General features: G+C 59.7%; 58 protein-coding genes (2 of these 58 cut by a window edge). 18 read left to right on the top strand and 40 right to left on the bottom strand.

Annotated elements, in window-relative coordinates; genetic code table 11:
• From ABRP84_RS11265 to ABRP84_RS03890, 3 genes are all read left to right on the top strand, one after another.
• Nucleotides 1–156 carry the 3' portion of a hypothetical protein gene (locus ABRP84_RS11265; RefSeq protein WP_023022728.1) on the top strand. Its footprint begins 225 nt before the window's first position, so only the last 156 of its 381 coding nucleotides appear in the window; the start codon falls outside the window, past its left edge; the stop codon is at nt 154–156.
• Nucleotides 157–1221: 1065 nt separating this feature from the next.
• Entirely contained in the window at nt 1222–1656 is a 435-nt protein-coding gene (locus tag ABRP84_RS03895; protein ID WP_349852783.1) for a hypothetical protein, read from the top strand.
• A 35-nt stretch (nt 1657–1691) separates the two neighbouring features.
• Nucleotides 1692–1979: a hypothetical protein gene (locus ABRP84_RS03890; protein ID WP_156904618.1), complete on the top strand. Its 288-nt coding sequence runs from the start codon at nt 1692–1694 to the stop codon at nt 1977–1979.
• A 436-nt stretch (nt 1980–2415) separates the two neighbouring features.
• On the opposite strand, the gene ABRP84_RS03885 is transcribed toward ABRP84_RS03890, so the two are convergent.
• Nucleotides 2416–2991: a hypothetical protein gene (locus ABRP84_RS03885; protein WP_349852782.1), complete on the bottom strand. Its 576-nt coding sequence runs from the start codon at nt 2989–2991 to the stop codon at nt 2416–2418.
• A gap of 114 nt (nt 2992–3105) precedes the next feature.
• On the opposite strand from ABRP84_RS03885, the gene ABRP84_RS03880 reads away from it, so the two are divergent.
• Nucleotides 3106–4350 carry an IS256 family transposase gene (locus tag ABRP84_RS03880; protein WP_349852781.1) on the top strand — a complete coding sequence of 415 codons (1245 nt, stop codon included), beginning with the start codon at nt 3106–3108 and terminating at the stop codon, nt 4348–4350.
• Nucleotides 4351–4360: 10 nt separating this feature from the next.
• On the opposite strand, the gene ABRP84_RS03875 is transcribed toward ABRP84_RS03880, so the two are convergent.
• From ABRP84_RS03875 to hflX, 3 genes are all read right to left on the bottom strand, one after another.
• Complete coding sequence (locus tag ABRP84_RS03875) at nt 4361–4618, bottom strand: hypothetical protein (RefSeq protein WP_349852780.1); 258 nt, start codon at nt 4616–4618, stop codon at nt 4361–4363.
• A gap of 126 nt (nt 4619–4744) precedes the next feature.
• On the bottom strand, nt 4745–6025 hold the full coding sequence (locus tag ABRP84_RS03870; RefSeq protein ID WP_349852779.1) for a uracil-xanthine permease family protein: 1281 nt from the start codon (nt 6023–6025) through the stop codon (nt 4745–4747).
• A 32-nt stretch (nt 6026–6057) separates the two neighbouring features.
• Nucleotides 6058–7566 (bottom strand): GTPase HflX, encoded by a 1509-nt coding sequence (hflX, locus tag ABRP84_RS03865; RefSeq protein WP_023022772.1) that lies wholly within the window; start codon nt 7564–7566, stop codon nt 6058–6060.
• A gap of 75 nt (nt 7567–7641) precedes the next feature.
• Between hflX and ABRP84_RS03860 the strand changes: the two genes are divergently transcribed.
• Both ABRP84_RS03860 and ABRP84_RS03855 read left to right on the top strand, forming a co-directional pair.
• Complete coding sequence (locus tag ABRP84_RS03860) at nt 7642–8445, top strand: hypothetical protein (protein WP_349852778.1); 804 nt, start codon at nt 7642–7644, stop codon at nt 8443–8445.
• A gap of 11 nt (nt 8446–8456) precedes the next feature.
• Nucleotides 8457–9005 carry a hypothetical protein gene (locus tag ABRP84_RS03855; protein WP_349852777.1) on the top strand — a complete coding sequence of 183 codons (549 nt, stop codon included), beginning with the start codon at nt 8457–8459 and terminating at the stop codon, nt 9003–9005.
• Between the two features lie 5 nt (nt 9006–9010).
• On the opposite strand, the gene dapF is transcribed toward ABRP84_RS03855, so the two are convergent.
• Genes dapF through ABRP84_RS03840 form a run of 3 tightly spaced genes read right to left on the bottom strand, consistent with a single transcriptional unit; the run spans nt 9011 to nt 11368 of the window.
• A complete protein-coding gene (dapF, locus tag ABRP84_RS03850; protein WP_349852776.1) occupies nt 9011–9856 on the bottom strand; it encodes a diaminopimelate epimerase in 846 nt (281 codons plus the stop codon).
• Between the two features lie 10 nt (nt 9857–9866).
• Nucleotides 9867–10766: a tRNA (adenosine(37)-N6)-dimethylallyltransferase MiaA gene (gene miaA, locus ABRP84_RS03845; RefSeq protein WP_349852775.1), complete on the bottom strand. Its 900-nt coding sequence runs from the start codon at nt 10764–10766 to the stop codon at nt 9867–9869.
• Complete coding sequence (locus ABRP84_RS03840) at nt 10748–11368, bottom strand: hypothetical protein (protein ID WP_349852774.1); 621 nt, start codon at nt 11366–11368, stop codon at nt 10748–10750. The genes miaA and ABRP84_RS03840 overlap by 19 nt, the downstream gene beginning before the upstream one ends.
• 136 nt (nt 11369–11504) lie before the next feature.
• Here ABRP84_RS03840 and ABRP84_RS03835 point away from each other — a divergent pair, with 136 nt between their 5' ends.
• The gene (locus ABRP84_RS03835) at nt 11505–12809 is read left to right on the top strand and encodes a DUF349 domain-containing protein (RefSeq protein ID WP_023022782.1); all 1305 of its coding nucleotides are present in this window, start codon (nt 11505–11507) and stop codon (nt 12807–12809) included.
• A complete protein-coding gene (locus ABRP84_RS03830) occupies nt 12809–13909 on the top strand; it encodes a GNAT family N-acetyltransferase (RefSeq protein ID WP_023022784.1) in 1101 nt (366 codons plus the stop codon). Before ABRP84_RS03835 ends, ABRP84_RS03830 begins: the two co-directional genes overlap by 1 nt.
• Here ABRP84_RS03830 and ABRP84_RS03825 read toward each other — a convergent pair.
• The 5 genes from ABRP84_RS03825 to ABRP84_RS03805 all read right to left on the bottom strand — a co-directional run bounded on the left by ABRP84_RS03825 (nt 13906) and on the right by ABRP84_RS03805 (nt 18415).
• Entirely contained in the window at nt 13906–14532 is a 627-nt protein-coding gene (locus tag ABRP84_RS03825) for an Rv2732c family membrane protein (RefSeq protein ID WP_023022786.1), read from the bottom strand. The two genes, ABRP84_RS03830 and ABRP84_RS03825, sit on opposite strands and share 4 nt — an antisense overlap.
• A 23-nt stretch (nt 14533–14555) precedes the next feature.
• Complete coding sequence (miaB, locus tag ABRP84_RS03820) at nt 14556–16082, bottom strand: tRNA (N6-isopentenyl adenosine(37)-C2)-methylthiotransferase MiaB (RefSeq protein WP_349852773.1); 1527 nt, start codon at nt 16080–16082, stop codon at nt 14556–14558.
• Nucleotides 16083–16242: 160 nt separating this feature from the next.
• Entirely contained in the window at nt 16243–16842 is a 600-nt protein-coding gene (recX, locus tag ABRP84_RS03815; RefSeq protein ID WP_349852772.1) for a recombination regulator RecX, read from the bottom strand.
• Between the two features lie 39 nt (nt 16843–16881).
• Nucleotides 16882–18018, bottom strand: a complete 1137-nt coding sequence (gene recA, locus ABRP84_RS03810) for a recombinase RecA (protein WP_349852771.1) — start codon at nt 18016–18018, stop codon at nt 16882–16884.
• A 181-nt stretch (nt 18019–18199) separates the two neighbouring features.
• Nucleotides 18200–18415, bottom strand: a complete 216-nt coding sequence (locus ABRP84_RS03805) for a DUF3046 domain-containing protein (RefSeq protein WP_349852770.1) — start codon at nt 18413–18415, stop codon at nt 18200–18202.
• Between the two features lie 130 nt (nt 18416–18545).
• Between ABRP84_RS03805 and ABRP84_RS03800 the strand changes: the two genes are divergently transcribed.
• Genes ABRP84_RS03800 through ABRP84_RS03790 form a run of 3 tightly spaced genes read left to right on the top strand, consistent with a single transcriptional unit; the run spans nt 18546 to nt 20437 of the window.
• Nucleotides 18546–19109: a biotin transporter BioY gene (locus tag ABRP84_RS03800; protein ID WP_023022795.1), complete on the top strand. Its 564-nt coding sequence runs from the start codon at nt 18546–18548 to the stop codon at nt 19107–19109.
• Nucleotides 19109–19801 (top strand): energy-coupling factor ABC transporter ATP-binding protein, encoded by a 693-nt coding sequence (locus tag ABRP84_RS03795; RefSeq protein ID WP_349852769.1) that lies wholly within the window; start codon nt 19109–19111, stop codon nt 19799–19801. The genes ABRP84_RS03800 and ABRP84_RS03795 overlap by 1 nt, the downstream gene beginning before the upstream one ends.
• Nucleotides 19802–19813: 12 nt before the next feature.
• Entirely contained in the window at nt 19814–20437 is a 624-nt protein-coding gene (locus tag ABRP84_RS03790; protein ID WP_349852768.1) for an energy-coupling factor transporter transmembrane component T family protein, read from the top strand.
• A gap of 125 nt (nt 20438–20562) precedes the next feature.
• Here the strand turns inward: ABRP84_RS03790 and ABRP84_RS03785 are convergent, their stop codons facing one another.
• From ABRP84_RS03785 to pgsA, 4 genes are all read right to left on the bottom strand, one after another.
• The gene (locus ABRP84_RS03785; protein ID WP_349852767.1) at nt 20563–21420 is read right to left on the bottom strand and encodes a PspA/IM30 family protein; all 858 of its coding nucleotides are present in this window, start codon (nt 21418–21420) and stop codon (nt 20563–20565) included.
• A 133-nt stretch (nt 21421–21553) separates the two neighbouring features.
• Nucleotides 21554–21931, bottom strand: coding sequence for a helix-turn-helix domain-containing protein (locus tag ABRP84_RS03780; protein WP_005278839.1), 378 nt, complete (start codon nt 21929–21931; stop codon nt 21554–21556).
• Nucleotides 21932–21939: 8 nt separating this feature from the next.
• Entirely contained in the window at nt 21940–22455 is a 516-nt protein-coding gene (locus ABRP84_RS03775; protein ID WP_349852766.1) for a CinA family protein, read from the bottom strand.
• Nucleotides 22456–22460: 5 nt separating this feature from the next.
• On the bottom strand, nt 22461–23045 hold the full coding sequence (gene pgsA, locus ABRP84_RS03770; protein WP_349852765.1) for a CDP-diacylglycerol--glycerol-3-phosphate 3-phosphatidyltransferase: 585 nt from the start codon (nt 23043–23045) through the stop codon (nt 22461–22463).
• A 59-nt stretch (nt 23046–23104) separates the two neighbouring features.
• Between pgsA and ABRP84_RS03765 the strand changes: the two genes are divergently transcribed.
• A complete protein-coding gene (locus ABRP84_RS03765) occupies nt 23105–23395 on the top strand; it encodes a YciI family protein (RefSeq protein WP_023022809.1) in 291 nt (96 codons plus the stop codon).
• Between the two features lie 4 nt (nt 23396–23399).
• Here ABRP84_RS03765 and ABRP84_RS03760 read toward each other — a convergent pair whose 3' ends face one another.
• The 7 genes from ABRP84_RS03760 to dapB all read right to left on the bottom strand — a co-directional run bounded on the left by ABRP84_RS03760 (nt 23400) and on the right by dapB (nt 33500).
• Nucleotides 23400–24521, bottom strand: coding sequence for a TerC/Alx family metal homeostasis membrane protein (locus ABRP84_RS03760; protein WP_349852764.1), 1122 nt, complete (start codon nt 24519–24521; stop codon nt 23400–23402).
• 170 nt (nt 24522–24691) lie between these two features.
• Nucleotides 24692–27904: an FtsK/SpoIIIE family DNA translocase gene (locus ABRP84_RS03755; protein WP_502879782.1), complete on the bottom strand. Its 3213-nt coding sequence runs from the start codon at nt 27902–27904 to the stop codon at nt 24692–24694.
• 272 nt (nt 27905–28176) lie between these two features.
• Nucleotides 28177–28815, bottom strand: coding sequence for a TIGR03085 family metal-binding protein (locus ABRP84_RS03750; RefSeq protein WP_349852789.1), 639 nt, complete (start codon nt 28813–28815; stop codon nt 28177–28179).
• A gap of 65 nt (nt 28816–28880) precedes the next feature.
• Nucleotides 28881–31037 (bottom strand): ribonuclease J, encoded by a 2157-nt coding sequence (locus ABRP84_RS03745; RefSeq protein ID WP_349852762.1) that lies wholly within the window; start codon nt 31035–31037, stop codon nt 28881–28883.
• 2 nt (nt 31038–31039) lie between these two features.
• Complete coding sequence (gene dapA / locus ABRP84_RS03740) at nt 31040–31948, bottom strand: 4-hydroxy-tetrahydrodipicolinate synthase (RefSeq protein ID WP_349852761.1); 909 nt, start codon at nt 31946–31948, stop codon at nt 31040–31042.
• Between the two features lie 54 nt (nt 31949–32002).
• Complete coding sequence (gene thyX / locus ABRP84_RS03735) at nt 32003–32749, bottom strand: FAD-dependent thymidylate synthase (RefSeq protein ID WP_239269515.1); 747 nt, start codon at nt 32747–32749, stop codon at nt 32003–32005.
• 4 nt (nt 32750–32753) lie between these two features.
• A complete protein-coding gene (gene dapB / locus ABRP84_RS03730) occupies nt 32754–33500 on the bottom strand; it encodes a 4-hydroxy-tetrahydrodipicolinate reductase (RefSeq protein ID WP_349852760.1) in 747 nt (248 codons plus the stop codon).
• A gap of 124 nt (nt 33501–33624) precedes the next feature.
• Here dapB and ABRP84_RS03725 point away from each other — a divergent pair, with 124 nt between their 5' ends.
• Both ABRP84_RS03725 and ABRP84_RS03720 read left to right on the top strand, forming a co-directional pair.
• Entirely contained in the window at nt 33625–34014 is a 390-nt protein-coding gene (locus ABRP84_RS03725) for a VOC family protein (protein WP_349852759.1), read from the top strand.
• A gap of 117 nt (nt 34015–34131) precedes the next feature.
• Complete coding sequence (locus tag ABRP84_RS03720; protein WP_349852758.1) at nt 34132–34863, top strand: AMIN-like domain-containing (lipo)protein; 732 nt, start codon at nt 34132–34134, stop codon at nt 34861–34863.
• A gap of 85 nt (nt 34864–34948) precedes the next feature.
• Here the strand turns inward: ABRP84_RS03720 and ABRP84_RS03715 are convergent, their stop codons facing one another.
• The 4 genes from ABRP84_RS03715 to ABRP84_RS03700 form a co-directional block, all read right to left on the bottom strand.
• The gene (locus ABRP84_RS03715) at nt 34949–37195 is read right to left on the bottom strand and encodes a polyribonucleotide nucleotidyltransferase (protein WP_349852757.1); all 2247 of its coding nucleotides are present in this window, start codon (nt 37193–37195) and stop codon (nt 34949–34951) included.
• 213 nt (nt 37196–37408) lie between these two features.
• On the bottom strand, nt 37409–37678 hold the full coding sequence (gene rpsO, locus ABRP84_RS03710) for a 30S ribosomal protein S15 (protein ID WP_005278802.1): 270 nt from the start codon (nt 37676–37678) through the stop codon (nt 37409–37411).
• A 149-nt stretch (nt 37679–37827) separates the two neighbouring features.
• Nucleotides 37828–38769, bottom strand: coding sequence for a nucleoside hydrolase (locus ABRP84_RS03705; RefSeq protein WP_349852756.1), 942 nt, complete (start codon nt 38767–38769; stop codon nt 37828–37830).
• Entirely contained in the window at nt 38770–39792 is a 1023-nt protein-coding gene (locus tag ABRP84_RS03700) for a bifunctional riboflavin kinase/FAD synthetase (RefSeq protein ID WP_349852755.1), read from the bottom strand.
• 23 nt (nt 39793–39815) lie between these two features.
• On the opposite strand from ABRP84_RS03700, the gene truB reads away from it, so the two are divergent.
• Complete coding sequence (gene truB / locus ABRP84_RS03695; protein WP_349852754.1) at nt 39816–40709, top strand: tRNA pseudouridine(55) synthase TruB; 894 nt, start codon at nt 39816–39818, stop codon at nt 40707–40709.
• Between the two features lie 49 nt (nt 40710–40758).
• Here truB and ABRP84_RS03690 read toward each other — a convergent pair whose 3' ends face one another.
• The 9 genes from ABRP84_RS03690 to rimP all read right to left on the bottom strand — a co-directional run bounded on the left by ABRP84_RS03690 (nt 40759) and on the right by rimP (nt 50216).
• Nucleotides 40759–41433, bottom strand: coding sequence for a 4'-phosphopantetheinyl transferase family protein (locus ABRP84_RS03690; protein WP_349852753.1), 675 nt, complete (start codon nt 41431–41433; stop codon nt 40759–40761).
• Nucleotides 41433–42239 (bottom strand): metallophosphoesterase family protein, encoded by an 807-nt coding sequence (locus ABRP84_RS03685; RefSeq protein WP_349852752.1) that lies wholly within the window; start codon nt 42237–42239, stop codon nt 41433–41435. The genes ABRP84_RS03690 and ABRP84_RS03685 overlap by 1 nt, the downstream gene beginning before the upstream one ends.
• Before the next feature lie 76 nt (nt 42240–42315).
• Entirely contained in the window at nt 42316–43626 is a 1311-nt protein-coding gene (locus tag ABRP84_RS03680; protein WP_349852751.1) for an MATE family efflux transporter, read from the bottom strand.
• On the bottom strand, nt 43616–44584 hold the full coding sequence (locus ABRP84_RS03675) for a DHH family phosphoesterase (protein ID WP_349852750.1): 969 nt from the start codon (nt 44582–44584) through the stop codon (nt 43616–43618). The genes ABRP84_RS03680 and ABRP84_RS03675 overlap by 11 nt, the downstream gene beginning before the upstream one ends.
• Complete coding sequence (gene rbfA, locus ABRP84_RS03670; protein ID WP_349852749.1) at nt 44585–45028, bottom strand: 30S ribosome-binding factor RbfA; 444 nt, start codon at nt 45026–45028, stop codon at nt 44585–44587.
• 219 nt (nt 45029–45247) lie between these two features.
• The gene (gene infB / locus ABRP84_RS03665) at nt 45248–48097 is read right to left on the bottom strand and encodes a translation initiation factor IF-2 (RefSeq protein WP_349852748.1); all 2850 of its coding nucleotides are present in this window, start codon (nt 48095–48097) and stop codon (nt 45248–45250) included.
• Between the two features lie 107 nt (nt 48098–48204).
• Nucleotides 48205–48552, bottom strand: a complete 348-nt coding sequence (locus ABRP84_RS03660) for a YlxR family protein (protein ID WP_349852747.1) — start codon at nt 48550–48552, stop codon at nt 48205–48207.
• 84 nt (nt 48553–48636) lie between these two features.
• A complete protein-coding gene (gene nusA, locus ABRP84_RS03655; protein ID WP_023022837.1) occupies nt 48637–49653 on the bottom strand; it encodes a transcription termination factor NusA in 1017 nt (338 codons plus the stop codon).
• A 23-nt stretch (nt 49654–49676) separates the two neighbouring features.
• A complete protein-coding gene (gene rimP / locus ABRP84_RS03650; protein WP_349852746.1) occupies nt 49677–50216 on the bottom strand; it encodes a ribosome maturation factor RimP in 540 nt (179 codons plus the stop codon).
• A gap of 38 nt (nt 50217–50254) precedes the next feature.
• Here rimP and ABRP84_RS03645 point away from each other — a divergent pair, with 38 nt between their 5' ends.
• Both ABRP84_RS03645 and ABRP84_RS03640 read left to right on the top strand, forming a co-directional pair.
• Nucleotides 50255–51103: a DUF4439 domain-containing protein gene (locus ABRP84_RS03645; RefSeq protein ID WP_349852745.1), complete on the top strand. Its 849-nt coding sequence runs from the start codon at nt 50255–50257 to the stop codon at nt 51101–51103.
• A 179-nt stretch (nt 51104–51282) separates the two neighbouring features.
• Nucleotides 51283–51612: a transglycosylase family protein gene (locus ABRP84_RS03640; protein ID WP_411702296.1), complete on the top strand. Its 330-nt coding sequence runs from the start codon at nt 51283–51285 to the stop codon at nt 51610–51612.
• Between the two features lie 123 nt (nt 51613–51735).
• Here the strand turns inward: ABRP84_RS03640 and ABRP84_RS03635 are convergent, their stop codons facing one another.
• Nucleotides 51736–52098 (bottom strand): DoxX family protein, encoded by a 363-nt coding sequence (locus ABRP84_RS03635; RefSeq protein WP_349852743.1) that lies wholly within the window; start codon nt 52096–52098, stop codon nt 51736–51738.
• Nucleotides 52099–52158: 60 nt separating this feature from the next.
• Nucleotides 52159–53928, bottom strand: coding sequence for a proline--tRNA ligase (locus ABRP84_RS03630; RefSeq protein WP_349852742.1), 1770 nt, complete (start codon nt 53926–53928; stop codon nt 52159–52161).
• 30 nt (nt 53929–53958) lie between these two features.
• Here ABRP84_RS03630 and yaaA point away from each other — a divergent pair, with 30 nt between their 5' ends.
• On the top strand, nt 53959–54681 hold the full coding sequence (gene yaaA, locus ABRP84_RS03625; protein WP_349852741.1) for a peroxide stress protein YaaA: 723 nt from the start codon (nt 53959–53961) through the stop codon (nt 54679–54681).
• A gap of 22 nt (nt 54682–54703) precedes the next feature.
• Here the strand turns inward: yaaA and ABRP84_RS03620 are convergent, their stop codons facing one another.
• Both ABRP84_RS03620 and ABRP84_RS03615 read right to left on the bottom strand, forming a co-directional pair.
• Nucleotides 54704–55441: an ABC transporter permease gene (locus tag ABRP84_RS03620; RefSeq protein ID WP_349852740.1), complete on the bottom strand. Its 738-nt coding sequence runs from the start codon at nt 55439–55441 to the stop codon at nt 54704–54706.
• A 36-nt stretch (nt 55442–55477) separates the two neighbouring features.
• A protein-coding gene (locus ABRP84_RS03615) for an ABC transporter ATP-binding protein (RefSeq protein ID WP_284630974.1) crosses the window boundary here: on the bottom strand, nt 55478–56006 show its 3' portion. Its footprint extends 371 nt past the window's final position; only the last 529 of its 900 coding nucleotides appear in the window; the start codon falls outside the window, past its right edge; the stop codon is at nt 55478–55480.

The raw sequence follows: 56006 nt of genomic DNA, 5'->3' as shown, positions 1-56006 counted from the left end.
GCTCCTGTCGCCCCGCCCCTGCAGCATCCACCTACTACAAGAACTGCGCAGCCGTGCGTGCTGCCGGTGCTGCTCCGCTCTACACAGACAGCTCCGGTAACAGCCGCGATCTCGACAAAGACGGCGACGGCGTGGCCTGCGAGTAGCCCCACCTAGAAAGGAACCCATCATGCAGTGCACCACTATCCGGCCCCTGGGCGTCTTGATCCCCGCTGCCCTGCTCCTGTCCGCGTGCAGCAGCGCTAATGAGGCCAAGGAGGACATCACCACGACTGCGGAAGCCGCTCCTTCCACCGAGGTGGCTGCGTCCTCGGACCCCACACTGGACACCATCAATGAAGGAGAGCCTTTCACCATCACCTGCGATGGTGATCGGACCTGCGACATTGACGTCACTATCAGCAACGTGGCTCTACATGACCAGTGTCCCCGAGTCGCCAGCTACGTAGACGCCCCACCGAGGAGCAGACCTATCTCACCTTTGACGCGGAGATCGCCGTCAATGAGTACTCCTGGTCGGATAACTTCTCCTTCACCACCGGCGACGCGAAAGTGCTCACGAAGGACGGATATTCGGAGCCGCTGGGCATCGCATTCGATTGCGAATCTTTGTCCCCCACAGGGGATAGCCTCACCCGCGTGGGTGAAAACAGCGCACGCAGAACGTCTACGCGGTACCTGCGAACGCGGAAAATCTCACCATCTCACCCCGAGGTGCGACGAAGGCTTGGGTACTGGATCTTCCGGGGGCTCCGGCCCCTGCTCAAGGTGATGACAACACCTCAAAGCTACCCGCGCAACCCGCCCAGCCGGTCGATGACGCCACGGCACCGCCTGCCCCGCCCGTACAGGACACCGGGCAGACCACCTCCCACTGCCTCACCGACCACACCCTTTACCAGCGTGGCACCACGGTATTCACCGACGGCACCACCGGATGGACGAAACAGTGCGCAGCGAAGTTCGACGCCGCCCTGTAGCCCCCTGCAAAACTCCTTACCTGCCCCTGACCTCATGCAAGCCAGGGGCGCTTTCGTACATATCTGACGTGAGGGGAATCTCTTCTTCTCGGTTGTGAAACCTGCGGCGCTACCCTACCATGATTGATATCCCAGTCACACTAGTTAAGGAGGGGACATTAGAATCAAAAGACTACTTGCGGTCAGCCTTAGCGCAGCGGTATTCGGCCCACTCACTACGATCCCCGCGCAGGCTGTTGACATGCCAGATCCTGCGGTTTGGGGCGCTTGCCCACAAGACGGAGCAAAAGACATTGGCAAGGTGATCCGCACATGGCACGGTGGCCCCTACGGGCCGCCAGAAAACCAGCTTGGCGCTGGCGACATCACCCTGAAATGCGGAACTGAGAACGTCGGATTCCGCCACATTGTCAACCGCCACGGCCCGCAGTGGCAAACACTCGCCGACATCGAGGGACGTAACTGGCGCGACATCGCAGACATGGCGCTCACCAAGAACATCACTAATCCCGATCAAACTGCCCCGCAAGATGGTGGCAAATGGTGTGTCAGCTCAGAGATCTATCTCGTCAACAAGGACTCTGGAGAAGTCGTCAAGACAAAGCGAACAAGGACGATCCTGACCGACAAGCATGAAGTGCTCACCACTTTTCCGACGGATGACGGGTGCAACTGATGTCACCCCAGGCCAACTCCATCAAGGAGCAACTCGTGGCATACTTTGCTAACCACAAGCGGCTCCATCTTATGGAAGATGACGATGGGTTAAGGGTCAATATAGTCCGAGGTCACGCCAAGAACGTAGTCAGTTCCATTCCGATAGCACTAATCGATTCAGAGTGGATAGACTACTTTGAGAGATGCGCTAGGGATGACAACCATCCAATCTCTCTCATGGCTGTACATCTTGACGAAGCCGTATCCATAGCAGTTGAAGCGAAAATGAGTCCAGCAAAAATAGTGCTAGACGGAACCTTCGCTCCCATACCAAAAGGATAAACCCAGCACAGTGGGACACGGGAACATCACCCGTGGCCCTCCGTGCTATGCTTGGATCCCAATGAGAAAATCCCCGATGGCCTGCGCACCACCGGGAAACAACGGGCCTGTCCCCCACCACGAGGATCAAACACCTCCAAGGAGCATAGCACGGCTATCCAACGCCGCGTCACCAAACCCCGCAAGAAGGCCGACAGCACCTACACCAAAGGCCGCACCCGCTGGGTAGCCCGCTACCGGAACAACATCGACCGGGAGCACTCCAAGACCTTCGACACCGAGAAGCAGGCCAAAGCCTGGCTCCAGGAGCAAGTGCGCGCGCTTCACCGCGAGGAGTGGATCGACCCCAGCCCGCAAGCGCACCGTCCAGCAGATCATGGAAGCCTGGGCTGCCCGGGCCGTGCGCAAGACCCCCGAGACCTCTACCGGATCACCATCAACAACCTTGGCCCTTGGCCTCTACAGGGTGTACCAGCGTGATGTACCCGTGGGAGCTTAGGACCCGGGTGACGAAGTCAGCGCCCCTGATTCGCGAGCCATTGGTGAGCTGCAAGGTTATTTCCTCGCCATCGCCATCGACGATGCGGTCGAGCTCGTCCAAGGTGATGATCACCTGGGTGGTAGCGGTAGTGCGCGCTCCGGACTTCCCGCCGAAGAAGATGGACTTGACCGATTCCAATGGGCGCTCGTTATCGAGGGCAGAGTGCATATCGGCGACGTCGGCGGATTCCCCGGTGATGGTCAACGACCACGGGCCGCGCGGCCGGCCGGTGATCCGCACGCCTTTCTTGGGAGTGCGGGGCGGCTGTAGCTCCCGCAAGAGGTCGCGCGCCCGCTTACGCAAGGCAGTGGCGCTTCCGCGGAACTCACATAACTCGGAGCGTATGGCCCAGGCATCGCGTTGGGTGCGAGCGCGCAGCGCGAACTTTTCGATGAGGCTGAGCACGTCGAGCGGGTGCGTCGTCGAGCGCGCCGTGCGTTGCTTGGCGCTAAAGGCACAGGTTGCGTCCACTAGTGTGGTGTATCTGTAACCCGTGGTAAGCCTCGTGCCGGTGCACAATAAGGCGACCATCACGGGTACCTTTCGAATCAACTTCTACTTATCCTCGAAAGGAATGTAACCGCGATGGCCGCTAACCCCCATCATATCGATCCCACTGCGTATCTGGAAGAATTGCTCACCCAAGCCTTTCCAGACTTGATGCGCCAGATGCTGACAGACTTCATTAACCAGATACTTTCGGCCCAGGCTGACACTGTCTGCGGCGCTGATTACGCCACGGTATCTCCACAACGGACTAATACCCGCAATGGCTACCGCCACCGTCCCTTAGACACCAGGGTAGGAAGCATTGACGTTGCTATCCCGAAGCTACGTCACGGCGCATTCTTTCCCGACTGGCTCTTAGAAAGGCGCACCCGCACCGAAAGAGCCCTGACTACCGTGATAGCCACGTGTTATCTCAAAGGGGTCTCCACTAGACGCATGAATGATTTGGTGGCCACGCTGGGCATTAACAATCTGTCGAAATCACAAGTGTCTGACATGGCCAAAGAACTCGACGAGATGGTCGCTGACTTTAGAACCCGTCCACTGGATTCAGGGCCGTATTACTACCTGTCCTGTGACGCATTGACAATGAAAGTCCGCGAAGGCGGACGTGTCGTTAAAACCAGTGTGCTTATCGCTACCGGCGTTAACAAAGACGGCTACCGTGAACTACTAGGCATGCAGGTCGCAACATCAGAATCCGTGGAATCATGGACCGGATTCTTCCAAGACCTTAAAGCCCGCGGTCTTAGCGAAGTCTATCTCGTCACCAGCGATGCGCACCTAGGAATCCAAGCTGCTGTTGGTCAAGTACTACCTACAGCCAGCTGGCAACGCTGCCGGACACATTTTGCTAAGAACCTGTCCTCAAAAGTGTCAAAACGCCAGTGGACAACACTATCGGGAATGTTTCACTCCATCTTCTGGCAAACCGACGCGCAAGCTACCTGGGACCAAGCCCGCCAGGTCGTAGATTTCTGCACCGAGCGTTTTCCCGACGCAGCCGACTACCTGGAAGAATCATTAGATGAGATACTCGCGTTTACAGCCACGCCCAAAGCTGTATGGACGAAGGTATGGTCCAATAATCCAACAGAGCGTTTGAACCGTGAAATCAGGCGGCGTACCGACGTTGTAGGAATATTTCCCAACCGCGCAGCTGTCATCCGCCTCGTCGGCGCGGTACTAGCTGAACAGCATGACGATTGGATTCAGCAGAAACGTTATATGTCACTAGCAAGCTTGGAACACACCCGACGTCTGATAGCTACCAACACCATCCACACTCACGACGCAGACACCATCGAGGCAGCCTCCTAATGAACCAACATCAACCCCGAGACGGACCCCAACACCGACCCTGACACTGTCCCCCGATCCACCGATTCAGAAAGGACAGATACACCACTCCACCGGACTTGACCAAGGCACAGCGGCCAAAATAGACATCGCAAAGATGCACCACCTCGCGCGCGGCGATGTCGCTGGCGCCGCGCTGCACCAAGTCGCGCTCGCTTAAGCCCCGGGCGGCGGCGATGATATCCATACCTTGGCCCAGCGCGGTTAAATAACGGTCGAGTGCGTTCATGCCGCCTAGTACAACGCACAATCCGGCGCAACGGCGACCGCACGCACGAAGGCCTGTGGATTACGCTGCGAACCTTACCGCCACGGCGCTATTTCGCGGCGGGGTCAACAAAGTTATCCACAGATTTTAGTATTTCGCGTCGTGGCCTTCGCCCACGGTTTCGTACAGCCGCCGCATGATGGGATACGCAATGATGATGCCGACAGAGCCCCAGGCGATGCCCTCCAGGCTCACCCCTCCCACGGTCAGGGTCAGGTTGCCGATGCCCGCGATCAAGGCCACCGCGGCCGCCGTCAGGTTCACCGGGTTATTGAAGTTGACCTCATTATCCATCCAAATGCGCACGCCCAACATGCCGATAAGACCGTAAAGCACGAGGGTGGCCCCGCCGAGCACGCCGGTGGGAATGGAGAAAATCAGCGCACCGAACTTCGGGACGAAGGCCAGCAGGATGGCGGTGAAGGCGGCGACCCAATACGCGGCGGTGGAATAGACGCGCGTGGCGGCCATAACGCCGATATTTTCGGCATAGGTGGTAGTACCGGAGCCGCCGAAGCCGCCGGCGAGGGAGGAGGCGAGGCCATCGGCAATCAGCGCATCGCCGGCAAGATCGTCTAAGTCGCGATTGGTCATCTCGGAGACGGCCTTGACGTGCCCGACGTTTTCCGCAATCAGCACCACGAGCACCGGCAGGGCCACGGCGATGGCCGAAAGATGGAACTCTGGGACGTGGAATTCGGGCAGGCCTACCCACGGGGCTGCATCTATGGCATCCTTGGCGCCCTCGCCCAAGTTGCCGGTCAGGGCGGCGAAAACCCAACCGACGACCACGCCGATAAGGATGGACAGGCGCGAGACCATGCCGCGCCCGGCCACGGTGGCCAGGAGGATAACCAGCAGCGTAATGCCTGCTACCAAGGGCTGGCTGGCGAAGTTTTCGGCCGCATTCGGCGCCAAGTTGAGCCCGATGAGCGCGACGATGGCGCCGGTAACCGCCGGCGGCATCACCGCATCGAGTACCCGCTTGCCGGCAGCCTTGACCACGATTCCGACCGCCACCAGCACCAAACCGGTCACCAAAATGGATCCGGCCTGCGCCGCAATCCCGTATTGCTGCGAGGCGGTCAGCGGGGCGATGAAAGCAAACGACGACCCAAGGTAGGACGGCAGGCGATTGCGCGTAATCAGCAGGAATAGGATGGTGCCGATGCCGGAAAATAGCAGCGTGGTATTGACCGGAAATCCGGTCAGGGTGGGCACCAGCAGCGTGGCACCAAACATCGCCACCACATGCTGCATGCCGATGCCAATGGTTCGGCCCCAACTTAGTCGTTCCTCGGGCGCGACCACGGCGCCTGGCGCAATCTTCTTACCGTCGCCATGGACAGTCCAACCTAGTATGCTCACGAACCACCATTATGGGCTATGGAACACGAATTTTAAGAATCGTCGTCCACGATGAATTCGGCGAGCTCGCGGGCGGTGGTGGCGGGCAGGCGGACATCGACAAGCGTGCCATTTTCGGTATATTCCTCGCTGCGCACGGTGCCCTCGGCGTGCACGCGGGAGACGACATCGCCCCGGGTGAAGGGAACCTGCAGCTTAACGTGGCTATCGCGGGAGTTGAGAAAGAGCTCCACGCGCGCGCTCAGCTCGTCGATGCCCTCCCCCGTGCGCGCCGAAACATAGACGACGTCCTCATGATCCAGGACGTGGCGCAGCTCCGCGAGCACGAGCGGGTCGGCCTGGTCGATCTTATTGATCACGATGATTTCCGGCGGGGCCTGCTCACCAGTCTCGCTGACGATATCGTAGATGACCTTATTGACCGCCTCGATTTGCTTGAGCGGGAACGGGTCCGATCCGTCCACGACATGCAGCATAATGTCGGCGGCGAGCACTTCTTCCAGGGTGGATTTGAAGGCCTCCACCAGCTGGGTGGGCAGGTGGCGAACGAAGCCGACGGTATCGGTAAAGACGACCTGGCGGCCATCGGCAAGCGAGGCGCGCCGCGTGGTGGGATCCAGGGTGGCAAATAGGGCGTCTTCCACAAGCACGCCCGCGTTCGTCATGGCGTTAATGAGCGAGGATTTGCCGGCGTTGGTGTAGCCGGCGATGGCGATCTGGGCAATCGTGGAGGACTGGCGCCTGGAGCGCTTAACCTCGCGGGCGGTTTTCATCCCGCGCAATTCCTTGCGCAGGCGCGCCATCTCGGTGCGGATGCGCCGGCGGTCGGTCTCGATCTTGGTTTCACCGGGACCACGCAGGCCCACGCCGCCATTGGAACCGGCGCGGCCACCAGCCTGGCGCGAAAGGTTGCCGCCCCAACCACGGGTGTGGGTATAGAGGTATTCCAGCTGTGCTAGCGAGACCTGCGCCTTGCCCTCCTTGGACTTTGCGTGCTGGGCAAAGATGTCCAAGATGAGCATGGTGCGGTCGATGACCTTGGTATTTAGCGCGCGCTCGAGCGCCGTGAGCTGGCCGGGATTCAGCTCACCATCGCACACGACGGTATCGGCCCCGGTCGCCTCGACAATATCGTGGAGCTCTTTGACCTTGCCCGAACCGATGAAGGTGCCCGGGTCGGGTTTATCGCGCTTTTGGTAGATCATTTCGACGACGTCGGCGCCGGCGGTCTCGGTTAGGGCGGCCAGCTCGTCCATCGTGGCCTCGACCTCCGCTACGGTGCCTTCGGTCCACACACCCACGAGGATGACGCGCTCGAGGCGCAGTTTTCGGTATTCCACCTCGTAGCCATCGGTGGTGTCCTCGGCGCGGATGGAGGTTTCGCGGGTAACGCGGCGGAAGGCGTTGCGCTCGGCCAAATCTAGATCGCCGCTGGTCGGCGTGGTTTCCTGTGGGGTATCCGCGTGGTCGCGGAAGGCCTGGGCGAGAAGTTCGTCCTTGCTCGCGGAGCTATCAGAATTCTGCGGGGAAAATTTGTTCATATTGCAATCTATTTTGGCACGTTAGGCGGCAAAACGGGAATTGCGGTTTCCGGGCTTACTGGACAAAGCGATACAATGGTGCCTATGGAAACGACGCAGGCTAAGCCAACGACTACTACCCAGAAAAAGAATACCGAAATGCAGGCCATCGGCCTGGATTTCGAACGCTGGCAGGACGCGGTCGAGGCAGCCATCGCCACGGACCGCCTTGCTGTAACCGGTGAGGTGCGCGGCGGCCAGCTCATCCAATACGGCGATCCTTCGGGTGCCCAACTTAATATCTTGGCGGTTGAGCCCTACGCCACCTTTATCGGTTTCGATGCGGTTACGCAGGGTTTTGCCCACGTGGAGATGTTTAATGACGTGCTGGCGATCATGGATATCATCGATCCGTTCGGCACGCCGCTGGCGCAGGTCACGGCGAACCTCGCGCAGGGACCGTTGTTGGCAGAAGAACCGCGGCAGGAATGGCAGCAGGTATCGCTGACCGCCATGGGTCTTGATATCACCACCTACGAGTCCCCGGCCGCATTCGAAGCCGAAACCGGCGAGTACCCCGCCCTTTTTGAATCCGAAGGCGCCCGCGTCATCGCTTCGGGCTCGGGCGCACAGGCCCCCACTCCTGCGGCCACCTTTGCCGCCCGGGTGATGGAAGCCGAATGGCGCACCAATGAACTCACCGGCGAAAAGTTCGCGCACCTCGTCATGGACGGGCTATTCCCCTTCGATCTCTGCCTGCCAGCGGACCGTGGCGAATTGCCGGCCAAGGATACCGTGATTTCCGGTACGGCCCTGCTCACCGCCGCTATTGACATGCCGTCCGGCGGCTGCGGTGATGGCGGATGCGGATCCGGCGGTTGCGGCTGCGGTGGGCACTAAATTTTTAGGCCATGGCATTCCATAACGATCCGCAAAACCGGAGGACACTTGTCTTTATCCTCTTGGTCCTTTGCGCGATCGCGATTGTTGCCACGTTAAAACTGCCCGGCCTCATCATCGCCGCCATGCTGGTGGGCGCAGGGTGGTTTATGCTGCGCACGCGCCCCGATACCGCGGAACGAAGGGCCTTGCGCAGTTCTATTTCCCTCTCGGCGGACGATATCCAGGACGTCATCGCCGAATTCGAGGAATTCGAAACCTCTACAGAGGCGGAGCCACTGGCGGATCGCACGCTGTATCGGCCGGCACTGCTCGACCTCGACTGCTCCCACCCCGCCATCGATGCGTTCCACTACGAATTAGCCGGGGCGCGCCGCTTCCTCCGCCGCCTCAATGTCAGAATCCACGCCCACGGCATGCGCACGCAGGACTTAGAAGCCCTCCTCCGCGTCACCGATGAACGTGCCCGCGAGCTGAAAGAATCCTGGCTGGCGGCCCGCCGCGCGGCCTTCCAGCTCGGCCCGGATTACCGCACGCGACAGATCGACGACGGAAACTAACGCCTCTACAAGCTCGTTTCGCCCGTAGCCACGATGGCGGACGGGCCCGTCAACCGCGTGCCGTTGTCATAAACCTCGACGGTGACCTCGCCGCCAGGAACGTGGACATGGACGGTGCCGAGGGCTTGGGCGGCATCGGCAAGCGCGGCGGTAGCTGCCGCAACCGTGCCCGTGCCACAAGACTGCGTCTCCCCAACCCCGCGCTCGAAGACGCGCATATGCACGTGTCCCTCCCGCAGCGGGGTAACCAGCTCAAAGTTCACGCCACCCGGGAAGAAGGACTCATCGTAGACCGGCGCCGTGAGTTCCTTGGTAGCCAAAGCTTCCGGTTCCAGGCCTGGAATGACGGCCGCAAAGTGCGGGTTGCCCATATCCACCCCGAGGCCGGCGTAGGACTCACCGCCTACGGAGGCCGTGGACACCCCGGTCACGCGCGCGGGCCCCATCTCCACAGTGACGCTAGCGGCAGTGGCATCGCAGGAATGCACCGTTACCTGCTTGGCGCCCGCCCGGGTGCCGATGGTGAATGCGTCCTCGCCAACCAAGTCGTGCGAGCGCAACCAATGGGCAAAGACGCGGGTGCCGTTGCCGCACATTTCCGCCACGGAGCCATCGGCGTTGCGGTAATCCATGAACCAATCGGCAGCATCCACCCCGTCCGGCAAGGCCGCCAGCTCGCCCGCGTCCACGAGGGCGCCGGCGCGAACCACCCGCAGCAGGCCATCGCCGCCGATTCCTGCCCGGCGGTCACACAGCGCCGCCACGCGATCCGGTGAGAGCGGCGTTTTGGCGTCGAAGTCTTCTACGATGACGAAGTCATTTTCAGTTCCATGGCCTTTGGCAAATTTCATACCCTCTACCCTAGCGCCGCAGCACATACAAAGCCTCGGCGGTAGTATCGCCCGCGGCATCGAGCCAGGTAATGCGCTTATCGCGGTTGAACCAGGAACGCTGGCGGCGCACGTACCGGCGGGTGCCAGTAATAGTGCGCTCTACCGCATCCTCCCACGTCAGCTCGCCGCGCTGGGCTTGTAGCACCTGTGCATAGCCAATGGCGCGGCCGGCGGTGGAATCGGCCACAAGCCCCTTGTCCTGCAGGCGCTCGACTTCCTCGACGAGGCCTTGCTCAAACATGAGGCGCGTGCGCTTTTCGATGCGCGGGTTTAACCACTCGCTATCGGTGCGCAGCCCCAGCAGCTTGGTTCCCCACCGGGGCGGGCCATTTTTCGGCGGCTGGCTGGCCTTGAAGGGCTTGCCGGTCAGCTCGATGACCTCGAGTGCTCTGACGGTGCGGCGGGGGTCTTTGTCCTCAATGATTGCGGCTGCGGCTGGGTCGACGCGCGCCAACTCGGCGTGGAGGGCGTCGGTTCCGATATCGGCGCGGCGGGCCTCGTATTTGGCCCGCACCTGCGGATCGGTGGGCGGGAATTGCCAATCATCCACCAACGCCTGGGCATAGAGCATGGATCCACCGACGAGGATGGGCGTCTTACCGCGGGACATGATGTCCTCGATATCGCGCAAGGCCGCCTGCTGATAGCGCGCCACGGAAGCGGTCTCCGTCACGTCCCAGACATCGAGCTGGTGGTGCGGAATTCCTTCGCGCTCTGCGGGGGAAAGCTTCGCGGTGCCGATATCCATGCCGCGGTATAGCTGCATGGAATCGACATTGACCACTTCCCCATCCAGTTCATGGGCTAGGGCCAGCCCGAGGGCGGATTTGCCTGAGGCGGTGGGGCCAACTACTGCGATGGGGCGCATGTTACCTCCCAGCCAGCTACGTAGCGTCCGACCCCGAGGGTGGCATCTGTCGCCCGCACCTGCGCGCGCTTAGGTGCGCAACCGGAAAGCTCCAACCAGAGCTCCGGCTCTTCCACGCCGCGTTGCTTAAGCCACTCGGCATCGCTGCTTGCCGATGCCCCCATCAACACCTCCTCGCACCACCGGTGCGCCTCCTGCGCGCCGGGGATAAGGGCCAGCGGTGCCCTCTCGGTAAGGCCCGCGCTGCCGTCTGCGACCACGATGGTAAGGACCTTTGGGGCTGGTGTACCCAGGTAATCGCGGCTATCGCGAACCGTTATCTGTGGGACCGTGGATAAGACGTAGTGGGCCATGATCTCTGGCAGGTAGTTTCCGGCGCCCACGTGCACTTGGTCGGCTCCCCAGGCGCGCAGGCTTCCGGTATGGCGGGTATGCCACCGTAGGGAGCGGGATCCAATAATTTCTGCCTCGCTAATGCCGGCGGCAGCGGCTTCGACCGCGAGCGTGCGCGCCGCCGCGAGCAGTGCCCGCGAGGCGGCGTCGTTGGGGGCTAGCTCGACTGCCAGCGCCGGCGAGGCGGGCATAACCATGAGATTGAACATTATTCCTCTATACTATCTACCCAAGTGGAGGTAATTAAATAGATTCTAGGCACACATCGATTTTTCGCGGTAATGTAACCAGTGATTTCATCCGGCAGCCGTGACGCGCGGCGATATATGTCTAGGAGGGCTTTCCATGTCTCCCACCCCAACCCCAGGTTCCATGCCCAAGAAGGGCCCCCGCCCCACAGCCAAGCCCGTGCCCGTGCAATCTCCGAGCAAGAACGATCCGGCCAAGTGGGGGCGCGTCGATGCCGATGGGTCCGTCTTCGTTTCCGCCCCCGAGGGCGAGCGCAAGATTGGGGAATGGCAGGCAGGTTCTGCGCAGGAAGGCCTCGAGCACTTCGGCGCCCGCTATGACGACCTAGCCACCGAGATCGAGCTCCTAGAGGCTCGCCTGCGCGCCAACCCCAGCGAGGCCGCAGGAATCAAGCAAACCGCCGCCGAACTCCGCGAGACCCTGCCTACCGCTGCGGTCATTGGCGATATCGCGGCGCTGGATCGCCGCCTCGCGGCGGTTATTGATCACTCCGTTGTGGCCGGTGAACAGGCGCAGGCGGAGCGGGAAAAGCGCCGGCAGGATGCGATTGCGGCGAAGGAAAAGCTCGCCGCCGAGGCTGAAGAGATTGCCGAGAATTCCACCGAGTGGAAGGCCGCCGGCGACCGCATCCGCGCCATTTTGGAAGAGTGGAAGCAGATTAAGGGCATCGATAAGAAGACCGATGACGGCCTGTGGAAGCGCTATTCGCGCGCCCGCGATTCCTTTAATCGGCGCCGCGGTTCGCACTTTGCGGATCTCGATCGCGCCCGTGCTGCGGCGCGGAAGAAGAAGGAAGAGCTGGTCGAGCGCGCTGAAGCCATCCAGGACTCCACCGATTGGGGTCCCACCGCCCGCGCCTACCGCGATCTCATGGCGGAGTGGAAGGCGGCTGGCCGCGCCCCACGCGAGGTCGATGACCAGCTGTGGGCGAAGTTCCGCGCCGCCCAGGACCGCTTCTTCGATGCCCGCAATGCCGTCAACGACGAGCGGGACCGCGAGTTCGCCGAAAACGCCAAGGCGAAGGACGCGTTGCTTGCGGAATACGACAGCCTGATTGACCCATCGCAAAGCATGGACAAGGCCAAGGCTAAGCTGCGCGAGCTGCAGGAAAAGTGGGAGGAAATCGGCTTTGTGCCCCGAAACCAAATCCGCGAGTACGAATCCAAGATTGAACAGCTAGAAAAGCGCGTCACCCAGGCGGAGGAATCCGAATGGCGTCGCACCGACCCCGAAGCGCAGGCCCGCGTGGCCCAGTTCCAGGCCAAGGTGGAAGACTTCAAGGCCCAGTCCGCGGCCGCGGAGGCTAAGGGCAAGGAGAAGAAGGCCGCGGAGCTGCGCGCGCAGGCGGAGCAATGGCAGGAATTCGCCGATGCCGCTGCCAATGCCGTCAACGATAAATAGTGCACCTCGTTCAGATTGCGCGCCCAACCCAGATAGCCGAGGATGAACCGGCGGATTGCATCCGATCGTTTGTTTTCTGGGCAAACCTTGCGGCGCAGGAAGCCAGCGGGGATGCAGCGGCCTCGACCTCGCCTAGCCGCGTGGTGCACCGCCTGCAGGGTTCGGGCGAATCGCAGACCTACCTTTTCGCCGTGGTCGATGGGCCGGCGACGCTTGGGCCCGTCTCCGAGCTTGGTCTGCCGCAAATTCCAGCCACTGCACCGAGTCCAGAGCTGGACTACGTGGGATTTATCCACATCAGCCTCCCGCTTTTAGAGGAGCGGAATGCCGCGGAAATCGAGTGCGTCCTCTGCGATCTGCCACTGCCCGGAGAACCCCTTGATGCCAAGAGGCAGAAGGTGGCTACCTGGATGGGAGATACAGCCTTAAAAATCACCCAGCAGCTCGGCCGTAGCGTGGCGCACGCGGGCCTGCTGCACCCGCCGGAGACTTCGCCGGAGTACGACGCGATGGCGGAGGTCTATCAATCCTTAGGCTTTACGCAGCGCCATAGCGAGCGACAACTAGCCATCGATATTCCAGAACAGCCGGCTGCTGCCCTCTTTCCGCCCGGGCTTTCGGCCGCGGTATGGCAGGACTATGCCATACCGGAAGAGCATATCGACGATGTCATGCGCCTTTTAACGGTCGCGTCCGCGGATGCCGATACCGGCACCCTGTCCACCGAGCCCATCGTGTGGTCCAGGCAGCGGTTGGAAGAGGCGCACCAACGCCTGCGTTCGCGGCGCGGGCATACGCTGCTCGTTGCGCTCATTGATGACGCCGGCGACATCGTGGCGCTCACGGAACTGGCGCGGCACGAGGCGGCGGATCCGGAGGTCTGCGAATGGACTCTTACCGTCACCGACCGTGACCACCGCCGGCAAGGCTTGGCGCAATTAGCTAAGCTCACTGCCCTGCACGAGGTCAACGGAGCGTGGCCACAGGTGCGCCGCTGCTATTGCTCAGTCGCTGCTGGCGATGGTGCTATGAACGCGCTATACGCGCGGCTCGGGGCGCGGGAAATCTCCCAATCCTCAGCCTGGGAGCTGCACCTTTAGCCTTCGTGCTGGTGGCGGTGGCGCTCGGCGGCCTTTTTCCGGCGGTCATCGACAAGCATCTCTTGCGGCTGCGGGGACGCAATATCGGACTGGATTTTGCCTACCTCATCCAGCTGGCCCGCCGATGCACGGACCTTTTCCTCGGCAGCGCGTTGCTCCGGGCTGCGGCGCAGGGCGACGAGGCTAAAGCCCAAGAAGGCCAAAAAAGTGGCGAGCATGCCCACCCACATGCCGATGGCCGGGGCATCCGCGGTGGAACCGCGGTACCAAAAGCCCCACAGGTTAACGAAGAATGAAACCGTCACCATCATCCACGCAATCAGCCCGAGTGTGGCGCGGCGGGTCAGCAGGGTCGCCGTCGTCAGCACGCCCACGCCGAGAAGCGCGAGCCACGCGGAGACGGTTTCCATCAGCGAGATCTTTACCCCGCCGTCGGTGGTGCCAAAACTGAGAACCTGCCACCCGTGGGCAGAACCGGCATAAGGAACGATGAGGTAGACAATATAGGCCGCCACAGCGATCCACAGCGTCAGCTTCTGCCCACGCAAATCCATGGTTTGTGCTGCTCGGCGCTCCGCCTGTGCCGCCTCCTGGGCGGCGGTGGTGGTATTTCGCTCTCTCATGGAACCCTAGCCTACTCCCCCGGTTAGCAGCCGCAGGAATCCGCTGCGGCAGCACCAGCAGGCTTGCCGATGCCCGGCAATCCCAGCCCCACCCCAATGGGAGCGGTAGTGGGGGTTTGGCCCGCCGCCGACATGTCGCCGGCCTTGGTGCGGGTGTGGGTGGCTACTGCGGCATCGGCAAGCAAGAAGAACGAGCCTGCACCGGTGACCTTGGTGCGCACGACGTCGCCGGGGCGAATCTCGGCGGAGATATCCGCGCCGTTGTCGTCGATAGGGCTAAAGTGCACAAGGCGCCCATCGCGAGCGCGACCCGACATGCGGTGAGTCTCGTCGTTCTTGCGCCCGCCTTCTGCCTGGACCAAAAGCTCCACCTCAGTGCCCACGAGCTTCTGGTTCTCCTCTGCCTGGATGCTATCCTGCAGCGCAACGAGCCGCTCGAAGCGATCCTGGACGACTTCCTTAGGCACCTGGTTTTCCATCTCTGCCGCAGGGGTGCCAGGGCGCGGGGAATACTGGAAGGTAAACGCCGAAGCGAAGCGGGCGCGGCGAACCAACTCCATGGTGTCCTGGAAATCTTCCTCGGTCTCGCCTGGGAAGCCGACGATGATATCGGTAGTAATCGCCGCGTTTGGAATCTTCTCGCGAACCTCATCGAGGATGCGCAAGAACTTCTTCGTGCGGTAAGAGCGGCGCATGTCCTTCAAGACCTTATCCGATCCGGACTGCAGCGGCATGTGCAGCTGCGGGCACACGGCCGGGGTTTCCGCCATGGCGTCGATGACATCCGAGGTAAATTCTGCCGGGTGCGGAGAGGTAAACCGCAGGCGCTCGAGGCCGTCGATCTTTCCCACCTCGCGCAGCAGCTTCGAGAAAGCGAAGCGGTCGCGCGGCAATTCTGGATCGGCGAAATTCACGCCGTAGGCGTTGACGTTCTGGCCTAGCAGGGTGACCTCAGAGACGCCCTGATCCACTAGCGCTTGTACCTCGGCTAGGATATCGCCCGGCCGGCGGTCCTCTTCCTTTCCGCGCAGGGAGGGAACGATGCAGAACGTGCAGGTGTTATTACAGCCCACGGACACCGATACCCAACCCGCGTAGGCGGATTCGCGCTTAGCGGGCAATACCGAGGGGAACGCCTCTAGCGAATCGACGATCTCTACTTGGGCTTCCGCGTTATGGCGGGCGCGCTCGAGGAGGGTCGGTAATGCTGCCATATTGTGGGTGCCGAAAACGGCATCCACCCACGGTGCATTGTCAAGGACGGTGTCCTTATCCTTTTGCGCAAGGCACCCGCCCACGGCAATTTGCATGCCTGGGTGGTTCTCCTTCGTCTTTTTCAATGCGCCCAGCGTGCCGTACAGGCGCTTGTCGGCGTTTTCGCGGACTGCGCACGTGTTAAAGACGACGAGATCCGGCTCCGTGGCCTCGTCTGCGGCCGCGTAGCCAGCTTCCTCCAGCAGGCCAGAGATGCGCTCAGAATCGTGCACATTCATCTGGCAGCCGAAGGTTCGGACTTCATAGGTACGAGTTTCAGGAATTGTCTGCTCCACGTCGGCATAGTCTAGCCATCACCCAGAACAACTCATAACCGTCGCTGCTGGGCGCCCGTGAAGGCAGCCAAGTGGGTTCGAGTGCGTGGTGCGGTGCTTGGGGCGCGTGCGCGAGTACCTAGGTTGGAGTCCACACGGTGCTAAACCCCATCGCGGGTTTTTAAGGTGAAGAAAGCTCCTCGCAACGCTCCTCGAGGGCGCTAATGGCAATGTTCAAAGACATTCCCTCGTTGAACCCACGGCGCGCCAATACGCCTACGATCCTGCGCAGCGCCTTATCCCGTTCCTTCTTATCCGCAGGAACGGATTTCACGCTGCGCGCTTTCTTTTCCGCCAAGGCTCGGGCCATAGCTTCTTCATCGGCGGCATCTACTTGCTCGAGGGCTTCGTCTCTATCCGCTTGGCTTACGCCCTTTTCCCGGAGCTCGCGGTCGAGGACGCTGCGCGATTTCCCCCTCCGCTTATGCCGCTGCCGCACCCATTCGGCGGCAAAGGCGGCATCATTGATGAGGCCCGCATGGGCTAGGTCATCGAGGACATCTTCCACCACCTCGGGGGCGAATTCGACTTGTACTAGACGGTCATACAATTCCTGACGGGACCGCGAACGCTGGTCGAGCAAACCCAAGGCGCGGGAGCGAACCTTGGATTTTGCCTCTTCGGCCTCCCGATCAAAAAGCCCGCCCCCGGCTTCTCCTTTTTCATAGGCGACAAGGGCCTGGCGGAGTTGCTCTAGTTTTTCAGAGGCGGGTTGATTCATAGTGTGGGTTATAAGCGGTGGGATTGCAGGTGGACAGGATTAGTCGTCATCGAAGTCGACGTTCGGGACCAAATCTACGGACTCATCCGTCAATGGGTCATCGGAGCCCGGGACATCCATGGCGGTAGCTTCTTCACCATTTGCCGCCTCTTCCCCAATGCCGAGCTTCTGGAATATCTTCTTTTCGATCTCATTGGCAAGGTCAGGGTTGTCCTTCAAGAAGGAGCGGGCCTTCTCCTTACCTTGGCCTAACTGATCGCCTTCATAGGTAAACCAGGAGCCAGACTTGCGGATGAAGCCGTTTTCTACGCCGAGATCAATGATGGAGGACTCCCGAGAGATACCCTCGCCATACATGATGTCGAACTCGGCGATCTTGAATGGTGGGGACACCTTATTCTTTACGACCTTGAGCTTCGTGCGGTTGCCAATGGCGTCTTGGCCATCCTTCAGCGTTTGGATACGGCGGATATCGCAGCGCACGGAGGAATAGAACTTCAGCGCTTTACCACCGGTGGTGGTTTCCGGGGAACCGAACATCACACCAATCTTTTCGCGCAGCTGGTTGATGAAGATTGCGGTGGTACCGGAGTTGTATAGCGCACCGGTCATTTTACGCAAGGCCTGGGACATAAGGCGGGCTTGCAGGCCCACGTGGCTATCGCCCATCTCGCCTTCGATTTCCGCCTTCGGGGTCAGCGCCGCCACGGAGTCCACCACGATGATGTCGATAGCGCCGGAGCGCACCAGCATATCCGCGATTTCTAAGGCCTGCTCACCGGTATCGGGCTGGGATACGAGGAGATTATCGGTGTCGACGCCTAGCAGGCGCGCATATTGGGGGTCGAGGGCGTGCTCGGCATCGATAAACGCTGCAATGCCGCCGTCTTTTTGCGCCGAGGCAATTGCGTGCAATGCCACCGTCGTCTTACCGGAGGACTCTGGGCCATAAATTTCCACAATTCGCCCGCGGGGAAAGCCGCCGATGCCCAGCGCCACGTCGATTGCCGTGTTGCCGGAAGAAATGGCCTTGATGGGCGGCCGGTTATCATCACCCAAGCGCATAACGGCGCCTTTGCCATAATCCTTTTCGATCATGGCCATAGCGGCATCTAGCGCCTTCTGGCGGTCATCTCCCTTGGTTGCGGCTGAGGATGATTTCTTTTTCGTTGCCATTGTTATAAATCCTTATCTCGTACGACGCTACGTGAACACTTAAATTAGACTGCTGCAGAGCCCTAAATGGTTCCGCCCTCAATGCAATCCCACTGTAGTCGCCCACACCGACACCCCAACTAGAGTACATACATCTGTTCGAATATCGTAAATGGACACGCCTTTTCGGCTTCTCTAAACCCTATAAGGTTGGGTAATCTACGCCGAGACGGCGCTCTTGGGGGACATCGAAGTCATCGCACAGCCCTATCCAAACACGACGGGGATCGACGCCACGTTCGATAAGCTCATCCGGCGTTCCATTAAGCTCTGATAAAACATGCGAATGGCTAATCCACGCCCCTTTTGATTCGCCAAATTCATCCACAACCAATTGGTGGTACTCCGTCAATCGCATGCGCGCAATCCTACCCACCACCATGGAAATATTTCCAAAACTTTTACCTGGACCCCAGAATTAGCTTCCTTGAACGTCGTTCAAATTGGTGTGTCTACAGCGTCTTTATCCAAGATGCTAATCTTTTTCCATGCAGAAGAACTCCGTGGCAACCACCATTGCTTATGTTGCGGTATTTACCGCCCTCGTTATCGTTTTAGCCTTCGTTTCTATCCCCGTAGGCACCGCCGGCGTCCCCATCGTCTTGCAAAACGCCGCACTCATTTTGGCCGGCCTCATCTTGGGCGGAAAACGCGGCGGCTACGTTGGACTCCTATTCCTCTTTATTGGTTTGGCATTGCCCATTTTGGCAGGCGGTGGCACCACGCTCCGGGCGCTTGCCGGCCCTACCGTGGGATACATCATCGGATACGTGCTCTCCCCTATCGCCGCCGGCGCCATTGCTTACCGCGCTCCACGCGGGAAGGGCGGCATGACCGTGGTTCTCGCTATCGCAGCCATCGTTGGCCTCTTGGTGCAGTACACCTGTGGCGCCATCGGCCTGATGCTTCGCTCCGGGCTGGATGTAGGCCCGGCCATCGCGGCGCAAGGCCCGTTCGTCCTCGTTGACACCGCAAAGCTCATCGTGGCCGTCATCATCGCCGTTGGTGTTCACTCCGCATTCCCCGACCTGATGGGTAAGAAGGCCTCCTAGTGCCCACCATCGACTTTTCCTCGGTAACGGTAGCTTTCGATGAGACGGTGGTCCTTGATGACATCAACCTGACTTTAAGCGAGCAGCGGATCGGCGTCATCGGTCAAAATGGCGGCGGAAAGTCCACGCTGACCCGGCTTATCAATGGCCTGGGTGAGCCCACTGCGGGCACCGTAACCGTCGACGGCATAAATCCCAGCGAACAGGGCAAAAAGGTGCGCGAAAAGGTGGGGTTCGTATTTTCTGATGCCGAAAATCAGATTGTCATGCCCAACGTGCGCGATGACATCGCTTTTTCCCTGCGCCGTTTCAAGCTGCCTAAGACCGAGCGCACTGCGCGAGTCGACGCCGCCCTAGAGCGGTTCGGGCTTCTAGACTTTGCCGAGCGCTCCCCTCACACCCTATCTGGTGGACAGAAACAATTGCTTGCCCTGGCCGCCGTGCTGGTCATCGACCCAGTGCTCATCATCGCAGATGAGCCAACGACGCTGCTTGACCTCCGCAATCGTGACCGCATAAAGCGCGAGTTCGCACAGCTCGACCAGCAGCTCATCGTGGTTACTCACGATCTGGAATTTCTTTTGGACTTCGATCGCGTCATTTGCATCGATGACCACAAGGTTGCCGCCGATGGCGCTCCCCAGGAGGTCATCAATTTTTATCGAGACCTCATGGCACAGCGTCCGCTCTAGAAAGCCCAACCAATGACTCGACGCAGAACCAATATTCCGCTTTCCGTGTACGTTCCGGGCACGACGGTAATCCACCGGATGAAGCCCAGCTGGAAGATACTCATCTTGCTGGTATTTATCCTAGTTACCAGCATCTTTTTCAATACTCTGCCGTGGGCAGGCGGTGCGGTGATCGCCGCAGCGCTAACCTATATCATCGCCCGCATCCCCCCACGAATTGCCTGGAGCCAACTCTGGCCACCCCTGGTCATCCTCATCCCCCTCGCCGGTTTCCAATGGTGGGCCAAGGATTTTGACTACGCCGCGGTGATGTTCCTCAACATCTTGGCGGCCATGATTCTGGCCTTTTTACTAACGCTCACCTCGACCGTCGACGCCATCATGGAGTCGCTGGAAGAATCCCTCCAGCCGCTGAATCGTTTCGGCGTCCCAGTAGAAAACATCAGCTTGGCGATGTCCTTGACTATCCGCCTCATCCCCCTCATGTTCGAAACGGTCTACGAGGTTCTCGATGCCCGGAAGGCTCGCGGCGCTGGCTTCTCCCCCTCAGCCTTTGTCACGCCCGTCATCATTCGCTCCATTCGGCGCGCTCGGGCCATTGGCGAAGCCCTCCAGGCCCGCGGCGTCGGTGACTAAGACGACTAAGGCACATACCCGGCTTGCGCTACAAAACCTCCGACTTTCCCCACCGCTCAACGCGGCAAAGGAAAGATCGGAGGCTATTTTTCAATTAGCGCTATGAAGAGCGCGGGATGAGAGAGTTACTCTCCGCGCAGCTCTCGCAAGCGAGCTTGGACGGCATCATCATTCGAGGTCGGCTGCGCTGCCTGGTCCGCAGCAGACCCAGAGGCCTTATTGCCCTCGATGGCCTGGGTGCGGTTGCCTTCCACCGACTTCGTGGAGTTCATCTCGCTTCGGATCTGCTCCAAGCGGGAGTGGCCGGCCATCTGGACGCCCGCCTGCTGCACCTCGGCCATGCGGTTTTCGACAGAATTTTCCGCCAACTCCGCCTGACCCAAAGCCTTGGAATAGCGGCGCTCAATCTTATCGCGCACGGAATCGAGCGAAGGCGTATTGCCGCCGGCCGAAAGCTCGTTCATAGAGTTCAAAGACTCGGAAACCTTTTCCTGCATCTTTGCCTGCTCCAGCTGCGATAGCAACTTCGAACGCTCATCAACCTTCTGGCGCAGGGCGGCATTATTGCGTTCTACAGCGCGCTTAGCCTGCTCTGCCTGTTGCAACGCCTGGTCGTGGAGCTTCTTCGTGTCCTCCACAGACTCTTCTGCGGTCACCAACTGAGCGGCAAAGGCCTCGGCGGCGTTTTCGTACTCCACGGCCTTGTTTTCATCACCATTGGAGCGTGCCTTATCCGCAAGCTCGAGCGCCTGGCGGGTATTGCCCTGCAGCTTTTCGACCTCGGCTAAGCGACGGTTAAGTTGCATCTCCAGCTGACGCTGATTGCCAATGACCGCCGCCGCTTGCTGCGAAAGCTCTTGGTGCTGACGTTGGGCATCTTCGATGGCCTGCTCAATCTGCACCTTCGGATCGGCGTTCTCTTCGATTTTATTATCGAACAGTGCCATCAGGTACTTCCAACCCTTAACAAATGGATTCGCCATTATGCTCTAGACCTTTCTAGGGAATGTGGTAATGCGTCGCGTTGTCGTGTTCATAGTAACCCAACGCCTAGGGCTCTGCCGCCACTAATCGCAGGTATCCACCGCGGCAATTCTTCTCAGAATCGCGCACGCGTTAAAGCTCAGAAGCAGCCGGCGCGGTATGCGCGAGCTCTTCATCCATCGAGGGCAACGCCATATAACCGGCAGCCTCAATCAGGACGTCCGACACAGACGCGTCAAGTGCGTGGCACACGGATGCCAAGAGCTCAGAAGAAACTTCCTTGCGGCCCCGCTCAAGCTCCGACAAGTAGCCCGGTGACACGCGGGCAACGCTAGCCAATTCGCGCAGGGTAACCGACTTATCCGCGCGGAATGCACGCAGGGTCAAGCCCAAAGCTTCACGCAAAAGTGGCTCGGGGGCGCGGGCAGGTTGTGGCGCCGATGGTGCCGCTGCCGCAGGTTCCGCGGCAGTCTGCGCCGAGTGGTCGAGGACTGCTGTAGAAATGTTCATCGTAAGTTTTAACGCTCCTTCGATGAAATTTGTTCCCCACTGATAGGAAAATTTTTGATGACCGCACCAAGTTGGGCGATGGCTGCTCCTACCGTGGCCTTTCTGATGCCGTTGCGTTCAGTGCCCAAGTCGCGCAAACAATAAGACTGCGCTATGCGGCCGGCGGAATAAATTCCTAAAAATACCGTGCCGGGGTCTTTTCCTTCTTGTTTATCCGGCCCGGCAACGCCGGTAAGCCCTATCCCCCAATCGGCCTCGGTTTCCGCGGCGGCGGCGCGGGCCATATCGACTGCGGTTTCGCCAGAGACGACGCCCACGCGCTCGATCTCGGAAACTGGTTTATCCAAAAAATGGGACTTGATCTCTGTGGCATAGGTTACAAGACCACCGCGCAGGACGGCCGATGCTCCAGGCACCGAAGCGATGGTAGCGCTGGCTAGGCCGGCAGTCAGCGACTCGCAGAAGGCCAAGGTTTCGTGGCGCTCTGTTAATAAGGCAACGAGGTCAGATTCTGTGAAGGTCATCGCGTTTAGCTATTTTGCTTTTGTCCATCGATGAGATACCGCACGCCGGTAACGACCGTAACCACGACGGCCATCCACATGATGAAGTCGGTAGGAATATCCATCCACGAGGGAAGCGGCCACAAGTATAGGCCCACGGCGAAGGACTGCAGGACGGTCTTTAGCTTACCGCCTTTAGAGGCTGGGACGACCTTTCCGCGACGCAGCAGGGCCATACGCCAGATGGTGATGCCGAATTCGCGGATCAGAATAATGACGGTGATCCAAACCGAAAGCTGATCGACAATATTGAGGCAGACAAGCGCTGTGGTCATGAGCGCTTTATCAGCAATGGGGTCGGCGATCTTGCCAAAATCAGTAATCAATCCGCGAGCGCGGGCAATATCGCCATCGAGCTTATCCGTGAGCATTAATGCGGCGAAGACGCCGAAAGACCACCACTGGTGGCCGCCGATGACCAGCCATGCAAAGACCGGAATGAAAACGATACGCAGGCAGGTAAGGATATTTGGCAGATTCCAATTAGAGACCTGCGGATTCACATCCGAGGACTGCGCTGACTGTGCTCCGGGTTGATTCACCCTATACATACTACCTGCTTGGGTTCTGGTCTCGCGGCACACTCCCCCGAGATTTTATACTGGCCGGTATGAAGTATTTTGCAGTGAGTTATGACTACAACCCGGCCAACCCCGAGATAGCGAAAGTGCGCCCCGCCCACCGCGAGTTCACCGGGAAGCTATTTGATGAGGGCACCATCGTGGCCTCCGGACCGTTAACGGATTCCCAGGGAGGCGCGCTCATCGTTGTGCGCTTTGACGGTGATGACACCCAGGTTGCCGATGTCATCCAGCTAATGAACGACGACCCCTTCTATCAACAAGGCTGCCTCCGGGGCCGAAGCTTCCGCGAGTGGAATCCGGTCAAGGCCCGCTTTTAGGTCCCTAGTTGGGTAGGTCTTCCTTGGACAGATCCTCGGCCCTGCCCAAGTAATCGCCGCGGGTATTGCGCACGATTTTATTTCCTTCCTCATCCCAGTCGTAGTGATTGTGGGATACGGCCACTACGCCTTGGGTCTTATCGCGCATGTTCTTAATAACCGATGCAAGAACCGTGATGACCAGGACTCCAACGATGACCACCAGCGAGCCGATGGTGGAGATTTCCGGCACGGATTCGATATTGTCGCCGCCATTGATAAACGGCAGGTTATTCTCGTGCAATGCGTGGAAAAGCAGCTTGACACCGATGAAGCCCAGGATGATGCCCAGGCCGTAGGGCAGGTAGACGAGGCGGTCCAAGAGGCCATCGATAAGAAAGTACATTTGGCGCAGGCCCATCAGTGCGAATGCGTTGGTGGTAAAGACCAAAAACGCCTCTGAGGTAATGCCGTAGATTGCTGGAATGGAATCGAAGGCAAACATGACATCGATAAGCCCAATGGACACCAGCGCCACAAATAGCGGCGTAAAGGCAAACTTGCCCTTCTTTGAGCCATCATCCATGCGATGGGTGAGCTTATCCCCGTGGTACTGCGGGGTAACGTCTACGGCTTTGCGTACGAGTTTGATGATGGCCATATCGTTCGGGTTGGTCTCCGGGGCGTCCCGAATCTCATCAATGACCAACTTGATGGCGGTATACAGCAAGAAGATGGCGAAGAGGTAGAAGATATCGGACCACGCCGCGATAACCGCCGCGCCCAGCAAGATGAATACCAAGCGAAAAACGAGGGCAATGATGATACCGATGAGCAGTACCTTCTGCTGATATTTGCGCGGGATTTTAAAGGAGCCCATGATAAGCGCGAATACGAAAAGGTTATCCACAGACAGCGCTTGCTCGGTGACATAGCCGGTAAAGAATTGGATGCCGTGCTCGTGGCCCCACACGGCCCAAACGACGCCGCCAAAAACTACAGCGACAGCGATATAGAAAAGGGTCCACAGGCCCGACTCTTTCAAGGTGGGCTCATGTGGACTGCGGACGTGAGAATAAAAGTCGAATATAAAAAAGGCTAGAATCACCGCACCGGTGACCAGCCACACCCACAATGGAACGTTCATCGCGAGATCCCTCCGGTCGAATTTACTTTAAGAAAGTGACCGGAGGTCTCCCCCGCCCAGCGGCTATCCCTCGCTAGGCCGACACGACCGGGGAGCGCCAGGCTACCGTGTTGACGATCTATGCCGAATGTGGGGTACTCCCCTCCAAGACCGTAACTATCTTACACTACTTAGAATGCTCCAGACGATGGGTTATAGGTTGCTTGCACCGTCCGCGTATCGGAAGGGGCATCGGAAGTAGCAGACTCTGCGGAATCGCCCGCATCACCGTCTGCTTCTTCTTGGTTCATCTCGTCCTGGATTTCTTTGGGGGCATCGGCAGGATCGGCGCCTTTAATCATCCACAGGATGGTATCGAGCTCTTCCGGTTTGACCAGCACCTCGCGGGCCTTGGAGCCTTCCGATGGCCCGACGACGCCGCGCGATTCCATAAGGTCCATCAGGCGGCCCGCTTTAGCAAAGCCAATACGCAGCTTGCGCTGCAGCATTGAGGTGGAACCCAGCTGGGCGGTTACCACAAGCTCGACGGCCTCGAGGAGGTCATCCATGTCCTTGCCGATGTCATCGTCGATTTCCTTCTTCGCCTCGGACTGCTTCTCCTCGGTCACGCCCTCGGTGTAGTTCGGGGCGGCCTGGGATTTGGCGGCCTCGACGACATCCATGACCTCATCATCGGAAACGAATGCACCCTGCATTCGCACTGGGCGCTTGCCCTGAGGGATGAATAGGCCATCGCCCATGCCGATGAGCTTTTCCGCACCGCCTTGATCCAGGATGACGCGGGAGTCGGTCAAGGACGAGGTGGCAAAGGCCAAGCGGGAGGGCACGTTGGTCTTGATAAGGCCTGTGACCACGTCGACGGACGGGCGCTGGGTAGCAAGCACCAAGTGGATGCCGGCGGCGCGGGCCTTCTGGGTGATGCGAACGATGGAGTCCTCGATTTCCTTCGGGGCGGTCATCATCAAATCCGCCAGCTCGTCCACGACGCAGACGATATAGGGATAAGGACGAACCTCGCGCTCGGAACCAGCCGGTGCTTGGTACTTGCCGGAGACAACCTTGCGGTTATAGTCCTCGATCTTGCGCACACGCGCGGCCTTCATGTCCATGTACCGCTGCTCCATCTCTTCCACCAGCCACTGGAGGGCCGCAGCGGCCTTCTTTGGCTGAGTAATGATGGGCGTAATCAGGTGCGGGATGCCTTCATACGGCGTGAGTTCGACCATCTTTGGATCGACAAGGATCAGGCGCACCTGCTCCGGGGTGGCGCGGGTCAGCAACGAGACCAGCATGGAGTTTACGAACGCGGACTTACCGGAACCGGTGGCACCGGCAACCAACAGGTGCGGCATCTTCTGTACGGAAAAGGACGTATATTCGCCCTCGATATCCTTGCCCAAGCCAATCAACATTGGGTCTGGGGAGGACGTCATGCTGGGCGCGTCCAAGACCTCGCGCAGGTGAACCATTTCGCGGTCTGGGTTAGGGACCTCAATGCCCACCGCGGACTTGCCCGGGATCGGCGTGAGCAAACGCAGGTTATCGGTCGCCACGGCATAGGCCAGGTTGGACTGCAGGTTTGTAATCTTCGAAACCTTCACACCTGGTCCGAGCTCAATTTCATAGCGGGTCACCGTAGGACCACGGCTAAAGCCCGTTACCTGGGCATTGACGTTGAACTCTTCGAAGACATCAGTAATGGCCTCAATGATGCGGTCATTGATCTCGGTGCGTTCCTTCGCCGGCGTACCTGGGGTCAGGAGATCGGTAGAGGGCACCGCATAGTTATCGTTACCAAACTGCGCTGGGGCGGGCGCTTGGGGTTGCGCGGCAGGCTGCTCCGCCGCGGCGGATTCTACCTGCGCGCCGGTGGCCGCATCTCTACCAGAGCGCTCGCGGAACAGGCGCCGAGCCTCCTCGTGGGCTGAAGACACGGCATCAGATCCGGCCTTGGCAGCACCTGCGGCTGCCGCGCCCGCGGCGGCTCCAGCAGCACCTGCGGCAGCGGCACCGGCTGCAGCGCCCTTGGCCTTGCCAGCGGCACCAGCCGCCCCGGATGCAGCAGCACCAGCGGCACCCGCGGCGCGACCAGCACGCGAAGCTACATTACCCGCGTTGCGGCCGGCAGAAGCCCCGCCAGTAGCAGCACCCAAGACGCGGGTGGACTCGCTTTCTGGCAGCGCCGATTGGGTGGATTCCCCGTCGTCTGCGTAATCAGCATCGTCTACTGCTGGGACGGCATCGGTATCCCCCATGCGGGAGTCCGTGCCGTAGCCCAGTTCTTCGTCACTGCGGTCCACCGGCTCATAACCCGCGCGGACTGGGGTATTGAAGGCGACGGTGTGGTCGTCTGCGGGGGCATCGTCAAGCGGCTGCACCGGATAGGAGCTGCCGGTCTTGCGCGGAGTGGACGTGCTGCGACGCTTCGGCGCAGGACGCTCGGAGCGCTCGCGGCCGTGCGCGATATCGTCTATATCGCCAGACACGTGGCCGTAGAGATCGTCTTCGTCGGCATCGTCGTAGTCCTCATCGCTGCCGCCAAAGCGGGAAAAAGCCGAGTGCAGCGAATCCGCAACGAGCTCATAGGCCTCGCGGATGGTGATACCCGTAACCAGGAGCGCGCCGTAAATGATGACGAGGAAGAGCAGCGGCACCGCAACATAAGAGGTGAATGCGGCATCGAGGATCCCGCCAATGGCAAAGCCCACAACACCGCCGGCCCCGCCCGCTGTATCGGTGGTGAACCCGAGCGGCGGATTACCGGCAAAGATGTGGATGAGGCTCAGCATCGCCAGCACGATGATCGTCGTGCCACCGGCAATGCGCGGATTAATGCGACCGGATGGACCGTCCATTTCCATCATGAGCGAGATGGCCAGCGCGACGAGCGCAATGGGAAGCACCCACGCGCCGGCGCCGATAACGTAGCGCACTAGGTTGCCCACCCAGGCGCCCACCTGGCCTGCGACGCCAAACCACACGGTGGCGGCGAGGACGATGGCTACGCCAATGAGCACTAAGGCAACTGCATCCGGATTGTTGACGCGCAACCCGCCTTGCGAAGAAGGCGCGGCCTCGCCGGCAGCCTGGGCTTCCTCCTCGGCCGCGATATCGCGCGCGCGAGTTACCTTGCTTTTCTTCTTTTTCCCGGCGCTGTCAGAAATTTCCTGTGGCTCCCTTGTTCTCTCGAAATCCTCCGTGCCGTCTGCAGGTGCATCCTGGCTCGGTTTTAAGCCCGCGAGACCATTTCCTAGGCCGCGGGCAACATTGCCCATCCCGCGCGCGGTGGCACCAAATGCGGAGCCAAGCCCCTTGCCGACGGCCCGGAATGCGCTCCCCGTACGCTCCTGCGTCGTTCCTGCCGCCCTCCCAGACGAGGTCATCTCCAGGGTCTCTGGCACGCCGGCGCTGGACTGGCTGCGGCCAGACGGGCGCGACCGGTTGGCTTTCCGGCCAGGCGCGCTTTTCGATGCTCGCGTCTGGTTGCGGCGCGATCCGCGAGAGGAGGCATTTTTGACAGACATGTCATTTACCTTAACCGGAAAACCCCACAAATCACATACGCCACACGCGTGGCAGGGGCAGTAAACAGAAAATTGCCCAGTGTCCGCGCCGAAAAGTTGCGACTCGGCCCGGACAAGTGTCAATTTCTAGTCTATAGGGTTGACATTTCGATGGCGGACTCATCACCGGTAATGGTGACCTGGACGGCGTCGCGCCCGTACACCCACAGCAAGAGCTCCCCGACCTCCCCGCTTACGCGGACCACGCGATCGCCGCGATCGGCCACCCCGTGCTTATCCGCCACGACGATGCGCGGCAGCCCATCCGGTTGCAGGATGACCGGCTGGGTGGACTTGCGCAGGCTGAATTTGGCCCAGATCTTCAAAAACCTGTGCAGCTTCTTCTGCACCGCAGCAGAAAAATCGCGCGGTTCGGTCTCGCCATTGGCGCGGCGAATATCCTCGTGATGGATAAAATGTTCGCCCAAATTTTGCTGGGCATCGAGAAAACGAGCGGGATTGAACTTTGCCGGTCCCCTCCCCCAAGCATCGACCAGCTCATCGAAATCGCGGCGTGCGACCTTGGCGGATTCCTTTTCCAAGCGGGGTTTAAAGACCGAAAGGAACATGCCCGCGGCTGCATCGGGACGGTTTTCGCGCACCCAAAGGTGAGTAACTAAGTCGCGCGTGGTCCAGCCCTCACACAACGTGGGGGCATCTGGACCTAGCTGATGAAAAAGCGCGACCATCTTGGCGCGCTCTGAAGATGAAAACGACATATGCCCCAGCATACCGAGGTCATCGATATGCTGGGGCACAGAAACTATGCCGAGATTAAATCCTTTTGTAGGAGAATCTACAGGGACTCGCGGCTGGCGTCGACATCGGCGTCATCGGCAAGCAGCGTTCCGGAATTCGTCGGCACGATGGTGGGCAAAATGACCGGCTCGCGCTTGTACTTGGAATCCATGAGCTTGGAAACCTTGCGGCGCAGCTTTTGCACCATCCGGTAGGTGTCATTCTCGCCCTCTGCGGCGAGATCGTTCATGGTGTTTTCTACCATCTCTGCCACCTCGGGCACGACGCCGCGGTCATCGTCGGAGAATCCGGTGGTCGCGACGGTCGGGTGTTCCAGCAAGCGGGAGGTGCGGTTATCGATCACGCAGGTAATGGATACCACGCCGCCGGCACCCAGGTTGGTGCGATCTGCCAAGGTATCGGCATCGACATCGCCCATGGACACGCCATCGACGTAGAGGTGGCCAACCTGCAGCTGGCCGACGACCTCCGCGCGGCCCTTGCGCAGATCCACCACGACGCCGTTTTGCGCCAAGACCGTCCGGTCGCGGGCAACGCCGGTGGAAATCGCCAATTCCTTATTGGCGCGCAGGTGGCGCCACTCGCCGTGGACCGGCATGGCATTGCGCGGGCGCGCCGCGTTGTACAGGAAGAGCAGCTCGCCGGAGTAACCGTGGCCGGAAGCGTGCACCTTGACGTCCTGGTTGGTGATGACGTTCGCACCAATCTGGGACAGCATATTGATAACGCCGAAGACGGCCTCTTCGTTGCCCGGAATGAGCGAGGACGAGAAGATGATGGTGTCGCCATCGCGCACCGTAATCTGGCGGTGCTCGCGGCGGGCCATGCGTGAGAGCGCAGCCATCGGCTCACCCTGCGTACCGGTGGTGATGAGCATGGTCTTGTGCGGAGCCATCTTCGCGGCCTCATCGATGGGGATAATCGTGCCGCGCGGCACCTTCAAAAAGCCCATCTTTTCCGCAATTTCCATATTGCGCATCATCGAACGGCCGTTGAAAGCCACCTTGCGGCCGTTGGCCACGGCAGCATCGATGGCGGCCTGCACGCGGTAGACGTTCGAGGCGAAGGAAGCCAAGATGACGCGCTGCTTCGCGTTAGCTACCAAGCGCTTGAAGTTGGCCGGGATATCGCCCTCGGAGGCGGATACGCCCGGCACCGTGGCGTTGGTGGAATCGCACAGCATGAGGTCAACGCCCTCGTCGCCGTAACGAGACAGCGCCGGAAGGTCGGTCGGACGGTTATCCAACGGGGTCTGGTCCAGCTTGATATCACCGGTGTGGATGATGTTACCGGCTGGGGTGCCCAGCATGATGCCGAGTGCATCAGGCACGGAGTGGTTAACCGCCCAGAAGCGGACGCGGAAGCAGCCGTAGGTCACGTCGGACTTCTCGTTAACCTCGACGAACTTCGGCTTCTGGCGGTGTTCCTTACACTTCGCCGCAATTAGCGCGATGGTGAAACGGGAGGCAACGATGGGGATATCCGGGCGCAGCTTCAGCAGCCACGGGATGGCACCAATGTGATCCTCGTGGGCGTGAGTGACCACGAGAGCCTTTACCTTGTTGATCTTCTTTTCAATCGGGCCGAAATCCGGCAGGATGAGATCCACACCAGGCTCACCGGAGGACGGGAAAAGCACGCCGCAGTCAATGATGAGCAGCTCATCGCCGTACTCAAAGACGGTCATATTGCGGCCGATTTCAGAAATTCCGCCCAACGCGTAGATACGCAGGGTATCTTTCGCCTGCTTTGGTGGTTCCGGCAGGCGCTTGGTCAGATCCGCACCCTGCATTGACTTCGGCACATTGCGGCGACCGCGGTTATTGTTATTGCGGCCACGGCCCTTGCCATTGCCGTTCTTTCCGTTGCCACCGTTGTTGTTCTTGTTGTTGCCACCGCGGTTATTGCCGCCGTTGTTATTTCCCTGGCCATTGCCATTATTGCCGTTTCCACCACGGCCACGGCCGCGGCCGCCACGGGAACGAGAGCGGCGACCGTTGTTATCGCCGTCGTTCTTGTTATCGGAAGAGTTGTTGTGGCCAGAGTTACCCTGGTCTTCATTTCCGGCATTGCCGCCGTTATTGGCAGGGGCCTGAAATACGGGCGAAGCCGCCTCGTTGGAGGCGGTCTCAGTTTCCGAAGGTGGACCCGCCTTGCGGGTGACCTTGCGGGAACGGTTACGGGGTTCAGTCATTCTTAAAGGACTCCAGATTGTTCCAAATCACGGCGAAGTACCTCGCGTTCCTCCTCGCTCGCAGCGGTGATAGGAAGGCGGGGCTCGCCAACTTCAAAGCCCTGCAGGCGCAGAGCTTCCTTTGCAAATGTCGCTCCGCCCAACCGCGCCTGAGCGCGGGTCAGTGGAAGAAGCGTTGAGTAATTTATTTCTTGCGCGCGGGCCAAATCGCCCGCATCGAAAGCTTCATAGAGTTCTACCAAGGCACGCGGTGCGGCGTGACCGATAACGGAGATGAAACCCGAAGCGCCGAGGGATAGCCACGGCAGGTTAATCGGATCATCACCGGAGTACCACGCCAAGTCAGTTTCTTGGATGAGTTCTGCGGCCGCAGAAAGATCGCCCTTGGCATCTTTCACGGCTTGGATAGTCGGCAATTCCGCAAGGCGTCGGAGCGTATCCGACGCCACTGGGATGCCCGAGCGGCCAGGGATGTCATAGACGCAAATCGGCAGATCCGTAGAATCAGCAACTGCGGCAAAATGCTCGTAGACGCCCTTTTGGGAGGGCTTGGAGTAATACGGAGTCACCACGAGCAAGCTATCGGCTCCTGCGGCGGCGGAAGCTTGGGCAACCTCAATCGAGGTTGCGGTGTTATTCGTTCCGGCGCCCGCACAAATCCGGACGCGGTCTCCCACTTCCTCTTTTACGGCCTTGAGCAGCTCCAACTTTTCGTCCAAGGACGTGGTAGGAGACTCGCCCGTCGTTCCACCCAAGATGAGTGAATCCACGCCGTTGTCTACGAGATGAGCTGCCAGGCGGCGACCCGCTTCTACATCCAGCGCACCGTCACGATCAAACGGAGTGACCATGGCGACGCCAATGCGACCGAAGGTGTCAACGCCAGTCTTTGCTGTCATACCTGTGCTCATAGCCGTCAAGGTTACCCGCTAGGGCACCTTTTGGCCGCATCGGGGTGGCGCGTGTTAAGCGTAAGGGCTTGCGGCCATCTGCGTTCCATCGGCCAACGTGGTGATATGGAAGTCATCGAAAAGCGCTGGTGCTTGCTCCTGCAAATGCTTCAAGCACTCCACCGCCACTTCGCGCAATTCCGTATCAGCGTGCTCGGCCGCCCGCGCCCCAATGAAGTGGCGCCACGCGCGGTAATTGCCGGTAACGACGAGCCTGGTTTCCGTTGCATTGGGCAATACCGCGCGCGCCGCCTGCCGCGCCTGCTTCTTTCGCAGCAGCGCATTCGGTTCATCCAGCTTTTCTTCCAAGGCCTCTAGCAGCTCATCGTAGACAAAACGGGTTTCATCCACGGCTTGCATGACCAAGCGGCGTAATTGTTCATCTTCTTCCACCAACTTGGGCAGCGCTACGTGCATCTCATTAGGGTGCACAAAGCGCTGGGATAGCTGTGAAAAGGAAAAATGCCGGTGGCGAACCAATTCATGGCTGGCTGAGCGCGAGAGCCCCGTGATGTACATCGTCGCCGTGGCGTGTTCCAATAGCGCCGTATGGCCTACCTCCATGATGTGGTGCAGGTAGGCGGAATTCGTCGCGGTCCGTGGGTTGGGCTTGTCAAAAGACTCATAACACGCTCGCCCCGCGAATTCGACGAGGGCCTCGCCATCGGTCGCCGTCTCATCGGCACGCCACTGCGTTCCCTGAGGCGGGTGAAACTCGGTGGCGGCAATGAGCTGGATATTTAGCTCACTTGCAGTGGCCATACCGCTACAGCCCCAGGTACTTGTCTAGCCCGACAACCAATCCCGAGTGCTGCGCAATCTCCCGCACGCCGACCAAAACGCCGGGAGTGAAGGAGGAACGATCGTAGGAATCCTGGCGGATGGTCAGGGATTGCCCCTGCGCACCGAAAATAACCTCTTCGTGGGCCACCATGCCGCGGGTACGCACGGCATGCACTGGGATTCCGTCTACATTCGCGCCGCGCGCGCCCTCGAGGGACTTTTCCGTCGCATCCGGCATCTCGCCCAACTCGGCGTCGCGGCGCGCCTGAGCAATGGCCTCTGCGGTGTGGATGGCGGTACCGGAAGGCGCATCCAGCTTGGTGGGGTGGTGAAATTCCACGACCTCTGCGGTCTCGAAGAACTTCGCCGCCTGCTTAGCAAGCACCATGGTCATCACGGCAGAGATGGCGAAATTCGGTGCGATCAGCACGTTTCCAGCGCCCTCTTGGCGGGTCCACTGCTCCACCTGGTCCAAGCGCTCTTTATCAAAGCCAGTGGTACCCACCACGCAGTGAATGCCGTTCGCGATGCAAAACTCCAGGTTTCCCATCACCGAATCAGGCTGGGTGAAGTCCACGATGACCTCTGCGTGATTATCAACCAATTGCTGCAGGTCATCCCCGCGGCTAATTTCCGCTACAAGCTCTAGATCATCTTCGGCATTAACGCCTTCAACAATCGCCTTGCCGACGCGCCCTTGCGCTCCCAAGACTCCTACTTTGATCGCCATTGCGGGCCTCACTTTCTTAACAACTTTGAGTTAAACCTTTGTTTCCTTCCCATCCTATCGCGCTCGCCCATCCGCGGCGGGCGAGCCTCCGAACGGCAAAAATACCACTGCTAGACTGGGCGGCATGCAGATTTATATTGCCTCCGTTCCAGTAGATGACGTTGCTCGCGCCCACGATTTTTATGTCAATGTCCTTGGCTTCCGGGTCAAAGATGACGTCACGCACGGCGATTTCCGGTGGCTTACGGTCGCCAACGCGGACGGCGATGGCAGCGTTGAATTGCTCCTTGAGCCCAAGGGACATCCGGCCGCCAAGACGTACACCGAGGCGCTGAAGGCGGATAATATCCCGGTCACCCAATTCTTATCGCAGGATGTGGAGAAAGAATACGCCGAACTCAAGGACAAGGGCGTGGACTTTACCATGGAGCCCACCGACGTTGGCCCCTCCATTATCGCGGTCTTTGACGATACCGTGGGCAACCTTATCCAGCTCGTCCAGTTGAAGCGTTAGTCCACGCCTTCGCTACTTTCCCTTGTACAACAATTGCATCACTCCCCCAGTTGGGCCACTTGTGTACCGGTAGAATTGAAAGAGACAACAAGGTAGACAACCTAGGAAGTGGTCACAATGTCTCGATCTACTCTCACCCGCGTTATCGCTGCTGGCGCCGGTATAAGCTGCATGCTCTCATTGGCTGCTTGCGCTAGCCCGAGCGATGACAAGGCCGCCGATGCCTCATTTGCCACGCAGGAGGAATCAACCAGTTCCACTGCGGAGTCGACGACGTCATCGGCAAAGAAGTCAGAGCCTTCTACCACGACCACTGACGATGACCCAACCAAGACGGTAGAAGACACCGCCCCGTTAAGCCACAATCAACAAAAGGCGCAAGGCAATAATCCAAAGCCGGCTTTTGGTGGCATGGGCACGCCCTCCCTCGAGGATCAACGCCACCTTCCTCCTGGATTGGGTGGCCTCGTTCCCACAGAGATCCGAGTAGCCGCGCACGATTCTTTCACCCGCGTCGTGGTCGACCTTGAAGGAGACGGCGAAGCCGGGTGGTTTACCACCTATACGGATCAACCCGCCCACCAGGCCTCGGGACTTCCGGTCGAGGTAAAAGGCGCTACATTCCTCAACCTTGGCATCGAGGGCACCCCGTGGCCATCAACGCCAGACTTAGAGCAAAAGTTCATGGATACTGGCATCACCCCAGGTGCCGGTGTTGTGCAAGAGATCAACTACACCACCACCTTCGAGGCGCAGACGCAGTTGATCATCGGCCTGAAGAAGCAAACGCCGTATTCCGTGACCTTCCTGCAGAACCCCAAGCGCCTCGTGCTTGATTTCCAAAATTAAGCGATCATGGCGAAGGCATAGAAATGGCCCTGCTTCCCAGCATGTGCGGGACGCAGGGCCACTGCTCTAACGAGCGCGCGAGGGGTTAGTCCTCAACGGGCACCAAGGAGATCTTGCCGCGGTTATCAATATCCGCGATTTCTACCTGTACCTTATCGCCAACATTGACTACATCTTCGACTTTCTCGATGCGCTCGTCCCCACCCAGGTTGGAGATGTGGATCAATCCATCGCGGCCTGGGGTCAAGGAAACGAAGGCGCCGAATGGAACGGTCTTGACCACCGTGCCGAGGAAGCGCTCGCCCACCTTGGGCAACTGCGGGTTGGCAATGGAGTTAACCTTTTCAATCGCAGCGTCTGCGGCTTCGCCGGTGACCGCAGAGATGTAGACCGTGCCGTCGTCCTCAATCGAGACATCAGCACCGGTATCTTCGGTGATCTGGTTGATGGTCTTGCCCTTAGGGCCGATGAGCTCACCGATCTTGTTGACCGGAATCTTCACCGAGGTGATCTTCGGGGCCAGGCCGGACATCTCATCTGGGGAATCGATGACCTCTGCCATGGTTTCCAGAATGGTGGCGCGGGCATCGCGGGCCTGCTCGAGCGCCTGAGCCAAGACCTTAGACGGAATGCCGTCCAGCTTCGTGTCCAGCTGTAGCGCGGTAATGAATTCGGAGGTACCCGCAACCTTGAAGTCCATGTCACCGAAGGCGTCCTCGGCACCGAGGATATCGGTCAGGGCGACGAACTTTTCCTTGCCCTTGACCTCACCGGAGACCAAGCCCATGGCGATGCCGGCTACCGGCGCCTTGAGCGGAACGCCCGCGTTGTAGAGGGACAGGGTGGACGCACAGACAGAGCCCATGGAGGTCGAACCATTGGAGCCGAGCGCCTCAGAGACCTGGCGGATGGCATACGGGAAATCCTCGCGCGACGGGATGACCGGAAGCAGCGCGCGCTCGGCGAGCGCACCATGGCCGATTTCGCGGCGCTTGGGCGAGCCCACGCGGCCGGTCTCACCGGTAGAAAATGGCGGGAAGTTGTAGTGGTGCATGTAGCGCTTGGACTCAATGGGAGTAAGAGAATCGATCTGCTGCTCCATCTTCAACATATCCAGGGTGGTGGCACCGAGGATCTGCGTCTCACCGCGCTCGAACAAGGAAGAACCATGTGCGCGTGGAACCAAGTCAACTTCAACGGACAGGTCGCGGATATCGGTCAGACCGCGGCCGTCGATGCGGAAGCCATCGGTCAAGATCTTGCGGCGCACGATCTTCTTCATGACCTCGTTAAATGCAGCGCGAATCTGCTTGGAGGCCACTGCCTCTTCCAGGTCAGCAAACTGCGGCAGCAGGTCTTGTTCGACCTGCTCCATGTGTTCGTTCGTCGCCTCGTCGCGCTCCTGCTTGCCCGGGATCGTCAGCAAGCTCTCCAACTTCTTGGAAGCAGCTTTTTCCACGGCGGCGAAGACATCGTCTTCATACGCTGGGAAGAGCGGGAACTCCTGGGTCTCCTTGGCGGTGCGCTCTGCCAGGCCGTTCTGGGCCTCGCACAGGGTCTTAATGAACGGCTTAGCCGCCTCAAGGCCCTCGGCGACGGCGGCTTCTTGCGGTGCCGGGGCGCCATCGGCAATGCGCTCTGCAACGTTGGTGCCAGCGCCGGCCTCCACCATCATGATGGCGACGTCTTCTTTGCGGCCCTTAGTAACGATGCGGCCGGCCACGACCATCTCAAAGAGCGCGCGCTCGTGCTGCTCGTGGTTCGGGAAGGCCACCCACTGGCCTTCTGGGTGTTTGTCATCAGCGATAAGCGCCATGCGCACGCCGCCGACGGCGCCGGAGACCGGCAGGCCGGAAAGCTGGGTTGCCGCAGACGCGCCGTTGATGGCTACGACGTCGTAGTACTCTTCTGGGTCCTGCGATAGGACGGTGATGACCACCTGCACTTCATTGCGCAGGCCCTTGACAAAGGTGGGGCGCAGCGGGCGGTCGATGAGGCGGCAGGCCAAGATGGCCTCTGTGGAGGGTCGGCCCTCGCGGCGGAAGAAGGAGCCGGGGATCTTGCCGGCTGCGTACATGCGCTCTTCCACATCCACAGTGAGTGGGAAGAAGTCAAAGTTCTCGCGCGGTTGGTTCGAGGCGGTCGTGGTGGCCAGCAGCATCGTGTCATCGTCGAGGTACGTGGTTACGGAACCATCTGCCTGACGGGCCAACTGGCCGGTTTCGAAACGAACGGTGCGGGTGCCAAAATCCCCATTGTCGAGGACGGCGATAGCTTCGGTAATACCGAATTCCTCATCGATATTGAACTCTACGGAGTTCTGAACGCTCATCTAGTAATTCTCCTTGAGTGCTTTAGGCGATCGTCGGTGCCGCCTTTTCCACATTGTTTTTGACAACGGTGAAAATTCTAACAGAGATTCCGCACTTTTGAGCTACGGCAACCGCAATCGCCCCTGCTCCCTACAAGGATTAAGAGGGCATAAAACCACTAATTCCCCTTGCCGCAGAGCAAGGGGAAAAATTCGGCCGCAGCCGCGTCGCAATTAGCGGCGCAGGCCCAGACGGGAAATCAGATCACGGTAACGATCCACGTTGTTTTCTGCCAAGTACTTCAGCAAGCCACGACGACGACCAACCATCAGCAGCAGACCACGGCGGGAGTGGTGATCGTGCTTGTGAAACTTCAGGTGCTCCGTCAAAGTATTGATGCGGGAGGTCAGCAGGGCAACCTGTGCCTCGGGGGAACCGGTGTCGGTCTCGTGCAGGCCGTACTCCTTGAGGATTTCGGCCTTCTTCTCAGTGGTCAATGCCATGAGTATTTCTCCTTTATTTCAGTCCACACTATTCTTCAACGCGCAGCGCCGCCGTGGCGAGCTCCGCGTGCCGCAACTGTCGTGAACCACAGTCGCTAAGCCAACTGGTCATCTTACAGCCAATTAGCGTGGCAAATCAAAACGCTGCGCTACTTGGCGCCCACCGTGCGGAAAAATTCTTCGAGGCGGTCTACAAATGCACTCACAAACCGCTCGTTATCCACGCCCACGGCGACCTTCGCGGTCGGTTCCTGGCTCAGCCTAGTTTCATCCGCGATGGTGCGCCCGCGGGTGGGGCCTTCGGTATCGGTTTTCATATTGGTCTCGATGACTTCCACCAACGACGGATCGGCGGCTACCGCCACGGCCAGCGGATCGTGCAGGCCGCAGCCGCCCAAGTGAGACGCCGTAGTGGCATACGCGCGAATATAGTAATCCACCATATCGGCGAAAACCTCGCCCGCGGCCGTTCCGGTTGCCCGCCAGCGCGCGGTTTCCTTTTCCGTCAAGAGGGTGCGCAATGTGACATCAAGGCCCACCATGGTGACATCGCTGCTGTGACGGAAGAGGTAATCGGTGGCATCCGGATCTTGGGAAATATTGGCCTCAGCCCACGCGGAAACGTTGCCGGGAACGGTCAGCGCCCCTCCCATCATGACGATGTGGGCGTTGGTGGCAAAGGTGGCATCGGCAAGCATAGCCTGGGCGATGGTCGTGGACGGGCCCGTGGGGATAATGACGAGGTCATCACCGTAATCGCGCACCGCCTGCAGGAGAAAATCCGTGGCCGGCTGATTTTCCTCAGGCTTATCGGACGGGGTAAGAAGCACCTCACCCACGCCATTGTGGCCGTGGATGAAGGCCGAAATCTCGCTGGGCTGGAAACCGTCCGGGCTGGGGCCGGCAAAGACCGGGATATCGGGCCTATCCAACAAGTCCAGCAGCGCCAGGGTATTGCGCACCGCCAGTGGGACGGTGACATTGCCGTACGTGCAGGTCACCCCAATGAGCTCAAGATCGGGGTGGGCCAGGGCATACGCCAAGGCCAAAGCATCATCAATGCCGGTATCAAGATCGAGGATGGCCTTCATTTACTTCTCCTTTAAGAAATAGTCTTCGCTATTGCAGCCCTGCGCGCGGGCATCGGCAGCCAGCACCTTGCGGGCGGCAGCGACGTCTTGGGCCATGGCGTCCAAAAGCTCATCGACGGAATGGAATTTCACCATATCGCGCAGGTGGCCCACGAATTTCACGGTTGCCTCATAGCCATAAAGATCGGCATCGCGGTCCAAGACAAAAGACTCCACGGATCGCTCTTCATCACCAAAGGTGGGATTCGTGCCAACAGAAATCGCCGCGGCGTAGGCCACTTCGGGCTGCATATCCCCATCGAGGGGCGAATCAGAATGCACAATGAACCATCCCGCATACACCCCATCTGCGGGAATGGCTACAGTATCTGGAAAGTACTGGTTGGCCGTGGGAAAGCCCAGCTCTTTACCGCCGCGCCCCGCGCCGCGCACCACGGGACCGGTCACCGTAAAGTGCCGGCCAAGCGCCCAATTCGCCGATTCTATTGCGCCCTGGGACAGGCTCTGGCGAATATAGGTGGAACAAATCTGCACGCCATCTTCATCCAGCAGCGGGATGATATCGACGCTAAACCCAAACTCTTCCCCCAGCTGCCGCATGGCTTCTGCGGTGCCGCTGGCCCCAGCGCCGAAGGTGAAGTTCTCCCCCACCACCACGTGCTGCGCATGGAGTTTGCCCACCAAGAGGTCGCGCACATAGGGGCGCGGCTCCACGCCATCGAGTTCTTTGGTGAAGTCAATGACAAGCACCATCTCGATGCCCATTTCTTCCGCGAGCTCTAGCCTACGCTCGAAGCTCACTACGGATAACGGAGCGCGCTCCGGCAAGAAAACGGAGACCGGGTGCGGGTCAAAGGTCACCATGACGGGGACCTGATTATTCGCCCGCGCATGCTCCACGCAAGCAGAAACGAGCTGCTGATGGCCGCGGTGCAAGCCATCGAAGACGCCAATGGTTACCGAGGTCGGCCCCACATCCGCGGGGATGTCATCGATTCCGTAACAAATATCCACGGAATCCATCGTAGAGCATAGACTTGTACCCTATGACTGATGCGCTCGCACATTCCGGACTTGTCATCGTTGATAAGCCTGCCGGCATGACCTCCCACGATGTTGTTAGCCGCTTACGCAGGTATTTTCACACCAAAAAGGTCGGCCATGCCGGCACCTTGGATCCCATGGCGACAGGGGTGCTGGTCCTCGGCATCGAACGCGGCACCAAATTCCTCGCGCACATGGTCGCCTCCACCAAGTCTTATTCAGCCACCATTCGCCTCGGCGCTTCTACCACCACCGATGATGCCGAGGGCGAATTTAGCTGGGGCAAGCCTGCGGCCGCGCTGCACCGTTCCGCCATCGAGGCCGAAGTTGCCACATTGACCGGTGAGATTATGCAAAAGCCCGCCGCGGTTTCCGCCATCAAGATCAAGGGCAAAAGAGCGCATGAATTGGTGCGCGAGGGCAAAGAGGTAGATATCCCCGCCCGCCCGGTCACCGTGCACAGCTTTGACATTCATAGCATGCGCACCGAGGGCGATTTTATTGACCTCGATGTATCCGTGGAGTGTTCCTCCGGCACCTATATCCGCTCCTTGGCGCGCGATATGGGCGAAGCACTTGGCGTCGGCGGGCATTTAACAGCCCTGCGCCGGACTACGGTGGGGCCCTTTGCGCTTGCCGATGCCCACCTGCTCGACGATCTTGCCGAAGACCCCCGCCTGTCCTTAAGCCTTGACGAGGCGCTCAAGCGCAGTTTCCCCGTCCTGCCCGTCACGGAGAAAGAAGCCGCAGCTTTAGCGATGGGCAAATGGTTAGAACCGCGCGGGCTATCCGGGGTTCATGCTGCCGTAGCTCCCAATGGCCAGGCCATCGCGCTCATTAAGGAGAAGGGAAAAAGGTTGGCCACGGTCTTTGTGGCACGGCCGTCTACCCTCTAAACCAGAGCCTTAGAGGGTCGACCAAGAGGAACAGTGCGAGGGCGTCGGTTCAGGCGGAGAAATCAAGCGCCGGAACCAGCGTGGAGACCACGACATAACCGCCCTTTAGGATCCACTTTCCAGTGATGAACGGCACTGGCGTGGGGCGGGCCAGAATATAGGAAATAAAGGTTCCATCTTCGCGTATGTCGATCTCTGCCTGATCAAAATCGAGCCACCGATGCGTCATGGGAAACCACGCCTTATAGGTAGCCTCCTTGGCGCAAAACAGCAGGCGGTCTGGGCAGTGCACCCCCGCCTTTTCTAGGCGCGGCAGCTGCTGCATTTCCCCGGCCCGGGCAATCATGGTCAAGACGTGATCGGGCAGGCGCTGCGCCGGCTCCGCATCAAGGCCAATGGAGCGAAAATCCGTGGTGGAGGCCACCACCGCTGCGCGAAGGCCCTCCGTATGCGTCATGGATCCAATGAAACCTTCGGGCCACAGCGGCATGCCCCGCTCCCCACGCAGGATCGGGTTCGAGCCTGTAAAGCCCAGCTCGCGCAGGGCCTGGTGCGCACACCAGCGGGCATCGCCAAATTCGGATTTCCGGATATCGACCGCGTGCGAGACTATGGACTGTTCTTTGGGATCGAGGTGCTCATAGTTGAGCAGATCGGACTCGCGGGTGTCCGTACGCACATAGCAATACCGGGTAGTTTCTGGGAATAGGTCGGGATAATGCATTAATCCACCTCCCCAAAGGTTGAGGTAACTGGGTATGGCCAGGCAATACGGTGCGGCTGATTACGCCACTCGCGCGGATAGCCCAAAGAGACTTCGATATGGTCTACCCCATCCACATTCATCTTTGAGGGCATGTGCAGGTGGCCGTAAATAACCGCCTCTGCCTTGTATCGTCGCGGCCACGAGCGCGTATGGCGCGAGCCGCTCCACAGGGCGATTTCCGGGAAGCGCAGCACCATCGTGGGCTCCTGCACCAGCGGCCAGTGGTTGATCAAGATGGTTGGTCCCTGCACTCTGGATAAACGCTTAATGGAATACGCCAAGCGGTCCCAACACCAGGCGCGCACGTCTACAAAAGGGGCGATAGCTACCTCATCGGTCATGACAAGCTTTTTGGAGCGCGCCTGCTGCACCGCTTCTTCCACCGAGGTCCCCGGTGGGCGGAAGCTGTAGTCATACAGGGTAAAAAGTGGCACAATCGTTATTCCGTTAAAGACCAGGTAAGGGTCCTCCGGGGTGATAACGCCGATCTCCCGGCAGGCGGCAACCAGGTGATCGTATTTTTCGCGCCCCTTGTACTGGTCTTGGGAACGGGAAAATAACTCGTGATTGCCCGGCGCCCAAATAACGGTGTCATAGCGCGCGGCCAAGTCCCGCAAGATGCGCACGATGAGCTCGCTGCGCTCTGCAACATCGCCTGCCACAATGAGCCAATCGGCCGGATCGGGTGGGTTAAGCTCTGCAATGCGCGCAAAGTTGTCACTGATCGCGCCGTGCAGGTCTGCTACTGCCCATAACGTTGGCATTGCTGCTCCCACCCGCCTTCCTCATTCATCTTCTAAAGTGCCGTTACTACTCACTACAGCCACTGTAGCGCAGCTATTACTCTGCTATTACAGCCCATTTCATGGAATAGAAACGGTAGACCACGCCTATCAGGCGGAAGGAAATGAACGCGGCCAAGCCGCACCACACACCGGTAAGGCCCGTGCCCATGGCGTGTGCGAGGAGCACGCCGGGCAAAAATCCCAAAAGCACCGAGGCAATGGTCAGGCTGCGCAAGAATGCCGCATCCCCTGCCCCCAATAGGACGCCGTCAAGGGCAAAGACCACGCCACCGGCGATGACCATGCCGACCAGGATCCACCACGGTTGGCTCATGGCATCGATGACCTCCTGCGAGGATGTAAAGACGCGCGGAATGAACCCGGCCCCGGCGGCGAAAACCAAGGCGAGGAAGGCCGAGAAAATAGTGGAATACATCACTACCTTGCTTCCCACGCTGCGCGCGTGGCGGGCCGAGCCGGCGCCCAAGGCCGCTCCGGTCAAGGCCTGGGCGGCAATCGCCAGGGAGTCCAAAATCAGCGACATGAAGTTCCACAGTTGCATCATGATTTGGTGGCCGCCCAACGCGGCCGTGCCCACGCGGGACACCACGGCCGTTGCGGTAAGAAAGGCCACCTGAAAGCTAGCGGAGCGCAGGATGAGATCGCGGCCCAAGATCAGCTGTTTACGCACGATGTCCCACCGAAATTTCCACGAACCTTCGTGCTGTTTATACAGCTCGTGCACGAAAAGGCTCGCGATAATGCTCATTCCCAAGACGGTGGCAATGGCAGACCCGGCAAGGCCCCACCAGTACACGAATGCGGGTACGGCAATGGCCCCGGGAATCATTCCTGCAAGAGTGAAATAGAGCGGCTTCTTGGTATTTTGTACACCGCGCATCCAGCCATTTCCGGCCATTTCCACCAGCGTCACGGGGATGGCCAGTGCGGCGATCCGCAGCCACAGCGCGGTGCCTGCCGCGGTCGTGGGATCCCCGGTAATCCACTGGGCAAAAAGGCCGCCGAAGATCCACATGGTAATGGCCAAGAGCCCGCCAACGCCTAGGGCCACGTAGGTTGCTTGCACGCCTTCTGCCACTGCCTCGGCGCGCTTTCCGGCGCCAAACAGGCGGGACGAGCGAGCCGTGGTGCCGTAGGACAGGAAGGTCAACTGCGTGGTCACCACGGTATGGATCGTGGTTGCCGCGGCCAGCGAAGCCAATTCCTGGGCACCCAGGCGCCCCACCACTGCGGTATCGAGCAAGAGGTAGAGCGGCATCGCCGCCAGGACTCCGAGCGCAGGAAACGCGAGGCCAAAGACCTCGCGTGCGCTTACTGTCGTAGTGGTTGACTGCCTAGTGCTCATCGATGGCACTCACCAGCTCCGCGACGATGCTTTCTTCGCTTCCTTGTGTCATGTACCCGGCAGCGGGAATATGCCCACCGCCGCCGAATTGGGCTGCCAGGGCCGCGCAATTGATCGTGGTCGAACGCAGCGATACCGCCCAAATCCCGGGCGACTGCTCCTTAAAGACCACGCCCAACTGCGTGCCCTCAAGGGCGCGCACGAAGTCCACCAAGGACTCAACTGCGGAGTCCGAATGACCTTCGATATCGGCCAAGCCCGCGACGAGGATGCCCACGCCCATTTCACCAGCATGTTCAATGCGCAGCCCTGCGAGCACGCGGCCAACCATCTGTAGATCATCGGGAGTCGTGGCATCGAGCAGGTCCGTGGCAATCTGCTTGGTATCCAGGCCATAGCGCATCAAGCGCGTAGCCACATCGTGCATGGCGGGCCTGCCCCAACGAAAGCTACCCGTATCGGTCAAAAGCCCAGCGTACAGGCAGTGTGCGATACTGCTTTCGATTTGCACCGACAGCATATCCAGGATGGTCAATATGGCCACCGTGGTGGACTCGCACTCTGAGTCAACCAAGTTTACTGAGCCAAATCCGAGATTGGACGAGTGGTGGTCGATGCACAGCACGCGCCCTGCCGTCGCCAGCTGGGCGATATCTGCGGAAAATAGACCGGTGCGATCGATCGACCCGCAATCCACGGTGACATAAAGGTCATAGCCCTGCGGTAGCTCCCGCATGACCTCGACCTGGTCTGCGCCGGGAATGGAGTAAAGATTAGGCGCAAAATCCTTATCCTGGCCAATGACCGCGCAGGCTTCTTTCCCACTTTGTTGTACGGCTAAGAGCAAAGCCGTAGCCGAACCAATGGCATCAGCATCCGGGCGCAAGTGGGTGATAATACAGATGCTCTGCGCGCCAGAAATGGCGTCGACGGCGCCCTGATATTCCTTGCGGGTCACTTAAGCCTCGTCTTCATCGGAGGTCTTATACGGATTCGCCTCGCCCGCGGGCTGAGCGTTTTCCTTCAACTTTGCTAGCTCTTCATCGCGAGCACGAGCGCGCGCCAAGAGTTCTTCCATGTGCGCGGAGGCCTCTGGGACAGTATCGAGCTCAAACGTCAGGGTTGGGGTAAAGCGGACGGAGAGCTGATCGCCAACGATCTTGCGCAACTGCCCCTTCGCGCGCTTAAGTGCTTCCTCAGCCTGGTCATAATCGGGTTCTGCATCGATTTCGTGACCGCGCACCGTGTAAAAAACGGTAGCGTCGTGCAAGTCACCGGTGACGCGGGCATCGGTCACGGTGACCATCTCCAGGCGGCGATCCTTAATCTGCAGCTCAATGGCACTAGCCACGATTTCCTGAATTCGTTTTGCTAGCCGCGCCGCGCGTGCGTGATCGACCATGAGAACCTCCAAGCTAAAGGGGAAAATTTATTTCTAAATTACCGTGTCGCGGTATCAGAAACTACCAGTTTAGTTACTCACCGCACCCAATGGAAACCGCTTGAAAGCCTCACCGCGAAAACGCTAAACGGCCCGCCCTACCTACCGCACCTCGTGGCCTAACTCCAAGGAGAAAGGCCCTCAAGGTGGGCACGTACAGCGGGCCGACACTAGCAGCGACTAGTCGCGCGGAACCTCGACTTCTTCATAAGCCTGGATGATATCGCCTACCTGGATATCCGGGTAGGACAGCACCATACCGCACTCATAGCCGGCCTTGATCTCGGTCGCGTCGTCCTTCTCGTGACGCAGGGACTCGATCTTGGCATCGGTAGTAATGACGTTGTTATCGCGGAGCAAGCGAACCTTGCCGTTGCGGACAACCTTGCCATCGGTGACCATACAGCCTGCGATGGTACCCACCGAGGAGGACTTGAACAGTGCGCGGATTTCGGCCGCACCGGTGTCGCGTTCCTCGTAAATCGGCTTGAGCATGCCCTTGAGAGCGGCCTCGACTTCCTCGATGGCCTTGTAGATAACCGTGTAGTAGCGGATATCCACGCCCTCTTGGGTAGCAATCTCCGTGGCCTTGCCTTCCGAGCGCACATTGAACGCAATGATTACGGCATCGGAAGCGGCGGCCAAGGAAATATTGGTCTCCGTTACGGCACCAACACCGCGGTCGATGATGTTGAGCTCGACTTCGTCCTCGGTCTTGATATCCAGCAGGGCATCTTCCAGCGCCTCGACGGAGCCGGCGTTGTCGCCCTTGAGGATGAGGTTGAGGGTCGAGGTCTCCTGCAATACCTTGTCCAGATCTTCCAGGGACACGCGCTTGCGCTGCTTTGCCTGCAAGGCAGAACGCTTACGAGCATCGCGCTGGTTGGCAATCTGGCGGGCAACGCGGTCATCATCGACCACGAGCAGGTTATCGCCAGCACCCGGCACGCCGGACAGGCCTTGTACCTGTACCGGGCGGGAAGGCCCGGCTTCCTTAACGTCCTCACCAAATTCATCGAGCATGCGGCGCACGCGACCGTGCGCATCGCCTACCACGATGGAATCGCCGACGTGCAGGGTACCGCGCTGGACGATAACCGTAGCCACAGGGCCGCGACCGCGGTCCAGGTGGGCCTCGATGGCCACGCCCTGGGCGTCCATCTCTGGGTTAGCCGTGAGCTCAAGGGCGGCATCGGCAGTCAGGATGACAGACTCCAGCAACTGGTCGATGTTCTGGCCCTGCTTAGCAGAGATATCAACGAACATCGTGTCGCCGCCGTACTCTTCAGGCACCAGGCCGTACTCCGTGAGCTGGCCACGGATCTTCTCCGGCTGGGCTTCCGGCTTATCCACCTTGTTCACAGCCACGACAACCGGGATATCGGCAGCCTTGGCGTGGTTGATGGCCTCAACCGTCTGTGGCATGACGCCGTCATCGGCGGCGACAACCAAGATGGCCAGGTCGGTGGACTTCGCACCACGGGCACGCATGGCGGTAAACGCCTCGTGGCCAGGGGTATCCAGGAAGGTAATGGTGCGTTCGCCATCCACGTCAACCGTGGTCTGGTAAGCACCGATTCCCTGGGTAATACCGCCGGCCTCGCCGGCTGCCTCATTGGTCTTACGGATGGTATCCAACAGGCGGGTCTTACCGTGGTCAACGTGACCCATGACGGAGACGACTGGAGGGCGGTGTTCGAGGGCTTCTTCGCCGCCTTCGTCCTCGCCGAATTGCAGGTCGAAGGACTCGAGCAGCTCGCGGTCCTCGTCTTCTGGGGAGACGACTTCTACCTTGTAGTTGATCTCGTCACCGAGCAGCTGCAGCGTATCTTCCGATACGGATGCGGTTGCGGTGACCATTTCACCAAGGTTGAACAGTGCCTGCACCAATGCTGCTGGATCGGCACCGATCTTCTCCGCGAAGTCAGACAGCGAAGCTCCGCGGCGCAGGCGGACGGTCTGCCCCTTGCCATCTGGCAAGCGGACGCCGCCTACGACGTGCTTCTGCTGCTCTTCAAACTCATGGCGCTTTTGCCGCTTCGACTTCTTGCCCTTGCGTGGTGCGCCACCTGGACGGCCGAATGCGCCAGCGGTACCGCCGCGACGTCCACCGCGTCCACCGCGGAAGCCGCCGGGACGACCGCCGCCTGGGCCACCTGGGCCTCCTGGTCCACCGTGGCCACCGCGACCGCGGCCACCGCGTCCGCCACCGCTCGGTGCCTTGGACGGCATCGAGGCTGGGTTCGGATGCGAAGGCATCATGGCAGGCGATGGACGACGTCCGCCGCCGCCACCCTGGCCTTGGTTCTGATCCTGGCCCTGACGGTTATTGCCGCCTTCATTGCGGCCGCCGCGCTTTCCACCGCGGTTATCGCCGGGGCGGTTGCCGCGCTGGCCCTTGGAGCCACCGGGGCGTGGGCCTGGGCGGTTGTCTCCCCCACCCGTGGAAAATGGGTTATTGGCCACGCGGCGGGATCCGCCGGGCTTAGGCATCGGTCGCGGCATGGCGTTGCCTGGGGTCGGGCGCTCGCCCGACTTCTTGGCATCGCCTTGACCTGCGTTCTGGCCTGGCTTCGGTGCACCTTGGCCGGGCTTAGGTGCTGGCTTGGAAGCAGCGGCGCCTGGCTTTGGTGCTGCCTGACCTGGCTTGGGGGCAGCCTTAGCGGACCCTGCGCCTGGCTTCGGCGCCTGTGCACCTGGCTTAGGGGCGCCGGGCTTCGGCGCAGCGGATTTCGCACCGCCCTGTGCACCTTGACCTGGCTTCGGCGCAGGCGATGCCGGCTTCTTGGCGTTGCCCTGGCCGGGCTTAGCGGGCTTGGCAGTCTTCTCAGTCTTGTCTGCCTTGCCTTCGGTGGCATCGCCACCGGACTGTGCTTCATAGTGAGCACGCATTTTCTTGACCACCGGTGGTTCGATGGTCGAGGATGCGGTTTTGACGAACTCGCCTTGTTCCTTCAGGGTGGCGAGCAGTTCCTTGCTGGTTACTCCGAGCTGTTTTGCCAACTCGTGAACACGTAGCTTTCCGGGCACTTGTCTCCTCTTGGTATCGCCTAGGAGCCAAGGCCGCGAAAAACTGGCCTGACTCCTAGTTAAACGTTCTGGACTTTCATCGCTGATGCTTCATCGTTGTGCGCTCATCAGTGTTCGGTCTTCCTTTTTAACTCTGGTGTGTACGAATCTTGTACGGCTTGTTCCGCACACGGTACTTTTTCGCACTGTGCTTCCAAGTACCTACGTACCTGACCTGTGTCCACGGATGCGGACGTGCGGAGCGCGCGTTTGAAAGCATGTTTGCGCTCAGCTAGCTCGAGTGCAGAAAGCGTGGGGCTAATCCATGCGCCACGGCCAGGAAGCCGCCGGAATGGATCCGCCACCGCGCGGCTGCCTTGAGGATCATTGGCATCAATGACCACCCGCAGCAGCTCCGTATCGGGCATGCGGCGACGCGTAGCGATGCAAGTACGAAGCCGTTGAGTCTGCGACATCGAACTCCTTAACTTTCGCTGCGTCTACATGTCCCTTTCTGCATCTGGGCCGTTTACTAGCCTACGCTATATATCCGCAATTCCTTAATTCGCGTCCGCGTCTGAATGAATATCGATCTTCCATCCGGTCAAACGGGCGGCTAGGCGCGCGTTCTGGCCTTCCTTACCGATGGCAAGGGACAGCTGGTAGTCAGGGACGATGACGCGCGCCACCTGCTCCTCGCTATCCAGCACGGTCACCTTGATCACCTTTGAAGGAGCCAGGGCATTGCCCACATACACGGTGGGATCCTCGCTGTAATCGATGATGTCGATCTTTTCGCCACCCAGCTGGCGCATGATGTTATTCACGCGCTGACCGCGCGGGCCGATGCACGCCCCCTTGGCGTTGAGGCCTTTAGCGTGGCCAATAACAGCGACCTTTGAACGATGCCCAGCTTCGCGCGCGATGGCAATCATTTCCACGCTGCCATCCGCAACTTCCGGAACCTCCAGTTCAAAAAGCCCGCGCACCAACTCCGGGTGGGTCCTGGACAAGTTGATCTGCACATTGGCGCCATTGCGGTTTACTCCCACCACATAAGCCTTGATGCGGTCACCGTGCTGCAGCTTTTCCCCAGGGATTTGTTCTGCGGGAAGCAAGATTCCGTCCTGCGATTCCAACTCGGAACCGAGCTGGACCACAACGATGCCGCGGGCGTTGGCGCGCGCATCGCGCTGGACGATGCCACTGACAACGCGCCCGCTCAGCTCCGAATAGGAATCAAAAGTGCGCTCAGCTTCGGCCTCGCGCAGCTTGCGTAAAATGGCTTCGCGCACGGCACGTGCACCCACGCGGCCAAAGTTATCCGGGGTGTCATCGTACTCACTGGTTACTTCCCCGGTTTCGGGGTCGCGCTCGGTAACGATGACGCTGACGGCACCGGTGGTGGTATCGATGTCTACCCGGGACTTGGCGCCTTCGGCCTTGCCCTCCGCGGTGGATTCGCGGTAATCCAGGTAGGAATACAACAAGGCACTTGCAATCGACTCCAACAGGTCATTGACTGGGACCTGCCGTTCGGATTCGATGGTGCGAAGTGCCTCAAGATCAATATTCACTTGTCTATCCTCTCGATTGCCGGTTAGCTCTCGGCTTCTGCAAATGGCTGGTGCACGGCGTCTAGCTCACTCTGTGATGGCTGTGCAAACTCAATTTCTACCACTGCGCGGGCAATGTTTTCCAATCGCTCCACTTCTGTATGCACCTCGTTTTTCTCAGAGGTGATAAGGACAACGGCATCTTCGTCCGCGTTGAGCGCGCCGATGCGTGCGGTGTGGCTCGTGTCGTCGCCGCGATTAAAGGTCACCTTCCGCCCCTTGTTGCGGCGCCAGTGGCGCGGTGCGGTCAACGGCAAATCCACACCGGGGGTGGAGACCTCCAAGGTATATCCGGCGCCAAAATTCAGCTCGCCCGCAGCCTCTAGTTCATCGAAGAAGTCCGAAATATCGTCGGAGACTTCCTCTAATACGTCGGAGCTCGGACGCCTATCGCCATCGATGCGGATGATGACCTGTGATTTCTTCCCCGCCTTAGTGGTTTTAATATCCTCCACGTCGAGCCCGCGGGCTTCTAGGCGAGGTTGGAGCAAATCAGTTAATTGTTGTGCATCTGGGAAAGCCATGCCCACTAGCCTACGTCCTTCAAGGTACAGTCTTTTGGGTGAACCGCCGACGTATTGCTTTAACCTGTGTAGCCTCGACTGCCGCCCTGCCCGCACTCGCGGGCTGTTCCGCGGTCGATTCCGTCGTCGACTATTTTGGCCCGCGCCCAGAAGACGCGCTCGAGCGCCTTGCCGTGGCCGCCGCGAGCGATAGCCTCGCCCTCCAGGGCGTCGATGATGCGGCCGCGGATATGCGCAGCTCCCAAGCCGATGCGCTGTATGAGGAGATTGCGCGCCTCTGCGGCACCGATGACCAAGGAAACGTCCCGCACAGCTGTGAGGTGGAACGGCCCACGCAGGCACCGCCGGCCCCAGATTCCTCCCAGGTACTAGAAGAAGCCGCCTCGGCCACCACGGAAGCCGCCGATGAGGTCAATTCTGAATCCCGGCCCATAATCACGCAACAGGCCATCACGCTTAATGCTTGGCTGCCTGGCGATGCCCCCGATATCCCCACGCTCTCCCAGCCCCAGCGCGAAAGCGCCACCGATTTGCTGCAGTGGGAATACGAGCAGGTCTTTGGGCTGGATTTCGCTCGGGCTTATAGCGATCCTGCTGCCGAAGGGCGCATCGATAAGCTCTTAAGCCTCCATCACCGCCGCATCGACCAACTGCAAGAGGCGCTGAGCCAAAACGGCGAAGTTCCGCAACCGGAGCCTGCCTATTCCTCCGGTGGAACAACGCTTCCCAGCGATGCGGACTCCGCTGCCGCCTTCCTCGATACCTTGGTTGAACAAGAAGCCGACAAATGGCACGCGGCCGCAGTGGCTGCCGCACAACAAGAAAGCCCAAACCAGGAGTGGCTGAACTGGTTAATCGGCACCGCCGCCGAAGCCAAGGCAGCATAGTTCTCGGTTTTCCCACCGCGCCTACCTGAACATTCACTGTCCGGTGGGCAGCGAAAAAACAGCGAGTTATAGGCCGATATTCATTGATAATTCGTCCGACCCCTACGTAACTTGGTGGATTACGTGCTTGGTGGAGATTCCACAAGCCCAAAAACACAATGAGAAGGAGTGCTTTCTCAATGCGTACTAAGAAGACTTTGCTCACTATGGCCGCAGCTACGCTGGGCATCGTCGGCATTGCCGCACCAGCCGCCAATGCAGCCCCCGCGAGCGCCTGGGACCAAGTCGCCGCGTGCGAGTCCGGCGGTGACTGGCACATCAACACCGGCAATGGCTACCACGGCGGACTGCAGTTCTCCCAGCAAACCTGGGCCGGTAGCGGCGGCACCCAGTACGCGGCTACCGCTGACCAAGCCACAAAGGAGCAGCAGATTGATATCGCTGAAAATGTTCTTGCAAACCAAGGAGCTGGCGCATGGCCTAATTGCGGCGGCCCCGTGGCTGGCTAAACCTCTTCTGCCCGCAGCGGTCGCGTGATGCTGCGCTAGCGGCGGCATCACGCAAGTTACCGACCCCCGATTTCCTCTGGGTATCTATTTTCTTGGAAAATTGGGTGTCGGTTCTTTTTGGTTTTATTCCCTACCCTGCGCAATTTTCCATGCGTAGCGAATCAACGGAATCTGCAGCGGCAGCCGAATGATGTGATACAGCTTCTTCGGCCATCGCGCATCGCGCTCGATCCAGGCGTGGTACATATTCGCCGGCCACACGGCAAGAAATAGCGCCGCGGCTGACGCGCCACCGGATTCGCGAGTGGCACGCTCGGTGAGCAAACAGCCGGTAGCTATTTCCCAGGCGCCGGAAGCAAAGTTGTACAACCGCGGCGAGCCCGGCAGCTGCGGCGGCACGATAGATTCAAAATTTTTAGCGCGCAGGAAATGCAGCGTGCCCATCGTGATAAGGGCCGTGGGGAGCACGTTTTTATTAAGTCTCATGCTTCCCCAGGCTACCTTGCCCCTGCTTATGAGCGCTGGACCTTGGCGCGGTGCTTTAAGTTAAGCCCGCACCAGCTCAAGGAGTTTATCCACGATTTTCTCCGCCGGAACTTCCAGAGTTTCCTGCCCGCGGATGCGCAGCTCGATGATGCCGTCTTTGAAGGCGCGGCCCACGATGGCCACAAACGGCATGCCGAGTAGCTCTGCGTCCTTGAACTTCACGCCCGGGGAGACCTTGGGGCGGTCATCGAAAAGCACCTCAAGGCCCGCCTGGGATAGCTCTTCTACCAGCTTATCGCCGGCCTCCATGGCCGCGGCATCCTTATTTGCCACCGCCACGTGCACCTGGTACGGCGCTACCGCCACCGGCCAATTCAGGCCCTTATCATCGTGGCGTTGTTCTGCCAGCACGGCCAGCATGCGGGAGATGCCGATACCATAAGAGCCCATCGTGGGGATGGCGCGCTTGCCGTTTTCATCGAGGATTTGCACGTCAAAGGCCTCGGTGTACTTGCGGCCCAACTCGAAGATATGACCCAGTTCGATGCCGCGCTGCAAGGCCAAGGTGCCCTGGTTATCCGGTGCGGGATCGCCCTCTTTCACCTCTGCTGCTTCCACGAACTCATCGACGTGGAAATCGCGGCCGGCCACGCAGCCCACGACGTAGCAGTTTTGCGCATCCGCGCCAGTGATCCAGGAAGAGCCCTTGACCACGCGGGGATCGGCAAAGACCTTCACGCCATTGGAGTTCAGCGCGCGCGGGCCCACAAAGCCCTGCTCCAAGAAATCGTATTGCGCAAAAATCTTATCGCTGGCCAGGGTGAATTCCGCAGGCTCTAAGGCTGCCTCAAGGCGCTTGGGATCTAGTTCGCGATCGCCCGGAATCAGCACGGCCGCTAATTCCTTCTTCTCTTCAGCGTCCTCAAGCGCCGGGTGGGTTACCTCCACCATGACGCATTTAAGGATATCGGCGGCTCGGACCTCATGGCCGTCGACGGCGATGTCCTCGGTCTTCGCCCAGTGCACAAGCGCTTCAATGGTGGCGGCATCCGGGGTACGGTACTCCTTCGCCGCGGGCTGGCCCGCAATATCTTTTTCTGGGGGCGCTTGGGTCACGACCGCCTCTACATTGGCCGCATAATCGCCCTCGGTGGAGCGCACGAAGAGGTCTTCGCCCACCTCAGAAAGCGCCAAGAACTCCTCGGAGGCGGACCCGCCCATCGCGCCAGAGGTGGCCTTACAAATGGCGTAATCGATTTCCAAGCGGTCAAAAACATTCTGATATGCCTTGCGGTGGCGGGCATAGGAGGAATCAAGCCCCTCATCGTTCATATCGAAGGAGTAGGAATCCTTCATCACGAACTCGCGCCCGCGCAGCACCCCGGCACGGGGGCGTTCCTCATCGCGGTACTTCGTCTGAATCTGATACAAGGTGACCGGGAAATCCTTGTACGAGGAGTACATGTCCTTTACGGCGTTGGCGAACATTTCCTCGTGCGTGGGGCCCAGCAGCAGGTCCGCGTTCTTGCGGTCCTGCAGGCGGAATAGGTTGGGGCCGTATTCCACCCACCGGTTGGTCTTTTCATAGGGCTCGCGCGGCAGCAGGGCCGGGAAAAGCATTTCTTGCCCGCCAATGGCATCCATTTCTTGGCGTACTACGTCTTCGATCTTGCGTAGGGTGCGCAGACCCAACGGCAGCCAGGTGTAGATGCCCGGCGCGACGCGGCGCACGTAACCGGCACGCACCAGCAGCTTGTGGCTGGGGACCTCGGCATCGGCTGGGTCCTCGCGAAGGGTGCGGAGAAATAGTTCAGAAAGGCGGGTAATCATGGTCAAAATATACATCGCTACCCTAGCTATATGCTCATTGTCCTCCCTCCTTCAGAAACCAAGGCCCATGGCGGCACCGGAAAGCCGCTTGATTTTGCCAACCTATCTTTTCCAGAACTTACCGATACGCGGCGCGAAATAGCCGCTGAGCTGCAGTCTCTTCCCGTTGATGAGGCGATGGTCGCGCTGAAGCTCTCGGAGAAGCTGCGCGGTGAGGCCGAATCCAACAGCCAGCTTTTTACCACCCCCACCATGCCGGCGGTCGAGCGCTATACTGGCGTGCTTTTTGATGCACTTTCGGCGTCCTCCCTTCCCTCGTGGGGGCGCCTTGCTATTGGCGATGCCCTCTTCGGCCTCCTGCGCGCGGACGACCCTATCCCCCATTACCGCTTATCGGGCGGAACTAAGCTGGGCGGTCGCACCATGAAGTCTTTTTGGGGCAAGCAGATAACGCAGGCACTAGAAAACATCGACGAGCTGGTTGTGGATCTGCGATCGGGCACCTACCAGCAATTGGGCCGGCTGCCTTCGGCGGTGACGGTGCGGGTAGAAAGCGTGCAACCGGATGGCTCGCGCAAGGTGGTCAGCCACTTTAATAAGCACTATAAGGGCCTGTTGGCCAGGCAGCTGGCGCTTTCGCCTGCCGATGCCTTCAGCGCCGCCGATGTCGCCGCTATTGCGCGCGCTGCCGGCATGACGGTGGAGGAGCCACCGCACGGCTCACGGGAGCTTACCCTCGTCGTATCCCCGTAGGGTGTGAGTGCCTGGCAGGAGCTTAGACCACGGCGCGGCGGCGCTGGACGGCCGCTGCCCCACCGAGGACAGCGACCACCATGGCTAGGACGATAACGCCGGATACCCACTGCGGGGCCATGAGCCCGAAGGTGTCTTGGCCTTGGAAGAAGGTGCGCAGGTTGGCATCGGGCAAAATCTGCAGGATGATTTTGGCCCAGCCCATGTCCATCGAGGTCAGTACGCTTTCGATGACGAAGTACTCAATAATGAGCAGCATGGCCGCGAAAGTGCCGCTGCGCAGGATATATGCCAAGCCGGTAGCGAGCAGGGTGTATACGATGTATTCCACAAAGGTAAATAGGAACACGGCGTTATCTGGGTAGTGCACGAAGCTGGAGAAGTCATACGAGCTGCCGAGCGCAGCGTTAAACAACATTCCGAGGATGCCTGCCAAGGCCGCGGCGGCAACGTTAGCCACGGTAATGACGAGGATCTGGCTCGAAAGCACTTGTAAACGCCGGTTGGTAGATAGGTAGCTCCAGGCTACGGTGCCTTTCTGTAAGTCGCCACCGACGAGCGTGGCCGAAGAAAAGATCATGATGACCACGGCGAAGATGGCGCCGATAGCTAGGTCGGAGGATTGGAGGGCGCTGTCGTCATTGCGGATAGCTCCCATCAGCACGTTGGCGGCTGTCAGCCCGACGGTGATGATAGAGAGGTAGACCCACGTTGAGCGCAGGGAAAATATCTTGCGGGATTCGGAAACGATGGTATTCATGGCTCGTCATCTGCCTTTCGATAGTGGATAACGGGGTTATGCGGAGCGGTAGTCCAGGTGGTCTGCGGTAGCGCCGAGGAAGGCGTCTTCTAAGGAGGGATGCTTGACCTCAAGGCTGCTGATGCGGATGCGGTGGTCAAAGCACAATTGGCCGACCTCATCGCGGTCTAGGCCGGTAATGCGCAGAACCTCCCCATCAAAGGAGGTCTCCGCCTGCGAATCGTGCAGCAGCCGGGCCAGCTTTTCTGGCTGGTCCACCACGACCTCCACGGTGGTAGCACCGGAGGCATTGACGAATTCTTCTACTGTGCCTTCGCCGACGAGCTTGCCCTTGCCGATGACCACTAGGCGGTCCGCCGTGAGCTGCATTTCTGAGAGCAGGTGGGAAGACACCAGCACGGCGCATCCCCCAGCGGCGAACTCGCGGATGCGGTCGCGCATCCAGTGCACGCCTTCAGGGTCGAGGCCGTTGACGGGCTCATCGAGTAGCAGATGCTTGGGCTGTCCGACCATGGCGCAGGCGAGGCCCAGGCGCTGCTTCATGCCAAGCGAATAGCCCCCGATG

It is taken from the genome of Corynebacterium sp. KPL2861, assembly GCF_040225475.1.
Lineage (GTDB): Bacteria > Actinomycetota > Actinomycetes > Mycobacteriales > Mycobacteriaceae > Corynebacterium.
Note: the sequence above shows the minus strand (reverse complement) of the source record. Positions and strands in the feature narration are given on the sequence as shown.

Bases quoted from the DNA above. Each gene is read 5' to 3' on its own strand.
- ABRP84_RS03895 (WP_349852783.1), top strand. From the start codon at position 1,222: ATGCCAGATCCTGCGGTTTGGGGCGCTTGCCCACAAGACGGAGCAAAA.
- ABRP84_RS03880 (WP_349852781.1), top strand. From the start codon at position 3,106: ATGGCCGCTAACCCCCATCATATCGATCCCACTGCGTATCTGGAAGAA.
- ABRP84_RS03875 (WP_349852780.1), bottom strand. From the start codon at position 4,618: ATGAACGCACTCGACCGTTATTTAACCGCGCTGGGCCAAGGTATGGAT.
- hflX (WP_023022772.1), bottom strand. From the start codon at position 7,566: ATGAACAAATTTTCCCCGCAGAATTCTGATAGCTCCGCGAGCAAGGAC.
- ABRP84_RS03860 (WP_349852778.1), top strand. From the start codon at position 7,642: ATGGTGCCTATGGAAACGACGCAGGCTAAGCCAACGACTACTACCCAG.
- ABRP84_RS03855 (WP_349852777.1), top strand. From the start codon at position 8,457: ATGGCATTCCATAACGATCCGCAAAACCGGAGGACACTTGTCTTTATC.
- dapF (WP_349852776.1), bottom strand. From the start codon at position 9,856: ATGAAATTTGCCAAAGGCCATGGAACTGAAAATGACTTCGTCATCGTA.
- miaA (WP_349852775.1), bottom strand. From the start codon at position 10,766: ATGCGCCCCATCGCAGTAGTTGGCCCCACCGCCTCAGGCAAATCCGCC.
- ABRP84_RS03840 (WP_349852774.1), bottom strand. From the start codon at position 11,368: ATGTTCAATCTCATGGTTATGCCCGCCTCGCCGGCGCTGGCAGTCGAG.
- ABRP84_RS03835 (WP_023022782.1), top strand. From the start codon at position 11,505: ATGTCTCCCACCCCAACCCCAGGTTCCATGCCCAAGAAGGGCCCCCGC.
- ABRP84_RS03825 (WP_023022786.1), bottom strand. From the start codon at position 14,532: ATGAGAGAGCGAAATACCACCACCGCCGCCCAGGAGGCGGCACAGGCG.
- recX (WP_349852772.1), bottom strand. From the start codon at position 16,842: ATGAATCAACCCGCCTCTGAAAAACTAGAGCAACTCCGCCAGGCCCTT.
- recA (WP_349852771.1), bottom strand. From the start codon at position 18,018: ATGGCAACGAAAAAGAAATCATCCTCAGCCGCAACCAAGGGAGATGAC.
- ABRP84_RS03805 (WP_349852770.1), bottom strand. From the start codon at position 18,415: ATGCGATTGACGGAGTACCACCAATTGGTTGTGGATGAATTTGGCGAA.
- ABRP84_RS03800 (WP_023022795.1), top strand. From the start codon at position 18,546: ATGCAGAAGAACTCCGTGGCAACCACCATTGCTTATGTTGCGGTATTT.
- ABRP84_RS03790 (WP_349852768.1), top strand. From the start codon at position 19,814: ATGACTCGACGCAGAACCAATATTCCGCTTTCCGTGTACGTTCCGGGC.
- ABRP84_RS03785 (WP_349852767.1), bottom strand. From the start codon at position 21,420: ATGGCGAATCCATTTGTTAAGGGTTGGAAGTACCTGATGGCACTGTTC.
- ABRP84_RS03780 (WP_005278839.1), bottom strand. From the start codon at position 21,931: ATGAACATTTCTACAGCAGTCCTCGACCACTCGGCGCAGACTGCCGCG.
- ABRP84_RS03775 (WP_349852766.1), bottom strand. From the start codon at position 22,455: ATGACCTTCACAGAATCTGACCTCGTTGCCTTATTAACAGAGCGCCAC.
- pgsA (WP_349852765.1), bottom strand. From the start codon at position 23,045: ATGTATAGGGTGAATCAACCCGGAGCACAGTCAGCGCAGTCCTCGGAT.
- ABRP84_RS03765 (WP_023022809.1), top strand. From the start codon at position 23,105: ATGAAGTATTTTGCAGTGAGTTATGACTACAACCCGGCCAACCCCGAG.
- ABRP84_RS03760 (WP_349852764.1), bottom strand. From the start codon at position 24,521: ATGAACGTTCCATTGTGGGTGTGGCTGGTCACCGGTGCGGTGATTCTA.
- ABRP84_RS03755 (WP_502879782.1), bottom strand. From the start codon at position 27,904: ATGACCTCGTCTGGGAGGGCGGCAGGAACGACGCAGGAGCGTACGGGG.
- ABRP84_RS03750 (WP_349852789.1), bottom strand. From the start codon at position 28,815: ATGCTGGGGCATATGTCGTTTTCATCTTCAGAGCGCGCCAAGATGGTC.
- ABRP84_RS03745 (WP_349852762.1), bottom strand. From the start codon at position 31,037: ATGACTGAACCCCGTAACCGTTCCCGCAAGGTCACCCGCAAGGCGGGT.
- dapA (WP_349852761.1), bottom strand. From the start codon at position 31,948: ATGAGCACAGGTATGACAGCAAAGACTGGCGTTGACACCTTCGGTCGC.
- thyX (WP_239269515.1), bottom strand. From the start codon at position 32,749: ATGGCCACTGCAAGTGAGCTAAATATCCAGCTCATTGCCGCCACCGAG.
- dapB (WP_349852760.1), bottom strand. From the start codon at position 33,500: ATGGCGATCAAAGTAGGAGTCTTGGGAGCGCAAGGGCGCGTCGGCAAG.
- ABRP84_RS03725 (WP_349852759.1), top strand. From the start codon at position 33,625: ATGCAGATTTATATTGCCTCCGTTCCAGTAGATGACGTTGCTCGCGCC.
- ABRP84_RS03720 (WP_349852758.1), top strand. From the start codon at position 34,132: ATGTCTCGATCTACTCTCACCCGCGTTATCGCTGCTGGCGCCGGTATA.
- ABRP84_RS03715 (WP_349852757.1), bottom strand. From the start codon at position 37,195: ATGAGCGTTCAGAACTCCGTAGAGTTCAATATCGATGAGGAATTCGGT.
- rpsO (WP_005278802.1), bottom strand. From the start codon at position 37,678: ATGGCATTGACCACTGAGAAGAAGGCCGAAATCCTCAAGGAGTACGGC.
- ABRP84_RS03705 (WP_349852756.1), bottom strand. From the start codon at position 38,769: ATGAAGGCCATCCTCGATCTTGATACCGGCATTGATGATGCTTTGGCC.
- ABRP84_RS03700 (WP_349852755.1), bottom strand. From the start codon at position 39,792: ATGGATTCCGTGGATATTTGTTACGGAATCGATGACATCCCCGCGGAT.
- truB (WP_349852754.1), top strand. From the start codon at position 39,816: ATGACTGATGCGCTCGCACATTCCGGACTTGTCATCGTTGATAAGCCT.
- ABRP84_RS03690 (WP_349852753.1), bottom strand. From the start codon at position 41,433: ATGCATTATCCCGACCTATTCCCAGAAACTACCCGGTATTGCTATGTG.
- ABRP84_RS03685 (WP_349852752.1), bottom strand. From the start codon at position 42,239: ATGCCAACGTTATGGGCAGTAGCAGACCTGCACGGCGCGATCAGTGAC.
- ABRP84_RS03680 (WP_349852751.1), bottom strand. From the start codon at position 43,626: ATGAGCACTAGGCAGTCAACCACTACGACAGTAAGCGCACGCGAGGTC.
- rbfA (WP_349852749.1), bottom strand. From the start codon at position 45,028: ATGGTCGATCACGCACGCGCGGCGCGGCTAGCAAAACGAATTCAGGAA.
- ABRP84_RS03660 (WP_349852747.1), bottom strand. From the start codon at position 48,552: ATGTCGCAGACTCAACGGCTTCGTACTTGCATCGCTACGCGTCGCCGC.
- rimP (WP_349852746.1), bottom strand. From the start codon at position 50,216: ATGGCTTTCCCAGATGCACAACAATTAACTGATTTGCTCCAACCTCGC.
- ABRP84_RS03640 (WP_411702296.1), top strand. From the start codon at position 51,283: ATGCGTACTAAGAAGACTTTGCTCACTATGGCCGCAGCTACGCTGGGC.
- ABRP84_RS03635 (WP_349852743.1), bottom strand. From the start codon at position 52,098: ATGAGACTTAATAAAAACGTGCTCCCCACGGCCCTTATCACGATGGGC.
- ABRP84_RS03630 (WP_349852742.1), bottom strand. From the start codon at position 53,928: ATGATTACCCGCCTTTCTGAACTATTTCTCCGCACCCTTCGCGAGGAC.
- yaaA (WP_349852741.1), top strand. From the start codon at position 53,959: ATGCTCATTGTCCTCCCTCCTTCAGAAACCAAGGCCCATGGCGGCACC.
- ABRP84_RS03620 (WP_349852740.1), bottom strand. From the start codon at position 55,441: ATGAATACCATCGTTTCCGAATCCCGCAAGATATTTTCCCTGCGCTCA.